The organism is Pseudomonas sp. dw_358, from assembly GCF_018449655.1.
In the GTDB taxonomy this organism is placed as follows: Bacteria; Pseudomonadota; Gammaproteobacteria; order Pseudomonadales; family Pseudomonadaceae; genus Aquipseudomonas.
This window is the reverse complement of the sequence record NZ_JAAVUX010000003.1, coordinates 56,861-111,504: the sequence shown is the minus strand read 5'-3', so window position 1 is coordinate 111,504 and position 54,644 is coordinate 56,861. Positions and strand designations below refer to the sequence as shown.

The following is a 54,644-nucleotide window of genomic DNA, read 5'->3' as shown; positions in this document are numbered from 1 at the left end:
TCTTGTATTCGCGCAGCCGAGCCACCCATTTGGCGGCCTCCCAGTATTGCACCCGGCTGTCGTTGTAGCCGGCAATCACCAGCATGGCCGGGTAGCCCTGAGCCTGCACATTTTCATAAGGAGCATAGGCCTTGATGCGCGCATACACCTGCGGATCTTCCGGGTTTCCCCATTCGTCGTATTCAGTGACGGTCAGTGGAAGATCGGGGTCGAGCATGGTATTGAGCACATCGACGAAAGGCACTTCGGCAATGGCAGCCTTGAACAGTTCCGGACGCTGGTTCACCACCGCGCCAATCAGCATGCCCCCGGCGCTGCCGCCGCTGATGACCAGTTGCTCGGCGCGGGTGATGCCTTGTTCGATCAGGTGCTCGGCGCAGGCGATGAAATCGCTGAAGGTATTGGCCTTGTGTTCCTGTTTGCCGGCCCGGTACCAGGCCTCGCCGAGTTCGCCGCCACCGCGCACGTGGGCGATGGCGAAGGCGACACCGCGGTCGAGCAGGCTCAGGCGCGCATGGGAGAACCATGGGTCAAGGCTCGAGCCGTAGGCGCCGTAGCCGTAGAGATAGAGGGGCACCGTCTGGCCGACCACGCTGCGGTGCATCACCAGGCTGATGGGCACCTGCACGCCATCAGGGGCGGTGGCCCATAGACGCTGGCTGACATAATCGTCGGCGCTGAAGCTGCCCAGCACCGGGGTCTGCTTGAGCACCTCCTGGTGGCCGTCGACCAGATTCAACTGCCGCACCTGGCCGGGGCGGTTCAGAGACTCGTAACGCAGGCGGACCTGGGCACTGGTGAACTCCAGGCTGTCATACAGGTAGAGGTTGTAGACCGCATCAGGCAATTCCACGCGGTAAGGCGCGGCATTTCGGGCATGGACCTCGATGATCGGCAGGCCGCCTTCACGCAGGCTCAGGGTGTAGGCCGAGGCATTGAGGGTCACGCCTTCGAGCATCACGTCGTCGCGATGGGCGATCAACGGCTCCCAGCGCTCGCGGCCGGGGACCTGGGCATCATCGAGCACCTGATACAGAGCAAAGTTGATGCCCGCCTGATTGCTGCGAACGAACCAGGTCCAGCGGCCATCGAGCTGGCCGTGGTCAATGTGGTAATCGTGGTCTTCGACCCGAGGGGCGACGCAGCGAAAGCCGTCGTGGGGTCGGGCGGCATCCACCACCCAGTTTTCGCTGGTGGTCTTGCTGCCCACTTGGAGGATCAACTGGCGTTCGGAGCTGGAGGCATAGCAGTGCAGGAAGAAGCGTCCGTCCTGTTCTTCGAAGACTTGCTCGCTGCCTGCAATGCCCAGCGTATGGCGATGCAGCCTGAAAGGCCGATGGGTTTCGTCCAGCGACGCGAAAAACAGCGTCCGACTGTCGCTGGCCCAGGTCATGCTGCCGTCGCAGTCCTCGAACGGCAGTGCCGTGATCGAGCCGCTGCCCAGCTCCTTGACGTACAGGCTATAGATTTCCTCGCCGCTGGTGTCAAGGCTGTAGGCCAGGCGCTTGTGGTCGGGGCTGACATTGAAGGTGCCCAGGGAGAGAAACCCGCTGGCGGCCAGTTCATTGGGATCCAGCAACAGCTCTTCGGCGCTTTCGTCCACCGTGGAGGAGCCGTCGATGGGGCGTGGGCAGCGGTAGTGCCGGGCATACTCGTCGCCGGCGGTGGTGCGGCTGTAATACAGCCATGGCCCAAGGGGGGAGGCGAGGGACAGGTCGGTCTCGCGGATGCGCGCCTTGATTTCCTCGAACAGCCGTTCGCGCAAGCCTTGCTCGTCGGCCAGGCAGGCTTCCTGCCAGGCATTTTCGGCTTCCAGATGCGCCATGACGGCCGGGTCGTCGCGCTCCTGGAGCCAGGCGTAGGGGTCAGCGCCAAGGGATTTTCGAGCCGTGGGTGCGGGCATTGGGGCAGTTCTCCGAGGTCCGGGCTCCGCCATTGGGCGCCATGCGGCGCGCCGGTCGGGCGAAAAGCCGTTATCATAAGCGCCCCCCGGACTCCCAGCCATGAAAAAACCATGACCGAAAACGACTATCTGCACGCATGGGCCATTTACGCTGTTGCCGCCTTGGGCTGCCTGCTGGTGTGGTTCAGGATCACTCGCTGGATGTGGCGCTGGCTGCGCGAACCTTTGCGGGTGATCGGCCTGGTGGCACTGGTGTCGCCGACGATGATCGATCCGGCCCAGGAAAAATACGCCCCGGCGCTGGCCGTGACGGCCCTGGACCTGGTGTTCAAGGTCGGCAACAATGCCTGGCGCACCCTCTCTGAACTGTTGATGTACACGATGATCGCCCTTGGGGTATACCTCGTGTTCGCGTTGCTGCGCTGGCCGTTCCTCAGCAAGGCCAACGCCCGTCGCGCGGCCCAGGCCGATGCCGCCGCTGCGGCCGCTTCGGCGCCGGCGCCGGAGCCTGAGCCGCAAGAGGCGTTCGGCAGTGCCGGACGGCCGTCCTACGCGACAGACCTGCCTTCGCGTACGCCACCACCCGGCGGCTCGCGCACCCGCGTCGAACCGCGTCTCTGATCAGGAAAAACCCGCATGTGCGAACTGTTGGGCATGAGTGCGAACGTGCCGACCGACATTGTCTTCAGTTTTACCGGGCTGATGCAGCGCGGTGGCCGTACCGGTCCGCACCGTGATGGGTGGGGCATTGCCTTCTACGAGGGGCGCGGCCTGCGGCTCTTTCAGGACCCGGCCGCCAGCAGTGAATCGGAGGTCGCGCAGCTGGTCCAGCGCTACCCGATCAAGAGCGAGGTGGTCATTGGCCATATCCGCCAGGCCAACGTGGGCAAGGTCTGCCTGGCCAATACCCATCCGTTCGTGCGCGAGCTGTGGGGCCGCAACTGGTGCTTCGCGCACAATGGCCAGTTGGCCGGTTTCCAGCCGCAGCCCGGCTTCTACCGCGCCGTGGGTGACACCGACAGCGAAGCGGCATTCTGCGACCTGCTCAATCGGGTGCGCAGCGCCTTTCCCGAGCCGGTGGAACCTGAGCAATTGCTGCCGGTGCTGATCGCGGCGTGCCGGGAGTACCGCAGCCTCGGAGTGTTCAACTGTCTGCTCAGTGATGGCGAGTGGCTGTTCTGTTTCTGCAGCACCAAGCTGGTTCACATCACCCGTCGGGCACCTTTTGGTCCCGCGCGGCTCAAAGATGTCGATGTGATCGTGGACTTTAATGCTGAGACCACGCCCAATGATGTGGTCACCGTGATCGCCACCGAGCCCTTGACCGAAAACGAGAGCTGGAACCGCTACGCGGCCGGCGACTGGGGGCTCTGGCGCCGGGGCGAGTGCATCGCTCAAGGCGCCGACCATGGCGCATAAGGAACCGTTCCGATGCTGCGAAGTTACCTGCGATTGATCCTGTTTGCCCTCGGTCTGCTGGTGGGCGTGCAGGTACCGGGTCTGATCAACGACTACAGTCAGCGGGTGCAGGCGCACTTGATCGAAGCGCGCAATAGCCTGCAGGGCTTCAGCGATACCGCACAGAAATTCTTCAACGGCGATTTGCAAGCGCTGGTGGAACACTACCGCAGTAGCGACGATCCGGTGTTTCGCAGCGACGCCGACAGCATCGGCGGCCTGCTGGTGCGCAGTCAGTCGCTGGAGCGCGAGTGGCAGGCACTCCAAGGGCCTTGGTATGCACGGGACTGGCATGTGCTGGTCGGCGCCGACGCGCAGATCCGCAGCGAGACCCTGCAAGCCTATCGTTACCAGGTGTTGCTGGCGCCCGAGGCCATCGGCTGGGGCATCGTCAGTGCTTTCCTGCTGGCGTGGATCATTGAAAGTATCGGCTTGGTGATCGGCTGGGTGATCTACGGCGGCCGTCGTTCACCGGTGCTGGCCCGGGACACGCGCTGACGTGATCAGCTTTTCTTATGAGCGGCCGTCAGTTTAATTCGCTGGACGGCTGGCTCCCGCACCGCCAAAAATGACTCCTGCCGTAACAACTTATTTCGGGAGCGTGCTCGTGGGCCGTCTACTACTCAACTGTGACATCGGCGAGAGCTTCGGCGCCTGGACCATGGGCCTCGACGCCGAGGTCATGCCCTACATCGACTGCGCCAACATCGCCTGTGGCTTTCACGCCGGCGACCCCAGTGTCATGGGCCGCACGGTGGATCTGGCGCTCAAGCATGAGGTGATGATAGGCGCTCATCCGGCCTACCCGGACCTGGTCGGCTTCGGTCGCCGCTCGATGGTCTGCTCTGCTCAGGAGATCCAGGACCTGCTGCATTATCAGATCGGCGCCCTGGACGGTATCTGCCGCGCCCGCGGCGGCCTGGTGCAGTACGTCAAACCCCATGGGGCGATGTACAACGACATGATGGCCAACCCCAAGCAACTGCGTGCGGTAATGCTTGCGCTGGCGGCCTATGACCGGCCGTTGCCATTGATGCTGTTGGCCATGGGCGACAACGGCGCCGCCCAGGCCGCGGCTGACGAGCTGGGTGTGACCCTGTGGTTCGAAGCCTTCGCCGACCGCGCCTACGATGCCGTCGGCCGCCTGGTCTCGCGCAGCCTGCCCGGCGCCGTACACCATGACCCGCAACGGGTGGTCGAGCAAGCGCTGCGCCTGGCCCGAGGCGAGGCGCTGACCGCCAGCGACGGCAGCGCGTTGCAGTTGCGTCCCGACACCTTGTGCGTGCACGGCGACAACCCCGGCTCGGTGGCGGCAGTGCAGCGCATCCGTGAGTCCCTCGACGGGTTGTCGGCCCCGTGAAGGCCAGGATTGAAGTGGTGGCCATCGACTGTCTGATGGTGCGTCTGTTCGAGGTCATCGACGAAGCCAACATGCCCTGGATGCTCGCTGCGGCGAGGCGTCTTCGAGAGGCCTTCGGTACGCATCTGGTGGATCTGGTGCCTTCCTACACCACGCTCATGATCCATTACGACCTGTTGGTACTGAGCCCGGCACAGGCCCGGGAACGCATCGCTCAGGTGCTCGACACTTTGCAACCGGAGACGGGCGCACCCGGTCGATTGCATGAGATTGCCGTGTGGTACGACCTGAGTGTCGGCCCCGAGTTGGCGCGGATCGCCGAGCGCAGTCGGCAGACCGTCGCGTCGGTGATCGCTTGCCATACCGCTCGCGAGTATCAGGTGTTCGCCTTGGGCTTCGTTCCGGGTTTCGCCTTCATGGGGCTGGTAGACGAAAGCATTGCCACCCCGCGCCTGACCACGCCCCGTCAGCGGGTGCCTGCCGGTAGTGTCGCCATTGGCGAGCGGCAGACCGCCGCTTACCCGGTGCAGTCACCCGGAGGCTGGAACCTGATCGGGCGTACGGCCAGCCGGCTGTTCGATCGCGAGCGAGAGGGTTACAGCCTGTTGCAACCGGGCGACCGGGTGCGATTCGTGGCGGTGGACCGTGCCGCCTTCATCAATAAGGGCGGCGATGATGCGCCGCTTGAGGAGCGCCCATGAGCCGCCTGACCGTACAGGCCAGCACGCCGTTGTGCCTGCTGCAGGATGCTGGCCGGTTTGGCGTTCGTCATCTGGGGGTGACTCAAGGCGGGGCGCTGGACTGGGTGGCGATGGCCTGGGCCAATTGGCTCTTGGGCAATGCACCGGGCGCGGCAGTCGTGGAAGTGGCCCTGGGTGGCCTGACGCTGCTGGCCGAGGAGGATTGCCAGCTGGCTCTGGCGGGTGCCGATCTTGACGCGCGTATCGATGGCGAGCCGCTGCAACCGTGGCGAAACTTCATGCTGCGCAGGGGGCAGGCGCTGCAATTGCATCTGCGGTTATCCGGTGCCCGCGCCTACCTTGCGGCCCCAGGCGGGTTTGACGCGCCGACCGTGCTCGGCAGCTGTTCGACGGTGGTGCGCGAGGCGCTCGGCGGCCTGGACGGCCAGGGGCGGGCGCTGCAGGTGGGTGCCACTCTCGGCTATCGAGGGCCGCTGGGTCAGACACGCGGCATGCCCCGTGGCGTGACGCCGGTTTACAGCGACATGCCCCGCCTGGACCTGATCATGGGCGCACAGTTGGGTGAGTTCGCCGGGCAGAGCTTGTTCGATGCCTTCAATCTGCCATGGACTCTGGACAGCCGTGGTGACCGCATGGGCATTCGCCTGTCGGGCCCGGCCTTGCAGTACCAAGGCAAGGCGCTGATCTCCGAAGGCATTCCCCTGGGCGGCGTCCAGGTGCCACCGGACGGTCAGCCGATCGTGCTGCTCAACGACCGGCAGACCATCGGCGGCTATCCTCGGCTGGGAGCCCTGACGCCGCTGGCACTGGCACGGCTGGCACAGTGCCTGCCGGGGGATGAGGTGAGATTGAAGGTGGTGGTGCAGGAAGGCGCGGTGGTCGAGCATCAGCGGTTCATGACGCAGTTTGCTTGAATCCCTCTGCAGGTCCGAGGGTGACTGGAAGGCGAGGTCGGCCGGTTCCCGGCACGCTCGGTCCCGGCAGGGGGAGACGATTACTTGGATAAAAACCGCATCCCTTCCTCCAATCCCCTTAACGTCAACGGATACATCTGCTCCTCCACCAACTCGCGAACCATGTTCGTCGAGGCGGTATAGGCCCATGCCTCTTTCGGGTACGGGTTGATCCAGATCAACTTGCGATACTTGGCCATGAACCGCTGTATCCATACGGCCCCGGCTTCTTCATTCCAATGCTCCACGCTGCCCCCCGCCTGAGTGATCTCGTAAGGGGCCATGGCCGCATCGCCGACGAACACCACTTTGTAATCCGGGCCGTACTTGTGGAGCAAGTCCTGGGTATTGAAACGTTCCGAGGTGCGACGCAGGTTGTTCTTCCAGACCGATTCGTATACGCAGTTGTGGAAGTAGAAATATTCCAGGTGCTTGAACTCGGTTCGGCACGCGGAAAACAGCTCTTCGCAAATTTTGACGTGGGCGTCCATTGAACCGCCGATGTCCAGCAGCAACAGTAACTTCACGCTGTTGCGCCGCTCCGGGCGCATCTGGATGTTCAGCAGCCCGGCGTCCCGTGCGGTGTGGTCGATGGTGCCGTCGATGTCCAGTTCATCGGCTGCGCCCTGGCGCGCGAACTTGCGCAGGCGGCGCAGTGCCACCTTGATGTTGCGGGTGCCCAGTTCCACCGCGTCGTCCAGGTTCTTGTATTCGCGTTGGTCCCAGACCTTGACCGCTTTGCCCTTGCGTTCTCCGGCGTCGCCCACACGGATGCCTTCAGGGTTGAAGCCGCCGGAGCCGAACGGGCTGGTGCCGCCGGTGCCGATCCATTTATTGCCGCCGGCATGCCGTTCCTTTTGTTCTTCGAGGCGTTGCTTGAACGCTTCGATCAACTTGTCCAGGCCACCCAGGGACTGGATCTGGGCGCGCTCATCAGCCGTCAGGCTGCGCTCGAATTCCCTGCGCAGCCACTCTTCGGGAATCAGCGCCTGCAAGGCGTCATCCAGCTTTTCCAGACCTTGAAAGTAGGCGCTGAAAGCGCGGTCAAACTTGTCGAAGTGGCGCTCGTCCTTGACCAGAATGGCCCGCGCCAGGTAGTAGAATTCGTCCATGTCGGCGAACACCACGCGCTGTTCCAGGGCATTGATCAGGTCGAGCAGCTCGCGCACCGAAACCGGCACCTTGGCCGCACGCATTTCATTGAACAGATTGAGCAACATCGTCAGGGCCTCTCAGCGATTGCCGCGGCGGCTCATGAAGGCCAGACGCTCAAGCAGTTGAACGTCCTGTTCGTTCTTCACCAATGCGCCGGCCAGAGGCGGAATGGCCTTGGTAGGGTCACGCTCGCGCAGCACGGCTTCGCCGATATTGTCGGCCATCAGCAGTTTGAGCCAGTCCACCAGTTCGGAGGTGGAGGGCTTTTTCTTCAGGCCCGGGACTTTGCGCACATCGAAGAACACATCCAGGGCTTCGCTGACCAGCGACTTCTTAATGTCGGGGTAATGCACGTCGACGATTTTCTGCAGCGTCACGCGGTCCGGGAAAGCGATGTAGTGGAAAAAACAACGGCGCAGAAAGGCGTCCGGCAGTTCTTTCTCGTTGTTGGAGGTGATGATGATGATCGGCCGCTGCCTGGCTTTGATGGTTTCATCGATCTCGTAAACGTAGAACTCCATTTTGTCGAGTTCCTGCAACAGGTCGTTGGGAAACTCGATGTCGGCCTTGTCGATTTCATCGATCAGCAGAATGACCCGCTCTTCGGACTCGAACGCCTCCCACAACTTGCCTTTCTTCAGGTAATTGCGCACGTCATGCACTTTGTCCACGCCCAGTTGCGAGTCGCGCAGGCGGCTGACCGCATCGTACTCGTACAGGCCCTGATGCGCCTTGGTGGTGGATTTGATGTGCCAGGTAATCAGGCGCGCGCCGAAAGAGTCGGCCAGTTGCTCGGCCAGCATGGTCTTGCCGGTGCCCGGTTCGCCTTTGACCAGCAGCGGGCGTTGCAAGGTGATGGCCGCGTTGACCGCAAGCTTCAAGTCATCGGTGGCGACGTAAGCGCTGGTGCCTTCGAACTTCATCGAACTGTCCCTCTAAATGGATTTCATCGCCTGCCCGCAGGGTGCTGAGGATAGTACATGCCCATTGCCCAGAACGCAGCGGGGCAAACCGGTCATTCCTTGGGCGGCGTTTGCTCGTAGTGTGCATTGAATGCCTGCACGAAGCCGTTGTGCAAGATTTCCCAGAAGGCCTGCAAGGCGCTGATATCCTGCCGGTGAATGTTGCCATTGAGCTCGACGCGAGTGGCAAACTGGTTTTTGCTCTGGTTCTTCAGCAGCGTCTGCGTACCACCGACCAAGGCTTCCCACACCGAGCGGAAAAAGCCTTTGTCCTTGTTCTCGACGTCTTGCTGCCAATTGAACACATCGACATTGTGCAGCAGCGGTTTGATATAGCCGCTGAGTTGGCCTTTCTTGGCATCGGCCTCGACGACGACATCGCCGGTGCCGGCGTTGAAGTCGAACTTGGCATAGGCAGAAGAGAAATCATTGAGCCGGCGCAGTTCGACGCCCGTGGTGCGCAGGCGAAATTGGAAGTCTTCGACGTCCTTGCTGAAGGGGTCAAAAGTGGCGCTGACGTCCAGCGGGGCCTGGCCGAACAGTCGGGCCTTGCCGTCAAAGCGGGCGTCGCGCTTTCCCTGTTTGTCCTCGACATTGGTCAAGTTGTACAAACTGGCGTCGATCTCGCTGGCGCTGAGGTTGACCGGTGGTTTGGAGCTGAAATTGCGAAAGCTGATCTTGCCGTCGTCCACCCGTACTTCGTTCAGCGTGATGGGCAACAGTTTGCTCATCTGTTCGCGCCAATCGGTGCCAGCACCGGTCTGAGAGGCCTGTTTGTTGGAGCCCCCGTCGACAAAATTGAGTTCCGGGTGGCTGAACTCCACGCGTGCGACCACTGCGTGGTCGTACCATAGCGAGTGCCAACTGACCGACAGGTCGATCAAGGGCACCGCCAGCAGCGGTACCGGCACCTTGCCTTCGGTCTTGACGATCTTCAGACCGTTGATCTTGTAGGCCCCGCGCCACAGCGCCAGGTCGACATCGTCGATATGGCCGCTGTACGCGCCCATGTCTGCCAGTTTCTTGTTCAATTCATTACGCACCACGATGGGCAGCGCGATGTGCACAGCAATCAGCAAAACGACGAGGGTTACCAATATCCCGAATGGCCAGCTATAGCGACGTTTCATGGGAGCAGTCCGTGTCTGTGTTACTCGATGGACTCCGCGCGCGTGCGCGGGTTCGCTCGGGGGTGGACGCGTCCGGCCGTGGGGCATACCCTCTGGTTTTCTCGCAGGCCCACAAGGACCACCTGACCATGAGCCGCATCTTCGCCGACAACGCCCATTCCATCGGCAACACGCCGCTGGTCCAGATCAACCGTATCGCGCCACGTGGCGTGACCATCCTGGCCAAGATCGAAGGTCGCAACCCGGGATACTCGGTCAAATGCCGGGTGGGGGCGAACATGATCTGGGATGCCGAAAGCAGCGGCAAACTCAAGCCGGGCATGACCATCATCGAACCAACCTCCGGCAACACCGGCATCGGCCTGGCCTTCGTCGCGGCGGCGCGGGGCTACACATTAGCCCTGACCATGCCGGCCTCCATGAGCATCGAGCGGCGCAAGGTGCTCAAGGCCCTGGGTGCCGAGATCATCCTGACAGAGCCTGCCAAAGGCATGAAAGGCGCGATCGAGAAGGCTGACGAAATCGCCGCCAGCGACCCAGGCAAGTACTTCCTGCCCCAGCAGTTCGACAACCCGGCCAACCCGGCCATTCACGAAAAGACCACCGGCCCGGAAATCTGGAACGACACCGACGGCGCTGTGGATGTGCTGGTGGCCGGGGTCGGCACGGGGGGGACCATCACTGGCGTATCCCGCTATATCAAGCATACCCAAGGCAAGTCGATCCTTTCGGTGGCCGTGGAGCCCATCGGCTCGCCGGTGATCACCCAGGCCCTCGCCGGCGAAGAAATCAAGCCCAGCCCGCACAAGATCCAAGGCATCGGCGCCGGATTCGTGCCTAAGAACCTGGATCTGTCGATTGTTGATCGGGTCGAACTGGTGGGCGATGAAGAAGCCAAGGCGATGGCCCTGCGCTTGATGCAAGAGGAGGGTATTCTCTGCGGAATTTCCTGTGGCGCGGCCATGGCGGCGGCGGTGCGGCTGGCAGAGAAGCCGGAGATGCAGGGCAAGACCATTGTGGTGATCCTGCCTGATTCGGGGGAGCGTTATCTGTCGAGCATGTTGTTCAGTGACTTGTTCACCGAGGCTGAGCTGCAGGCCTGACGTCGGGCCGAGGTGCCTGCATCGCGACCAAGGTCGGCTCCTGCGTCATGGATGTGCTTTCACACAGGAGGAGCCGACTTTGGTCGCGATGGCCGTTATACCGACTCAACCAAACAACCAATACACTACCAACGCCGCTACCACGACCGCCAGCACCGGGCGCAGGATCCGGTAGGCCTTGGGGTTGGCCTTCTTGAATTTCTTCACCTGGCCGCTGAAGCCGTTACTGAAGCGCTTGCTCCAGGCATAGGCCTGGTTGATGCCACCCACCCGTTCGTCATCGGTATTCTGCGGCGCGGTGGCGCGGCCGAGGAAAGCGCTGACGCTGCGGTTGATGCGGGTCATCAGCCGACTGCTCAGCGGCCGTTCGATGTCGCAAAACAGAATTACCCGAGTGACTTCCGTTTCGTTCTTGACCCAGTGCACGTAGGTTTCGTCGAACATCACGTCCTGACCATCGCGCCAGGCATAGACGTTGCCATCCACATAGATGCGGCAGTCATCGGAGTTCGGTGTGGACAGCCCCAGGTGATAGCGCAGCGAGCCGGCGAAGGGGTCGCGGTGCGGGTTCAGATGGCTGCCGCCTGGCAGCAGGGCGAACATCGCACCTTTGACGTTAGGGATGCGGTTGACCAACTCCACGGTCTTGGGGCAAAGCAGATTGGCGGACGGCAGGGATTTGTCGTACCACTTGAGGTAGAAGCGCTTCCAGCCCTTCTTGAAAAACGAACCGAACCCGGCGTCGTTGTCCTTGGCGGCGGCGCGAATATAGCCCTCGTCGAACAGGTGCATGGCCTCGTCGCGAATGGTCTGCCAGTTGTCCCTGAGCAGGTCCAGCTCGGGGAATCTGGTGCGGTCCAGGTACGGTTTGGACGGGACCCCGGAGAACATGTACATCAGCGCGTTATAGGGCGCGAACAGTGCCGAGTGGTTGACGAACTGGCGCAACACCGGCAGGCGCGCCTTGCCGCGCAGGTGCACGTAAAGCGTGCTGCCGATGAACAGCAGCAGCACGGCGGCCTTGGCGGCGAACGAGAGGGTCATGCAACAACTCCTGAAAAGGGCAGTCCGCCATGATAAACCCTGTTCGCCTCGGGACAAACCCGCGCAGGATTAAATCCACCGAAGCCTTGCTACAGCGCAGCGATTCCAGCTTTGGCGATGCGCGCATCGTCCGATGACTTGACCCCCGACACGCCGACCGCACCGATCACCTGGCCGTCATGGACCACCGGAACGGCACCCTCCAGGCAGGTGAAGCCTTCGGCCGAAAGAAATGCTACCCGTTCCGTGGCCAGTTCTTCGTACAAACGGCTTTCACGGCGCCCCAGAGCGGCCGTTCTGGCTTTGGCCGGGGCGAGGCGGGCGGTGGCGGGGGTGGCGCCGTCCAGACGTTCAAGGGCCAGCAGATGACCGCCATCATCGACGATGGCGATGCTCACGGCCCATTGATTCTCGACCGCTTCGGCCCGGGCGGCCTGCATGATTCGCAGGACATCGCTGTGGGCCAGAACGCTTTTGGTGTGCATGGTATGCCTCGTCAGGGTGATTGAAATCAATGCGATGGCGGCGAGCATAGACGTCGTGACTCCAGTACGACAACGGTCATCGGAAAATCGACAAGCGGACCGCATGGTCTGGAATATGTGCAAGGAGTTGTGCCAAACTTGCCTCCTTCGCTCATGTTGGATCCATCGAGCACGCCAAACATGAACCATGCCCCGCCGTTCAGGACCGTACTGCCGGGCATCCTTGGGATATGAGTGATGAAGTTATCCGTTGTCAGGCCCGCCCTGGGCCATGACGTCGCTTCGGTCCGGGCGATATTGCAGTTGCCAGGCAACCCCTTGAGCGTTGCCCCCGCCCTGTTGAGCGGCAGCGATCAGGGGCTCTTGCAGCTGATTGAAACCACTTTGCGCGATTTCCCGTTCCTGATGGCCTTCGATGGCGGGCGTTGTCTGGGTTTTGCCTATGCCCGGCCCCATCGCGGCGGCGCCTATCGCTGGTCCGCCGACGTGGCGCTTCACGTGGACCCCAAAGCCCCCGCCGGGACGGCAGAGCGATTGTATCGCCAGGCCCTGCACGATCTGGCTTCCCAGGGGTACCTGGCGGCGTATGCGTTGGTCTCTCCTGCCGCCGAGCACGGTCTGGCGCTTCATGAAGCGCTGGGCTTCGTGCGCTTGGGGCCGCACGCATGGCTGGACCTGCAGCAGGATGTCGATCGCTGGTGCCTGTCGCTCAATGATCGCCACCCGGTGCGTGAGCCCATATCCTTTCAAACCTTGATCAACGCCCGACGCAGCACGGTCACTGGGTAGCCTGCAGGCATTTGAGCTGGCTGAAGTCCTGACGCAGTTCGACCAGTTTCTGCTGCACCTGCTGGCGTTGGTCTGGCGTGCTCTCGGCGATCAGACCGATCAGCAGTTGGCGCGTGGCCTGCTCGGTCTGCATGAACGACGCTTTGTACTGCGGCGTCCACAGGCTTTCGCGTTGCTGCAGGAGCTGGGCGATCCGCGCGGGGAAATCGCCGTCATGACGATGGTGCAGGGCATCGAGGAACAAGCCTTGCCAGTGCTCGCGGTTGTCGATCCATTGCTTGTACTGATCGCCCAGTTCTGCTGACCAAGTGTCGATACGCTGCTTTTGACCGTCAGTGAGTGTGCCGAACCAAGGCAGCAAGCGTTTTTGCATACGCTTGGCGCGATCGCTGATCTGCTGGCGCAACGGCGGTGCGACGAACTCCTCGCGGCGCTTGCGCAGTTCGTCCGCGAATGACTCCTGCATGGCGCGAATCTGGTTGTCGTCCAGCCCTCGCAGCAATTGCACGGCCGATGGAGTGATCTCTCTGGCCACCTCGGCTATCGCCAATTTGGCTTCGGCCGTACGCTGTTGCAGCTGCTCGTCAGTGACCTGATCTTTGGCGACCATCTGCTGGACCTTGTCCAGCCAGGCCAGGTTGGCCGGCAGCTGCGTGGCGCAGTGCCAGCGCAGATGCTCCTTGAGCCGGTCATTGAACCAGCTTTTCTGGTCGCGGTTCATGTCCAGGTAATCGCCCAGGGTCCAGGGTACGATCACATCAAGGTTGCGATAGGCGAGGTCCGCCCGAGTGCACGCGGCGAGGAGGACAAGCAAGAAAGCGGACACAAGAGTCAAGCGCAGCGGTGGCGTCCACATGGCGTATCCCTGCAATGGTGACCATTGGGGATGTAGAGCACCGCAGGGGAGCGGCAGTTCAGCCGGCCAGAACCAGAGGCCTCAGAAAAACGAGCGTTGCGCGCGAACCGTGAACGCTCCGCCGCACTCCGGATTCTGCCCCGAATAGGCCGCGCACTCGGTCCGTGCCAGGCTGGAGTCGGTGTAGACGAAGGCCAGGTCCACCCCCATCAGCGAGCGCGACAGTTGCACCGACCAGTCATTGAAACCGCGCACCTCGCCGCCATCGTCCACCGCGTAAGGCGTGGTAAGGGCATGACTGGTAACCTTCATGCTCATGTCCATGTGCAACAGCGGCAGACCGCCCAAATCGGCAAACAGGGTGCTGTCGCGCTGGGCAGTGGAGTTGCTGAAGGCGGCGCCAAAGCGGCTGCCGAGGACTTTGAGGCCGGCGTACACCTCGTGACTGTCGCTGCCATCCAGGTCGGGAAAGCTGTAGTGGATCACCCCGACTTCATAACCCATGACGTTGTCGAACGGGTGCTTGTAGCCGACGTAGGAGTCTATTTCCATGGTGTGCATGGCATCGAGCCCCATGCTGGGTGACCACTCACCGGCATAGAAGCCGCTGTCGTGGGTCAGGTCGACGCCGCCGTGAACGTTATCGGCACTGGTGCCCGGTTGCACCAGTCCGGCCGCCATGCTGCGCGAGGGCGTGGTGCCGAGCTTGACGTCGTAATCACCCCATTCACGTTGCAGGGTATCGGCAACAGCATGGTTGACGAGAAAGCCAGCGATGACGAAGAGGCTTTGCTTGAGCATGATGATCGGCTCCAGGGGCTTCTAAGCCTGTGCTAGAGGCTTGTCAGCATACCGACACGGCGCCTGCATATCGCGCCGCTCGTCGATTCAATGGAATTTATTCGCGACAAGCCTGTAGCTGGCGTGAATTTACTTCTTGCCGAGGCTGATGTGCTTGGAGGGAGTGAACGTCTGGCCGCTGACACCTTTGGCGATCTGCTTGATTTCGCCACCGGACTTCAGGAAGGCTGCGATCTGCTCGTTGATCGATTCGCTGGTTTCCACTGCCGGTGCTGGCTTGGCTTTGCTGGTGGATGCTTTAACGCGCATGACGGCCACTGACCTGATTAAAGAATGGCCAGGCATTGTACACGAAATATGCTGCACCGGTCGTTCTTATCCATCGGTCCGACCCGCGGGCACCGCACAGGCCTGGCTTTCTCGGGTAGAATGCGGCCTCGTTTCGAGGGGTAAAAAATGGCTTTGGTCGGTCGCTACAACAGTTTGCAGGTGGTTAAACACACGGATTTCGGATTGTACCTGGACGGTGGCGCCGATGGCGAAATCCTCCTGCCCAACCGCTATATCCCCAAGGACACGCCCAGCGAGGATGAAGACTGGCTGAACGTGTTTGTCTACCTGGACAGTGAAGACAAACTGCTGGCGACCACTGAGCGGCCGAAGGTCCAGGTGGGCGAGTTTGCCAGCTTGAAAGTGGTGGAAGTCAACAGCATCGGCGTGTTCCTCGACTGGGGTCTGCCCAAGGATCTGCTGCTGCCGTACTCCGAAGAAAAGCGCCAACTGAGCGCTGGTGACTACTGCGTGGTGCATGTCTATCTGGACAAGCGCACCCGCCGCATCACCGCCACGGCGCGGCTGGATCGCTATCTGGACAAGGTGCCGGCGACCTACAGCGTCGGGCAGCCGGTCGATGTGCTGGTGGCTGAAGAGACCGACATGGGCTTCAAGGCCATCATCGAGAACAAGCATTGGGGCTTGATTCACAAGAACGAAATCTTCAAGTACATGCGGTCGGGCAAGCAGGAGAAAGGCTTTGTCAAGGAAGTACGCAGCGATGGCAAGATTGCCTTGAGTCTGCAGCCTGTGGGTGCCCAGGCAGCGGGCAGCTTGAACGCGACCATTCTTGCGAAGCTGGCGGCTAACAGTGGTGTGCTGGCGGTGAGTGACAAGAGCGATCCGCAGGTGATCAGTGACTTGTTCGGTGTGAGCAAGGGTAATTTCAAGAAGGCGATTGGCGCGTTGTACAAGGAAGGGCGGATTGTGATCCATCAGGATCGGATCGAGTTGGTGCCGCAGCCATAGTTAATCAATCGGCTCCCTACGTCTGCCGAGCTCGCGCCGTAGGCCATGGATGGCCTTACGGCGCGAGCCCACGGAGCGCTGTGGAGTGAGGGGGCCCTACGCTGCGCTCCGGCTAGCTTATCCGGCATCTCCAGAGTGGCCGAAGGCCCCTTTCGCTTTTACAGCGACTCCCTTTTGGAAAGCCCGGAGTGCCGGCCCAGCCAAAAGGAAGCAAAAGGCCTCCGCACCCGCATTGGCCCTACGCTACGCTCCGGGTTCCCTCCTTGCGCATCGCTCCGTGGGGGTCGCGCTGTACGGCCATCCATGGCCTACAGCGCTAGCTCGGCTTCCTGCCTCGCTCCCCCCACTCCCGCGCTCCTCCAGTCGGCCTGCTGAGGGCGCGGACCATCAAGATCAAAAGCAAGATCAAAAGCGTGTCAGGATTGGATGAAGCTCGCGAACGAAACGTTCTTCCCCGCCGGCCGCACATCCACCAAAAACGAATCCTTGTCCGCGCTCAGCTCCAGCGTCACTTCCTCCCGCCGCTTGCCGGCATTACGCACCACCAACCCATCCAGATGCTCACGGAAAAACACCGTCGGCACTTTCAGATGCAGCAACCGATCGCTCTCCACCGTGTGCAGCAACAGATGAATCCATTCGTACTGCCCGATCTGCAAACGCCCCACGGGAATGTCGAACCACCAGATGTTGCGTTTCTTGTCCAGCAGAGTGAAGTGGCAGTTATTCACGCCGAGCACGTTGCCGCCCAGTTCTTTGTTGCGACGAGCAATGGCCTGGGGTTTATCGAGTTTCATACGGTTCCTAAAGCTGGGGTCCTGCGGATATGACGCTTCGGCCCAGTGGCCGAATCCGACCGGCATTTTGCTGGCAAACCCCGCGAACATAAAGCCCGGCGCCGGATAATCCGCCACGCATTTCATCGGTTTTTCGTTTTTTTCCTCAGCCCTGAACAAAAAAATTGAAACTCTGCGCACTGGCTATCAGTCAATCTTTATGTCGATGGTTGACGCTAATTTTTCTATTGGGAGAAATACCATGAGCGGCACTACAGATAAAATCAAAGGCAAAACCAACGAAATCGTCGGTGAAGCCAAGCAAAAAATGTCCAGCGATCCAAAGACTCAAGCCAAGGGCGCAGCCCAGGAAGCCAAGGGCAAGGCCCAGCAAGTCAAAGGCGCGGTAAAAGACAACCTCAAGAAGTAACACGCTTCGATAACGGCACGTCTACACAGCGGTCATCCTCGGATGGCCGCTGTGCTGTCCGGGCCACTTGGCTCGAGTGATCGCAAGTGTTTCACTCGTCAGCTCTCAAGGTCCGCCCTCGGGGAATTTCCTCGACGGGACACAGAGACCCGGTCATGCGACGAAAGGAGACGCTATGATATTTGCAGATTTACGCGCACTGTCCTTCAAGCAAGTGATGGTCCGCACCGTCAAAGAATTCCTCGACGACGAAATGTCGACTTATGCCTCGGCGCTCGCCTACCAGATGCTGTTTTCGCTGTTTCCCTTCCTGCTGTTCCTGATCGCACTGATCGGCTTCCTGCACCTGCCCGATTTTTTTACCTGGCTTCGGGAGCAGGCCACTTACGTGTTGCCGTCTCAGGCGCTGGATCAGGTCAACCCGATCATCGATCAATTGCAGCAATCCAAAGGCGGCCTGCTGTCGGTGGGTATCGTCATTGCCTTGTGGACCGCTTCGGCGGGCGTGCGGCTGATGATGAGCGCCATGAATGCTGCCTACGATGTCCCGGAAGAACGCCCGGCCTGGAAGCGTATCCCGCTGTCGGTGGCTTACACCGTGGGCTTTGCCGGGGTGTTGCTGACGGTGGCGGCGCTGATGGTGCTGGGGCCGCAGGTGATGACCTGGCTGGCCGAACAGATCGGCATGGAGTACTTCATCGTGACCTTGTGGACCATCGCCCGCTGGCCGCTGATTGTGGTACTGCTGATGATCGCGGTGGCGCTGATCTATTACGTCATGCCAGACGTGAAGCAGCGTTTTCGTTTCATTACCCCAGGTTCGGTGTTGGCGGTGGTGGTGTGGATCGTGGCTTCAGTCGGTTTCGGGGTCTACGTGAAAAACTTCGCCGATTACAACGCCATGTATGGCAGCATCGGGGCGATCATCGTGTTGCTGTTGTACTTTTATATCTCCTCGGCCGTATTGCTGCTGGGCGCAGAGATGAACGCAGTGATCGAACACATGTCCGCCGAAGGCAAAGACAAAGGCGAGAAAGACCCGAACGAAAGCCCGGCCGCAAAGATGCAGCGTGGTCCTGCCGACGGCGTAGGCAGTCAAAAAGATACCGACCCCGACTTTCACCGGGTCTGATCAGGAATACCCCAGATGATTCGCGAAATTTTGAAAATGGGTGACGAGCGCCTGCTACGTGTTGCCCCGCCGGTGCCAACGTCGCTGTTTGGCTCGGCAGAGTTGCAAGCGTTGATCAGCGACATGTTCGAGACCATGGAGCACGTCGGCGGTGTCGGCCTGGCTGCCCCGCAGATCGGTGTCGATCTGCAAGTGGTGATCTTTGGCTTCGAGCGCAGCGATCGTTACCCGGACGCCGAGCCGGTGCCGCAGACAGTGTTGCTCAACCCGTTGATCACGCCGCTCAATCCGCTGCTGGAGGAGGGCTGGGAAGGCTGCCTGTCGGTGCCGGGTTTGCGCGGTGTGGTCCAGCGTTATCAGAGCATTCGCTACGAGGGCTTCGACCCCGAGGGGCAGCCGATCCAGCGAATTGCCAATGGCTTTCATGCGCGAGTGGTACAGCACGAGTGCGATCACTTGATCGGTCGGCTGTACCCCTCGCGGATCACTGATTTCGGCCGGTTTGGTTTTACCGAGGTGTTGTTCCCCGGTATCGACGCCGCCGCCGACGATTGAGCGCGACATTTCACGGCTTGATGAAACGCAGGGTCATGCGGTCCGACTCGCCAATGGCCAGGTATTTCGCCTTGTCCTGCTCACCCAGACGCAAGGTCGGCGGCAATGTCCAGACGCCCTGAAGGTAGTCCTTGGTATCCTTGGGGTTGGCGTTGATCTCGCTTTCGCCGGCCAGCTTGAAACCGGCGTCGGTGGCCAGTTTGACCACATAGGCGGTGGGTAGATAACCGCTTTGCTTGATGCGCTCCAGCGACTCGTCGGCAGGTCCCCGGTGATCCACCACGCCCAGCGTGCCGCCATGTTTGAGAACCTTGAAGAAGGCCTTGAACATGGCCGGTGCAGTGTCGGCCATCACCCAGTTATGCACGTTGCGAAAGGTCAGCACGGTGTCCGCCGAACCGGCTGCGCCGAACCGTGGCTGCTGGGGCAGGAAGGTGACGACACTGCTCTTGGCGTAATGCGCCGGGTCGGCCGTGAACTTGTCCTGCAGGGCATGGCTGGTGCTTTGCGCTTCGACGGCGGCGACGTAATGGCCTTTGTCCTGCAGCAGCGGGCCCAGCAGTTCGCTGTACCAGCCGTTGCCCGGGGTAATCTCGATCACCGTCTGTTGCGGGCGAAGGCCGAAAAATTGCAGCGTCTGCTGTGGGTGGCGATATTGATCGCGACCGCTGTTCTGCGGATCGCGCCAGGTGCCTTGGAGGACCTGCGCAAAGGCGGCGTCGGAAACAGTCGAGGCGGGGGCGGCGAGGGTGTGTAGCGAGACGAGGGCCAGGGCAGCGCCGGCCAGCAGCTTGAAAGTCATGTCAGTCCTTGAGGGCAAGAGTCGGTCGAGGCTAGCACAGGATGGTTGGGCTCGCGCCTTTCGCAAAACCATCAGACCACGATGGCCGCTAAGCGGTTTGACGGTCCAATCCCATCGCCAGCAGAAACTTGCTTTGCCGGTAGCGAATCAAGCGTTCTGCCAGCGAGATCGGCAACACCGGATCGATATGGAATCCCAGATTTTCATAGAAAACCTGCAAGTCCGGATGGCAGAACAGCCACACGTGCCCCTCTACGCTGGCGACTGCGGCCTGAACCAGGCGCCGCGCCACATGTTGCCCGCGACATTCATCGGCCACCAGCAACCCCGTCAGCCACACACCATGGCTCACCGGTGTCAGGCTCAAGCCAGCAATGATCGAGACGTCGCGAGCCACCCACAGCGTCGCGCCGTTGGCCGCGCGCATGGCCGAACGCTGGTCGCGGTAGAACTTGTTGAGCAGTTGCCTCGACTCGCCGGGCAACGGCGTGAAAGTGATATCGCAAGCGGCGGACATGAAGGCACTCGTCACCAATGTAAACAGGCCGGGATAATACCTGACCCGGCGTGGGGCGGTTCGCCCCGTGGACGAATCCTTGTAACATCCAGGTCTTCGATAATACCGACACGGATGTTTGCCCGATCATGCAGTTCACCAGCGGCTTCCTGCTCAGTCTTTCCCTGTGCCTGGACATCGGCATCGCCAACATCGCCATGATTACCCTCGCCATGCAACGTGGCTACCTGCAAGGCTTCTGGCTGGGCCTGGGCACCTGCTTCGGTGATCTGGCCTACGCCATTCTGGCCCTGGCCGGCATGACCGTGGTGCTGCAATACAGCAGCGTGCGCTGGGGGCTTTGGCTGGGTGGTTCTGCGTTGCTGGTCTATTTTGCAGTGAAGATGCTGATCAGCGCATGGCGCGGGCCTGGCCCTCTGCACGAGGCCGATCAAGGAGCATTACGCAGCGGTTGGCGGGATTTTGCCCGTGGGGTGTTCCTGGCCATGTCCTCGCCCACCGCCATCCTCTGGTTCGCCGCCGTGGGCGGTGTGCTGATCTCCCGTTCGGGGGCCAGCGGGCCGGTTGGGGCGGGGTTGTTTCTCTCGGGCTTCTTCAGCGCCGGGGTGCTCTGGTGCGCCGTGTTGTGCCTGGTTGCCAGCCAGGGCGGGCGGTTGCTGGGCGCCCAGCTGCTACGCTGGTCGTATCTGGCTTCAGCGGCGATCTTCTGTTATTTCGCGGTGTATGTGATCGGCTCGGGCTATGCCGAATTCATTCTCAAGGCCGCCATCACGTCTTGATGGATTGCTGCTATACCTGTGGTGTATCCAGACAGGTGGGTACACCTTAGCGAGGCTGCAATCATGAAAGGCATGGATTCGAAAAAAGCGGCAAAGAAAAAGCCCAGCAAATCGGCCGATGAAAAACGCGCCGAGAAGAAAGCAAAGAAAGCCGGTGTCGGGCTGTTTGGTCATTGACGGCAAAATTGACTATGGTGAGGCAACCTGTATCCAGAGCGCCCCACCATGTCAGAGAGCAGTACAGAAACCTCCCTCCTTGTCCCCGTCCGTTTTGAAGACGGTCGCGCCTTGATCGTGGCCGGTTTCGGCCAGCGTTTCACCCTCGACACCAATAGCGGCATACCCGCCTTGTGGCAAGAATTCGCCCCCTTCCTGGGCAAGGTGCCCGGCCAGCAGGGCACTGTCAGCTATGGCGTGTGCTGTCATCCGGATGGTCAAGGTGGGTTTGAATACATTGCCGGCGTCGAGGTTGACACCCTGCAAGGGCTGCCCGACGAGTTTCGCTCGGTGCAGTTGGCGCCACAGCGCTACGCGGTGTTCGAGCACACCGGGCACATTTCCAGCATGGGTCAGACGTTCAAGGCGATCTGGCAGGAGTGGCTGCCGAGCAGTGAGTTCGACGCCGCCGATGCGCCCGAATTCGAGCGCTACGACGAGGCCTTCGACCCGCTGACGGGCACCGGCGGGCTGGAGATCTGGCTGCCTCTGCGCAACTGAGCAGAGGCAGGACGGATCACTTGGCGGCGGCACTCTCGCAGCTGTGGAAGATGTCCAGGTCCGGCTGATAGACGCTGGTCTGAATGCCCATCAGGCCCAGCACCGAGTGGAACATGTAGTCGTGGCTCAGGTCCTTCTCGTCACGCTTGCCTTCCAGGCAACTGCGGTCGACGCCCGCATCCTTGAGAGTCTGGTTACCGAACCAGAACACCATCGGTACGTGGATCTGCGTTTCCGGGGCAATGGCGTAAGGTGCGGCGTGCAGGTACATGCCGTTTTCGCCCAGCGATTCGCCGTGGTCCGAAACGTACAGCATCGAGGTGTCGTACTTGTCCTGGTTGTTTTTCAGCAGCGCCACGACCTGTGCCAGGAAGTGGTCCGTGTACAGGATCGTGTTGTCGTACACATTCACCAGTTCATCATGGCTACAACTGCCCAACTGGTTGGTGCGGCACACCGGGGTGAACACTTCCTTGTCCTTCGGATAACGGTCGTAATACTCGGGACCGTGGCTGCCGTCGGCGTGCAGGACGATGATGGCGTTGTCGGTCAGGCTGTTGATGTAGTCCTGCAGGCCGACCAGCAGCGATTCATCCAGGCAGCGATTACCGTCGCAGAAGGGGCTGGCCTGGCTCTTCGGAATGTCCTTGTGGGGCACGCGCAGGCAGGTGCCCTTGCAGTCGCTGTTGTTGTCCAGCCACAGCACTTGCACGCCGGCACGCTGGGCGATGTCCAGCAGGCCTTCGTAGGTCTTGCCCTTCTTGTCGCTGTATTCCTTGCGCGGGAACATCGAAAACATGCACGGCACCGACACAGCGGTGGACGTGCCGCAGGAATGCACTTGGGTGAAGTTGAGGATGTCCAGCTTCTTCAGTTCAGGGTTGGTTTCCCGTGGGTAGCCATTGAGTGAGAAATGGTCGGCGCGGGCGGTTTCACCGACCACGAAGATCATCAGGCTCTTCTTCGGACGCTGTTGCTCGGTGGGGCTCATGCGCGCATCGGCACCCACGGTCTGGACCTTGATGTCCTGCTTGATGCCCAGCTGACCCTTGCCCAGCTTGGCGACTGCATAGATGTAGTTGGTCGGGTTGATGAAGTGGGTCAGCTTGTCCGGTTGGCGAAACACCGGCCCGTAGGTGGAGTAGTAGGCGCCCACGGACACCAGAATCAGCACCGCACAGCCCAGCATTACCAACAGTTTGTTCAGCAGGCCGGGCAGCGGACGGCGGTAGGCCACCGGCCAGCGCCAGATCAGGATGATCGGCAGCACGCCCAGCACGCCCAGGTAGACGAACATTTTCGGGCTCAACAGCGCTTTGGCTTCTCCGGCGTTGGTTTCCAGAATGTTCTGGATCATCACCGTGTCGATGGCGATGCCGTAGTCATTCATGAAGTACGCGGCGGACGCCGAGCACAAGACGATGATCGACAAGATCGGCTTGAGCAACGGACGAAACGAGAACGGCATCAACAGCAGGCTGAAGGCGGCCCAAAGGAAGACGGCGAAGGACACGTCGAAGCCGATGGCCTTGAGGCCTTCGAGCTGTACCAGCGAAGTGACCGCCTTCCAGGTTTCGAAGTTGTACAACGCCACCAGCGCCAGTGAAAACAGCAAGACCAGCCGGGTGGAGCTGACACGCTTGAGCATGAATAAAGTCCCTGTGTTGAAGTATTACGAAATCGATACGCCGCAGAGCGGCAGAAAGTTAGCGGTCACGTCGTCAAAAAAATGTGAACAATGTTACGTCATATTTTCAGCGACAGCCGCCGTTCATAGCCCGTTCGCCCTCGGTAGGCGGTCCCGCAATCCACCCAGCCCTCGCTGTGGTAGAGGTGCATGGCCGCCTGGTTTTCACTGTCCACCGACAGCATCAGTTGCCTGACCTTGGGCCACTGCTGGCGGCTGACTGCCGCCAGCCCGCGCAGGCAGGCGCGCCCGTAGCCGCGACCTTGCAACCGGCAATCGACCTGCAAGGCATGCAACGTCGCGGCTTTCTCGTCGGCCCAGGGCGGCAGGAAAGGGGGTCTTTTGAGCAGCAGAAAGGCCACCGGACGGCTGTCGTCGAGCAGAGCAAAACCCTTGATCCCAGGGCAGGGCGCGCTCTGCAAGGTATGCAGCGCACCATGGATATCACCCGAGTAAAGCTTTTGCTCGGGCAGTATCTGCAGCTCGGTCAATTGCTGCTGTTGCTCGGCAGTGAGCCGGTCATAATCCAAAAGGCGGGTGGACACGGACAGTTCCTTTGCGCGTGCGGCAGGCCAGTCCTGGCACATACGCGCAGACCGGCCGAGTTTAACGGGGTGGGGGGGTGGATGTAAAAAGGTGTTTCCTAGCGACTCCCCGCAAGTGGCAAGTTCTGCTGGGCGTCGCGTCGTTCGGCCTGCAACCCCGGCTGGGCCTTGAGCAAGCGGGAAAATGCCAGCTTGTCGATGGGCCGACTGAGGAAGTAACCCTGCACCTCGTGGCAATCGTCCAGGCCCAGGGTGTCGAGTTGCTCTTGGGTCTCGACGCCTTCCGCGGTGACGGTCAGCCCCATGGCCTTGCCCAGGTTGATGATTGCCTGCACCACCGCGTGGTCGTTGACGCCGTTGCCCATGGAAGCGATGAAGCGCTTGTCGATCTTCAGGCCGTCGAACGGATAGGTGCGCAGGTAACCCAATGACGAATAGCCCGTGCCGAAATCGTCCATGTTCAAGCGCACGCCCAATTCCTTGAGCGCGATCATGATGCCGAGGGCGCCATCCACGTCGTTGAGCATCACGTTCTCGGTAATTTCCAGCTCCAGCCGTGAGGCCGGAAAACCGGTGGACACCAGCACATCGCGCACATCTTTGACCACGTCGCTGCGAGTGAACTGCGCGGGTGACAGGTTGACCGAGACCATCATCGGCACTGGCCAGTCCAGGGCGGTTTGGCAAGCTTCGCGCAATACCCAGCGACCGAGCGGCACGATCAGTTCGGTCTGCTCGGCGAGCGGGATGAAGTTATCCGGTCCGATCAGCCCCTCGGTCGGATGCTGCCAGCGCACCAGGGCTTCCACGGAGACGATTTCCTGACCGTCAAGGCGGTAGCGCGGCTGGAAATGCAGAACGAATTGATTGTGCTGAATCGCCTGGCGCAGCTCGGTTTCCAGCTGGCGACGGTGTTGTATGCGCTCATTCATCTGTGCGGCAAAGTAACGCCACGTGTTCTTGCCATCCGTCTTGGCTTGATAGAGTGCAATGTCGGCACAGCGGATCAGCTCGCTGGCGTTGTAACTCTCCACGCCGCTTTGCGCCACGCCGATGCTGACGCCGACGTGGAGCGTCTGGCCGTCATGGAAGATGGGGCGTTGCAGGTTGTCGATCAGCCGGGTGCAGAACCGATCGATTTCCAGGCGGTGGTGCATGTTGGCCAACACGATGACGAATTCATCGCCGCCAATGCGAGCCACCAGGTCGTGATCCCGGGTGCTATCGCGCAGGCGAATGGCCACTTCCAGCAAAACCGCGTCCCCGGCGGGATAGCCAAGGGAGTCGTTGATCGGTTTGAAGCTGTCCAAGTCCAGCAGCAGCACGCTGAGAGGCGACTGTTCCTTGAGGGCCAGGGCGTCCTCCAGGTAACGGGTCAAGTTGTTGCGGTTGCTCAGGCCGGTCAAGGCATCGTGCTGCGACAGGTGCTGGATTTGTGCGTGGGCGGCCACCTCATCGGTGATGTCGCTGGCCGTCCCGCGAAATCCGCAGACCTGCCCGGCGACCAACACGGGCCGCGCCGAGATGCGCGAATAGCGCAATTGGCTCAGTTGGTCGCGGTAGTGGCAGCGCAGCTGAGTGACGTTGGCGCTGTCGTTGAGGGTTTGCATCCACAGGGTCAGCGGCGTGGTTTCGCACTGCAGCAGATCGTCGATGGGCTGGCCCAGCCAGTGCTCGGCGGTGAACCCCGTGACTTCGGCGAAACGTCCCGACAGGTAAGTGACGCGGCACTCGGAGTCGGTCTCCCAGATCCAGTCCGACGCGGCTTCCGCTACTGCGCGAAAGCGGTCCTCGCTGGCCTCCAGGGCCAGGTTGCTGTGGGCCAGGTCAGTGAAGTTGGACGCAATAGTGCGCGATGCGCGAATGGCGAAGCGGAAAAAATACGCCAGCAGGCTGCCAAGTACCAGCAATGCCACGCCCAGGGCCGGCAGCACCGCATGCAGCAGGCGCAGCCCGGGGCGGGGTGGATGCCAGGTCAGACTGAAGCCTGTCTGGTCCAGGGCCAGATGGGGCTGTTCGGGGTTCAGCTGCGTGTCGCCGACCAGCGCCAACTCGCGCAAATCATAGTCTTGCCCCAGTTTGCGCAGCTTGGTCGGGGTCAGCAGGTCGGCGAAAACCAGCATGGAGGTGCTGCGCGAGTCCACCGCCGGATGGCCATCGTTGGGCAGGATGGCGGCGGCACTGATGATCGCCGGCCAGCCTTCAAACAGGGCGTAGTGGCTGATGGCGGCACTCTGGACGCTTTGATTCTGAACTTCATCGAGCAGTTGGCCACTGGGGATGGACAACAGGCTGTCCATGTTGTCCTGACTAAGCTGGCCCCGGACCATGGCGTATTTGCTGCCCTGGCGATCGGCCACGAAGACGCCGTCATAACCGCTGACAGTGAACAGGCTGCGTCCCAGGTTGCTGGCGGTGTAGGCCCAGTCGCTGTCGACCTGACCGTCCAGGTGGTTATAGCCCGAGGTCCAGAGGGAGTAACCGATCAGGTCATTACCGGCCGCTGCGGTACGGTCACGCAACGCGCGGTCGGCATAGAAGAGGCTTTGCTGGCGCGCCTCCTGATCCAGGGTCCGCGAGATATTCCACAGCCCGCCGGCCACCACCAGCACACCGAGGCAGAACAGCACGGCGATGGTCAGCATGAGCTTGCGCGTGTGCAATCGGTGGTTCATGGCAACCGCAGCAGAGCCGGCGGGCGTGTCCATTGAGCCTGTCCCTTTAGATGAACAAATTCCTTGTTATCCGCAGGAGTATGGATCCACCACCGGCAAAGGCGAGGTCTCGGGCAATGTGTCGGACGAAATGCACGTTTGTACATTTCGAAATATCGGTTACATAACGGTGTGCGGTTGTTGCAAGCCACTGATGCTGACCCGGTTGCGCCCGTTGTTCTTGGCCACGTACAAGGCCTTGTCTGCCTCGTGCAACCAGTTGGCCGGCTCGCTGAAATCAGAGCGAAAGGCCGCCAGGCCGATGCTCAGGGTCACCCGCAGGTGCGGCTCCAGTGAGTGCCGGTAACGGTGCAGGGCCAGGCGCACGCGCTCCATGGCGTCGTTGGCCTGGGCCACCGAGACGCGGGGCAGAATCACACAGAATTCGTCGCCGCCGTAACGGCCTGCCAGGTCGCAGTCGCGCAGCGTGCGCCGCAGTTCGGTGGTGAGTTGGCGCAGTACGCTGTCGCCGACGATGTGACCGTAATTGTCATTAATGTGCTTGAAGTGGTCCACGTCGATGATGGCGATGACTGCATCACAGCGCTCCTGACGGCATTTGTGAAACTTGAGTTGCAGCAGGTCCTTCCAGGCGCCGTGGTTGAGCAGTCCGGTGAGGCTGTCGGTGCGGCTCAGGGCGCTGAGTTCGCGTTTATGTTCCGAGAGCTGCAACGCCAGCGTGTAGGAAACCCAGCCGAGGGCAAAGGGGTAGAGGGTCAACATCGGCAAGCATGCCCACACTTGGGTCTGGGTGACCACAGGCTGCCATCCGAAGCCGAGCAGAGCCGTACCGATAGCTGCCCCCAATAGCTGCACCAGCGCCCCGCGCAGGAACAGTGGGCGGCCGCCGGCGGCGACGTTGTCCATGGTCATCATGGCCAGCACGGTGATACTGGGCAGCGGATTGAAGTGCATCGCGGCCGCCCAGAAGCCCCCGGACAGCGAGTCCCAGAGCAGATTGCGCTGTTCGGCGCGGTAGGGCGAGCGCGAGCGTCGTGCCAGCTGGTAGGCCAGATGCGGCCAGCCGAGGCCATTGATCACCGCCGCCGCCCACATCCAGGTGGGTGGCGCTAGCGGGTACAGTGCACCGAGTACGGCAATCAGGCCAAAACACGAGCCGATGGTCCTGGGTAAATAAATACGTTTGGCAAAGGACAGGCCCTTGCCGTTATTGTTTTGCGTCCCCATACCTCTATTCGAATCCCTGGTGTCTATTGGGTTGCTCAGGCATTAGCAAGAGTCGTGCTCAAATCCTTTTGCCACCCAGATGACTTGCCCGTCGATCATTGGAGTACTTGTGCTTATGGCCCCGCAACCTGTCGACGCCCAGTCCGTTTCAGCCACGCCGATGCCTTCGGTGTGCGTCAACGGCCAGTATCGCAATCTGGTCACCTTGCCCCGGGACGGCTTTCTGAAAAAGCTGCGCATCGGAGTCAAGTACCTGTTGCTGCGCAAGCCGGCCAATACCCGTCCCGCTGCCCCGCTGCCGGTCTTGCCGCTGAACAGGCAGGCCTTGCTTGATGCGCCGGACAACAGCCTATGGCGGCTGGGGCACTCGACCATCCTGCTCAAGGCCCGGGGCCAGTTCTTCATCACCGACCCGGTGTTCGGCGAACGCGCTTCACCGGTGCAGTGGGCCGGCCCCAAGCGCTTTCACGCACCTCCCATCAATCTGGATGACCTGCCGCCGATCAAGGCGGTGATCCTTTCCCACGACCACTACGATCACCTCGACCAGGAGGCGGTGTTACGTCTGGCGCCGCGTACCGAACACTTTCTCACCACCTTGGGCGTCGGCGATCGGCTGATTGCCTGGGGGATTGCGGCCAGCAAGGTACGGCAACTGGACTGGTGGGAGGAGGTTGAAATCGATGGGACCCGTTTCGCCGCCACGCCGACGCAGCATTTCTCCGGGCGCAGCCTGACGGACAGCAACAGCACGCTGTGGGCCTCCTGGGTGATGATCGAGCCGCAGTGGCGCGTGTTCTTCAGCGGCGACTCCGGTTATTTTCCGGGTTTCAAGCAGATCGGCGACCGCTACGGCCCCTTCGACCTGACCTTGATGGAGACCGGCGCCTACAACGTCAACTGGCCCAGCGTGCATATGCAGCCGGAAGAAAGCCTTCAGGCCCACCTCGATGTGCAGGGCCGCCGCATGCTGCCGATCCATAACGGCACTTTCGACTTGTCCATGCACAGCTGGCAGGAGCCTTTCGAGCGCATCGTGGCCTTGGCTGCGGCGGCCAGGGTGCCGATCAGCACGCCGATGATGGGCCAGCGCGAGGATATTCTGGCGCCCAATGCCGGTGAATGGTGGTGGCAGGGGATCGGCAGTGAGGCGGGGGAGCCGACTTTTACGGCCGATTGACCCGTTTCTTCTCCGGCTGTTTGCCCCCTGCAGCTTCGCTGCGCACCTGAGCGTGGCTGAGCAGGGCAAAGATAAAACTGCCGCCGATGATATTGCCGGCCAGGGTCGGCCCGGCAAAGTGCATCAGAAACTCGCTCCAGCTCGCCTCGCCGGCCCACACCAGGTAGGACACCTCGGCCGAGCCGACGACGATGTGGGTGAAATCACCCAGCGCCATCAGGTAAGTGATCAGAATGATCACCCAGATCTTCGCGCTTTCCTGGGACGGGATCATCCAGACGAGGGTGGCGATCATCCAGCCCGAGATGATCCCCTTGGCGAACATCTGCGGCACGTTGTTTTCCATGACTTTGCGGCCGATCTCCAGGAAGGCGCGGTCAGTCTGGGTGTCGAAGATCGGCAGGTGCAGCATCACGTAGCTGACCAGCAGGGTCCCGGCCAGATTGCCCGCCAGCACCACGCCCCACAGACGCAGCAACCGCCCGAAATTATTCAGGGTCGGCTTGGTCATCACTGGCAGCACGGCGGTGAGGGTGTTCTCGGTGAACAGTTGCTGGCGCGCGAGAATCACCGCAAGAAAACCGGCTGAATAGCCCAGGCTGGCAATCACCTTGCTCGCTTCGGTGTCGGGCAGACGGGCATTGAACAAGCCCATGGCCATCAGCGACAGGCCCATGGTCAACCCGGCTGCCAACGCCGACCACCACAGTGCCGCGACGCTGCGCTCCAGCTCCTGATCGCCTTCGGCGCGGATGATCTCGTGCAGCAGGGCCGCGCGGGGTGCCTGTTTTTGCGCGGCTTCGTGTTCTTCATCGGGCGACAGGCCGGGGGTTTTTTCGTGTTCGGTCACATGTTTGTCCATGGGGCTGGCCTGGTGATAGCAGAAGGGCTACAAGACAGACCTTCGCCCCTGTGGATAGTTGCCCGCCCGGGTTTCAGCGAACCCCGACGGCCGGCCCCAGATTGAATACTTCCCGCAGCGCCTGGGTATAGGCCCGGTTGCCCAATTGCATGCTGTTGTTATGGTTGGCGCCCGGCACCAGCAGCAGGCGCTTAGGCTCGATGGCGGCGGCATAGAGTTCGCGGCTGAAGCGCGAAGGCACGTAGGGATCGTCGGCGCCATGGACGATCAGCACCGGCATGTCGATGTCAGCGATCTTGTCGATGGAGTCGAACTTCTCCGAAAGAATCCAGCGCACCGGCAACGAGGTATGGATCACCGCCGCTGCCACCGAACCCAGGTCAGTGAAGGTGGACTCGATCACCAGGCCGGCGGCGCGGTTCTGCACCGGATCCTTGGCGATGCGCTCGGCCAGGTCCACCGCAATCGCCCCGCCCAGTGAATGACCGTAGATATAGCGTTTGCGGGCGTCGGGCTGGAATTTGAGTAATTGCGTCCAGCCAGCCTGGGCGTCCTCATAGACCGTACGCTCGGAAGGCAGATCGCCGGGGCTTTGGCCAAAGCCGCGATAATCGATGGCCAGCACCGCGAAACCCATGTCATGCAGCTCGCCGATGCGCCGTAACTGCGCGGTCAGGTTCCATCGGGTGCCGTGCAGGTACAGCACGGCCGGGGCATCGGCGCGGCTGGCAGGCCACCACCAGGCGTGGAGTGATTGCTTGAAGTTCGAGAGGCTTTGTACGGGGATGTTCAGCTCCTGCACGCCGACAGGCAAACCGTCAAACCAGCTGGCTGTGCCCGGCTCGATGTTGAACAGCAGCTCGCGCTCCTTGAGGTGCAAGCGCGAGCAGCCATAGGGCAGGCCGACGGCAATCAGCGTGGCCATGACCAGCATCAGCCAGCTGCGGCGGCGTAGGGCGAGTGTGGGCATGCGCGGGCCTCGGGCTTTCGGAAGAGGGGAGAAGCGTCATGCAACTGCAACACGCTGTCTCAGGGTAGAGTTAATGTTGTTCAAATCATTTCATGAAACTTTCTGCATCAACGGCTGAAACCAAAAGGAGCCCCGGATGAGCCCTGCGATTCGCACTGCTGTTCTTGCTGTATCGGCCTGGTTGAGCACAACTTGCCTGGCTCAGGAGCAACCCAGTGTGTATCAGGGGACCCTGGGTCCGGCCAAGGTGGTGATGGAGCTGGACATGACCGATCCGGCCCAGGTCAGTGGCCGCTACTTCTACGAAAAATACCACCGCGACCTGGCGTTGGTCGGCGCCTTGGAGGGCGAACAGCTTGAGCTGAACGAGGGCCTGGAAAATTTCGATGAGGCCCCGCGCCCGGTGCTCAGTCTGCATGCCGACGGCGCCCAGGGCTGGACGGGCCAGTGGCGCGATCCCAAGGGCAAGACCTTGGCCATCAGCCTCAAGCCGGCTCAGTTGACGCCGGAGGCCGCCGATACCGAGCCGTTCTGGCATGATCTGCGCAGTTCATCGCCCTACGAGTACCTGCGGCTGAGTGCACTGGACCTGGTCGATGGAAAGGCCGAGGAGCGCCAGGGTTACCGCCTGCAATGGCAAGAAGAGCCTGGTTCAAAAATTACCCTGTTCCAGTTGCTCGACGGTTACCCCAGGGCGCAGTTGACGACCCTCAACCGCGAACTGCATGGGCGTCTGTGGAGTGAAGTCAGTGCCTTTCATGCCTGTATGCTGGGGGCCAGCCGGATGGGCGAGGGCGAGTTCGAGCAGACGGTAACGCCGCAACTGTTCACCCCGGATATTCTCAGTGTGAATATCTTCACCAGCTACAACTGTGGCGGCGCGCACCCGGATTTTGGCGACGCCCCGCTCAACATCGATGTGCGCAGCGGCCAGCCGCTGTCCCTCGAAGACGTGCTGTGGGTGGGCGAGGGCAAGGCCATGCACTACGACGATCGCGACGGCGCCACCCCTTCGGACCGCTCCGATGTGGATTTCGACACCTTCACCCAGTACCGCGAAAAGACCCTGGCGCCTTGGCTGGTGGAGCAATTCAAGCACCTGTATCCGCAGCAAATGACGAAAACCACGGACGACGACTGCGATTACAGCGACCCGCAGGTCTGGCGCTTCCCGGCCTGGTATTTTACCCCCAAGGGCCTGTACCTGGGGCCGGGTTTTGCCCGGGTCATGCGCGCCTGCGAAGGCACAGACTGGACGGTGCTGCCCTACAGCCTGCTGCGCCAGCACCCCGGTGGCGTGGCCTTGCCACTGCCGCAAGGCTGATAGCACTGGAGATCGGGCCCGGCATGGCTTTTAATGAGTGGCTTGGCCATTGCACTCCGGTGATGGCCGCCAGCCGCCGGACCCTTTTTCATGTCGATTCCGCTCAGCAGCGAACCCCTCAGCGAAGATCAGCTCAACGTGCTTGAGGACGTGCTCGAGAAATACCGCACCGAAGCCTCGGTGCTCAATGTGTCCGAACTGGACGGCTTCTTCACGGCGGTGGTCTCCGGCCCCGCAGCGGTCGGTTTCGACGATTGGTATACCATGCTGTGGGGGGCGCCGGAATACCTGCCGGTGTGGAATGACGAACAGGAATTCGAGCAGTTTTTCACCTTGCTGATTCAGCACATGAACAACATTGCCACGATGCTGACCGAATACCCCGAGGACTTCGAGCCGTTGTTCAACGAAGTTGAAGTCGACGGCGAAATGCTGTTGGTCGTCGAAGACTGGTGCTTCGGCTACATGCGTGGCATGAGCGTGGGCAATGGTTGGCCGGTGTTGCCGGAGGATCAGCAGCAGTACCTTTCTGCCATCATCCTGCACACCGAAGAGGACGATCTGCTGGAAGGCGACAACCCGCTGCAAATCGACGCCATGGAAGTGGTCGGCTTCATTCCCGCCGCCGCCGTGCAATTGCAACAGTACTGGCTGGGCCATCGGGTCGAGTTCCTGCCGCGCCGCGTCGAGCCCAAGACCGGCCGCAACGACCCATGTCCCTGCGGCAGCGGCAAGAAATTCAAGCAATGCTGTCTGCATTGAAATCCAAAGGTTGACAGTGGGTGACAAACCCGTAGAATGCCGCGCCACAGCAGGCACGTAGCTCAGTTGGTTAGAGCACCACCTTGACATGGTGGGGGTCGTTGGTTCGAGTCCAATCGCGCCTACCAAATAAAATCCGTTCTGCTGGGCGGTGAAAAAAGGGCGACCCACAAGGTCGCCTTTTTTGTTGTCTACGGGTCTTAGGTCCTCGACCCCCCGAGCTGGCTGAATTGCTGCATGGGTCACAGAAAGCACATACCTCAGGGAATTTAAACAGGGGGGAAGGCTCTAACTCAGTTCAACCGGGCTAGAGTCAGAAAACCCTGCCCTTCATCTGTGAACCATGGACTGCCTGTGACGAATGATTGAACCAGCCATCACGCCCCTTGCCGGTGCACGCATCCTGGTAGTGGAGGACGAAGAAGTGTTGCGCGTGTTGACCGACGATATTCTTTCGGAAGAAGGTTTTATTGTCAGTCAGGTTCCCAATGCCGAGGAAGGCCTGAAATATCTCGCCGAGCACAGCCACGAATGCGATGTGGTACTGGTGGATGTGCGCATGCCCGGTGCACTGGACGGGATCGATTTCGCCCATGTGGTCGAGGCGGTCTGGCCGCATATTTCCATTGTCATCGTTTCTGGCTACACCAATTCCCAGACACCTGCCCCGCGCTCGGCGGTGATGCTGCGCAAACCCTGGCGCCTGGACACCCTGGTGGCCGCAGTGACCACGGCCAGCAAAAAGCGCCTCCTCTGAGGTCAGCGCCCTTCCATTACCCGTTTGATCATGGCCGCATGCCCGGCCTTGTCGTCAGCGCGGGAGATGATCTGCACCACTGACAGGGTTTTCCCGGAGCCGGCGATGAAGCTGGTGACCAACGTCGGCCCGCCGCCCATGGTGGCCGTACTGTCCACTCGGCTTGTTGGCAGCTTTTTCAACGTGAGTTTCTGGCTGGCAGTCTGCTTGAAGTCCGGAGCGGCCTTGGTCTGATCGGCGACATAGTCGGCAGTGGCCTTGTCGAGGAAGTCTTTGTCGCCGACGCTGACGCCCGCAGGGACCGGGACCTGGGTGGCGATCACCACGCGTTTGCTTTTCTCGCTGGAGTACATCGTCCCGCTGGAACCTGCAGTACCGCTCTGCACGTCGCCTGGCGCCATGGCTTCGGCGGTGTAGCTCTTGGGCAAGGTGAAGCTGAACTTGCCGTTCAGGGTCGAAACCTTTGGGCCGGTTTCAACGGGGGCGGCGGATTTTGCGTGATGCCTGGGGTGAGGGTGGGTCTGGGCAAGAGCGAGCGGGGCCGTCAGGGCCAGGCCCAACCCGAGTAAAGCAGCAACAGGTAAACGCGACATGGCAATCTCCGGAAACAATTGCCCGAGTTTACCCCATCGTTCAGCCACGCAAAGCGCTCCTACGGCCGATGGCCTGAAAACCCCAATGCCACTTCATGGGCAATCTCTACCACTTCGTCGATCAGCGTCATCCCCGACCCCGTGCGCCAGCTGGCGACGATGTCCATCGGCGGCGGTTGCGGTACATCTTCCAGCACGCTCAACACCCCGGCCGCCAGTTCGCTGCGCACCAGCAGCGGCGGCAGGGCGCCGATGCCGAAGCCATCGCGCACCAGCCGGGTGATGGCCGAAGCCGAGTTGACGCAGTTGATGCGCGTGGTCAGTACTTCGGCGCTGTGCAACATGTTCAGCAGGTCCTGATGGGGACGGGAGTTGCGCGAAAACGTGACGATCCTTTCGTCACCGAGCTCTCCCAGCCCGGCATAAGCCCGGTCGAACTCCGAGCCTGTCGCGACCACCCATTGCACCGGGTAGCGGTCCAGCAACAGGTTGCGCACGCTGTCCAGCCGAGTCATGTCGGTTTGCAGAATGATGTCCTGATAGCCCTTTTCCAGCTGCTCCGACAAATTGCGCGCGGTGTCGGCGGTGATTTCGATCTCCAGTTCCGGGTAGCACTGGGTCAGGCGTGTTACCAGCGGACTCAGCCAGGTGTGTATCACCGTGTCCATGGCACCGATGCGCAACCGACCACGGGCTTGATGCGGATCTTTGATCGCTGCCTTGAGATGGTGCAGCGTGTCCATCATGTGCTCGGCGTATTCCAGTACGCGCTGGCCTTCCGGGGTCAACATCACGCCCTTGGAGTCTCGCATGAAAAGCTTGGTATCCAGCTCCTGTTCCAGCGCCGCAATACGGCTGGACACCGACGCCTGCGTGGTGAAGAGCTTTTCGGCGGTCAGGCGAAAGCTCTTCAGGCGCGCGATCCAGACGAAGGTTTCGAGGAATTTGATGTTCATGCGCAAGCAATCCTGCCCTGTTGAAACTGCAAAGGAGTGGCGTCTGGGGTGCAGGTTGTATGCCAGTCAAATTCAAGAAAAATTGATCACGCCCCGCAGATTTTTCTCGTTGGACGCACACCGCCCCCGCTCCGAACAATGCCCACCGAGCAGCACGGCCGCCGCCTCGGGGCAGGCCGAAAAGGCATCAAGACCTTTGTAGACGCCATAAAAAATCAATCGCGCACTGCCACCAGCCGCTGCGGCCGCTGGGCGCTTCACCGGAGATGTTCATGACTTTTCGCAAGCGTATGGGGTGGGTGTGGGTGGCCGGGGCGGCCGTGAGCAGCGGGGTGGCCCACGCCGACTTTATCGAAGACAGCACGGCCAATCTGGATTTGCGCAACGTCTATTTCAATCGTGATTTCAGGCAGAGCGGTTCACGGAACAAGGCGGACGAGTGGGCTCAGGGCTTCATGTTGCGCCTGCAGTCGGGCTACACCGCCGGTACCGTGGGCTTTGGTCTGGATGCCCTGGCCCTGGTGGGTTACAAACTCGATGGCGGCGATGGCACCGCAGGGACCGGGCTACTGCCGGCTGATCTGTCGTCCGGTGGCTCCCAGCGAGAATACGGTCAGTTGGGGCTCACCGCAAAGATCAAGATTTCCAAAACCGAACTCAAGCTGGGCGAGTTGATGTTCCGCGACCCAGTGATCTCGTACACCGACACGCGGCTGTTGCCGCAAACCTTCAGCGGTGGCCTGCTGACCTCCAACGAGCTGAGCAACCTGCACTTGATCGGCGGCCACATCGACCAGATCAAGGCCGTCAACTCGACGGACTTCATCGACCTGAGCGCCAACCGTATCGGCGGTGTCAGCAACTCGTTCAACTTTGGCGGCGGCGATTATCAGGTGACGCCACACCTCAACCTGAGCGCGCGCTATGCCGTTCTCGAAGACATCTATCAACAGTATTACGCTGGCCTGATTCATGTGCTGCCGATGGGCCAAGGGCAAAGCCTGAAGACCGATTTGCGCTTTGCCAACAGCCGGGAAGACGGCGACTTTCGCAACATCGACAACCGTGCGCTGGGGGCCATGTTCACCTACAAGCTGGGCGGGCATTCCTTTGCCGGTGCCCTGCAACGCATGAGCGGTTCCGATCCCTTTCCCTACCTCGCCAACAGTGACCCCTACCTGGTCAACTTTGTGCAGATCAACGACTTCGGCAACATCCACGAACATTCCTGGCAAGGACGTTACGACTATGACTTTGCAGCACTCGGGGTGCCGGGCCTGACCTTCATGGCGCGCTACGTCAGTGGCGACAACGTCGAGCGAACCGGTGGCGGCGAGGGCAAGGAGTGGGAACGCGACACGGACCTGGGTTATGTGATTCAAAGCGGTCCGTTGAAGAACGTCGGGGTCAAATGGCGCAACGCAACGGTGCGTTCCAACTTCGGCAATTCGCTGGATGAGAACCGTTTGATCCTCAGCTACACCCTGGCGCTGTGGTAGACAGCCCGCTGGCTCGATCTCTGCTTCGCACACCCATCGTCCATCGACTCTTTCAACGAGAGCACGCTCATGCAAACCCTGGTAAACCTGTGGCCGCTCCTGGGGGTGGCCACCATCGTGGTGGGCTTCGTCCTGCGCTTCAACCCACTGTTAGTAGTCGTCCTGGCGGCGATCATCACCGGGCTCGCTGCGAGCATGCCCGTCGAAACCATCCTCGCCACCCTGGGCAGCGGTTTCATCAAGACCCGTACCCTGGCGCTGATCATCCTGTTGCCGCTGGCGGTGATCGGTCTGCTGGAGCGTCACGGCTTGCGCCTGCATGCCCAGCAGTGGATTTCGCGGTTTCGCAACGCCACGGTCGGCAGGCTGCTGCTGGCCTATCTGTTCGTGCGTGAAACTACTGCCGCCCTGGGGCTGACCAGCCTCGGCGGGCACCCGCAGATGGTGCGCCCGTTGCTGGCGCCCATGGCCGAAGGCGCAGCGGTCAGCCGCTTCGGTGCGCTACCCGACGCCGTGCGCCAACGGCTGTTGGCCATGTGCGCGGCCACCGATAATGTCGGGCTGTTTTTCGGTGAGGACATCTTCGTCGCCTTCGGCGCCATCGCCTTGATGCACACTTTTCTGCTGGGGGCGGGCATCGATGTCGAGCCGCTGCACATTGCCTTCTGGGGCATACCCACGGCCGTTGCCGCTTTGATCGTGCATGGCACGCGGGTGTACCGCTTCGACCGCTACTTGCAACGTCACGCCAGCCAGGGCGGCCGACCATGATTCTGTCGATGGAGTACTTGTACTGGCTGGTCGGCATTGTCCTGGCGATCACCACGGGGATGATCCTCACAGACCGCGAGCACCCCAAGCGCTGGTCGAGCGGCGTGTTTTGGGGGCTGTTCAGCCTGGCGTTTCTGATCGGCGACCGGGTGCCGCCGGTGTGGGTCGGCGTCGGTGTGCTGGTCATGGCGGCAATTGCCGGAACCGGCGGGGTGGGCTTGAGCCGTCATCGCGAACTGGCCGCCGAGGACCGCGAGGCCAGCGTCGGGCGCCTGGGCAATCGGCTGTTTGTGCCGGCGCTGGCGATTCCGCTGATCACGGTGTTCTGTGCGCTGGCGCTGAAGAACCTGAAGATCGGTGATGTCTACCTGCTGGATCCGGCCAACAGCACCTTCGTTGCGCTGGGCATTGCCAGTGTGCTGGCGTTGATCCTGGCCTGCTGGCTGACCCGTGATACGCCGCTGCAAGCCGTGCGCGAGTCCCGTCGACTGACCGAGAGCCTGGGCTGGGCGCTGGTTCTGCCGCAGATGCTGGCGATGCTGGGGCTGATGTTCAATGATGCCGGCGTCGGCAAGGCCGTGGCCCACTTGGCTACGGCTTACATCGACCTGGACTACCGCTTCGTGGCGGTGCTGGTGTATGTGCTGGGGATGGCGCTGTTCACTATGGTCATGGGTAATGGCTTCGCTGCGTTTCCGGTGATGACCGGCGGGGTCGGCGTGCCGATCTTGGTGGGGGTCTATCACGCTAATCCGGCAGTAATGGCGGCGGTGGGGATGTTTTCCGGTTACTGCGGGACTCTGATGACGCCGATGGCGGCGAACTACAACATCGTGCCGGCGGCGCTGCTGGAGTTGCCGGACAAATACGCGGTGATCAAGGCGCAGGTGCCGACGGCGTTGGTGATGTTGGTGGTGAATGTGGTGTTATTGTATGGGCTGATGTAGCGAAGTCCCTGGCGGGCTGGCGGGCTGGCGGGCTGGCCGCACGTCGCGCCCACCCGCTTTTGATCTGGCTTTTGATCCTGATCATCCGCGCCCTCAGCAGGCCGAACTACGCGTAAAAATGGATTGGCTCACTGAAGTTTGGGTCGAGCAACAGCGCGACCTGTCAGTGCCGGCTATCGCCGGCAGACATCGCCAGCAATTGCTTCTCCTGATTCCAGTCGAATGGTTCGTCATTCTGCTCAGCCTCATAACGCCGCTCTTCCAGCGCCTGATACAGGTCGATCTCGTCATCGGGCATGAAGTGCAGGCAGTCGCCGGCAAAGAACCACAGAAGATCGCGAGGGACCAGGTGAGCAATCTGCGGGTATCGCTGGATGACCTGGGTCAAAATATCCTGCCCCAGGTATTGGCTTTCCACTGGGTCGGTGGGCAACAGCGCCAACAGCTCATCGTAGCGCTCGAGAAACAGCTCATGGCTTTCCTCGGGCACCTGTTCCGCTTCGCCCAGGGCGACCAGAATCCCGCGCAGGTGCTGGAGCAGGGCGATCTGGTGGTCGAGATAGGAATTGGCCATGCTGGGTCCTCAAACAAGAAAAACAGGCGCGCGAGTATAAGTCTCGGCGCGCCTGCTGTCGTCAGCGAATCCGACCTTCGGCCGGTTGCAGCTGTTCCTTGCTGAAGTCATCGACGTCGATCACCGTGCGCCGAGCCGCCTCGGCGTTGCGCAAGGTCTGTGCCTCGCCCGCCTGGAGCACGCCGGCCTGCAAGGCGGCATCGATGGTTGGCTCGCCAGCTGACGGGGCGAACTGCCCCGAGCGCAGCGCCGTGTGCAGTTTGTTGTGCAACGGTTTTGCGGCGGCGAGCAAGTCACAGGCGTGCTGCAAGGCGCCGACTGGGTCATCCACATCGGTAGGGCGGTAACAGCCGGCCAACAGCTCTTCCAATGTGGCATCGCCCTTGGGACGACCGAGTACGGCGGCGACTTCGGCGTCGAGGCGGTCAGATGGGCCCTTGTGCCGACGTCCGAACGGAAACACCAGCACCCGCAGCACCGCGCCCATCATACGGTTGGGGAAGTTGCGCAGGATCCCGTCCAGCGCGCTTTCCGCCTTGCCCAGGCTTTCTTCCATGGCCCAGCGAAACAGCGGTTGCAGATGCTCTGGAGAATCAAGGTCGTGATAGCGCTTGAGGGCAGAGGACGCCAGGTAGAGATAACTGAGCACATCCCCCAACCGCGCCGACAGCCGTTCGCGGCGCTTCAGTTCGCCGCCCAGCAGCATCATGCTCAGGTCTGCCAGCAAGGCGAACGCCGCGCTCTGGCGGTTCAGGGCGCGGAAATAGCCTTGGCTGAGACGATCGCCGGGGGCGTGTTCGAAGTGGCCGATGCCCAGGTTGAGGATGAAGGTGCTGGCCGCGTTGCCCACGGCAAAGCCGATGTGCTGCACAAGCAAACCATCGAACTCCACCAACGCCTGGGCCTTGTCTTCGCGACTGGCCAGGGCCATCTCCTTGAGCACGAAGGGATGGCAGCGAATGGCGCCTTGGCCGAAGATCATCAGGTTGCGCGACAGGATATTCGCGCCTTCGACGGTGATGAAGATCGGCGCGCCCTGCCAGTTGCGGCCCAGGTAGTTGTTGGGGCCCATGATGATACCTTTGCCGCCGTGCACGTCCATGGCGTGGGTGATGCACTCGCGGCCGCGTTCGGTGAGGTGGTACTTGAGAATGGCCGAGAGCACCGAGGGTTTCTCGCCCAGGTCCACGGCGTTGGCCGTCAGCATTCGCGCGCTGTCCATGAGCCAGGCGTTGCCACCGATGCGGGCAAGCGACTCCTGAATACCTTCGAAGGCACTCAGGGGCACGTTGAACTGCTCGCGTACCTGGGCGTACTGGCCCGTCACCAGGCTGGTGTACTTGGCCGCGCCGGTGCCCACGGCGGGCAGCGAAATGGAGCGGCCCACCGACAGGCAGTTCATCAGCATCATCCAGCCTTTGCCCAGCATGGCCTGGCCACCGATAAGGTACTCCAGCGGAATGAACACATCCTTGCCGGCGTTGGGCCCGTTCATGAACGCCGCGCCCAGGGGCAGATGGCGCTGGCCGATCTTCACACCGGGTGTCTCGGTGGGTATCAGCGCCAGGCTGATGCCCAGTTCGTCCTGGTCGCCCAGCAGGTGCTCCGGGTCGTAGGCCTTGAACGCCAGGCCCAGCAAGGTGGCGATGGGGCCCAGGGTGATATAGCGTTTTTCCCAGTTCAGGCGCAGGCCGATGACTTCCTCGCCTTGCCACTGGCCTTTGCAGACGCTGCCGGTATCGGGCATGGCGCCGGCATCCGAGCCGGCAAGGGGGCCGGTGAGTGCGAAGCAGGGGATTTCCTCGCCCCGGGCCAGGCGTGGCAAGTAATGATTGCGCTGCTCTTCGGTGCCGTAGTGCAGCAGCAGTTCAGCGGGGCCCAGGGAGTTGGGGACCATGACCGTGGACGCCAGGTCGCCGCTGCGGGTGGCCAGTTTCATGGCCACCTGGGAGTGAGCATAGGCCGAAAAGCCTTTGCCGCCGAAGGTCTTGGGGATGATCAGGGCAAAGAAGCCGTGCTCTTTGATGTGCGCCCAGGCGGCGGGGGGCAGGTCCATGTCCTGGCCGATCTGCCAGTCGCTGACCATCGCGCATAAAGCTTCGGTGGGGCCGTCGATGAAGGCCTGCTCTTCTTCGCTGAGTTGGACCTTGGGGTAGGCCAGCAACTTGTGCCAGTCGGGGCGGCCGCTGAACAGCTCACCGTCCCACCAGACGGTGCCGGCATCGATGGCCTCCCGTTCAGTGGTCGACATCGGCGGCAGCGTGCGCTGGAACCAGGCGAACAATCGCGCACTGAAGAGCCGCCGACGCCAATCGGTGGCCAGGACGAACAGCGCGGTGACAATCAATAGCAGCCAGAGCACGGTCAGCAAGACGCCATGGGCGTGGCTGAGCAGCCCCATGGCCAGCAGGTAGACGGCAACGATACCCAGTGCCGGCAGGGCTGCAATACGGCGATGGGCGAGCCACGCGCTGCCGAGTACCAGAACCACAATCCACAACAGCAACATAGTGCTTTCTCCCTGACCGCTGGCGCAAACAGCGCCGCTGGACATAGTGACCCTGGCCCGGCAGGGGAGTTCGAACGGGTCGCATCACGCAAAAAAATCACCCCGTCGCGGCCCTTCACTGCGGGGTCGGGAGTAGACTAGCCCGACAATTCGTATAAGGAGCCACGCATGTTGAAGGTCTGGGGACGTATCAACTCCACCAATGTCCGCAAAGTCTTGTGGTGCGTTGAAGAACTCAAGCTGCCCTATGAATCGATCGCGGCGGGCGGGCCCTTCGGTGTTGTCGACAGCCCTGAGTACCGTGCCCTGAATCCCAACGGCCGGGTGCCGGTGATCGAGGACGACGGGTTCGCGCTCTGGGAGTCCAATACCATCGTGCGCTACCTGGCGGCTCGATATGCGCCAGGGTCGGCCTGGTACCCGACCGATGCGCGGGCCCGGGCGCAAGCCGATCGCTGGATGGACTGGACCACGTCGACCCTGGCCGAACCCTTCAAGCCACTGTTCTGGGGTGTGCTGCGCACGCCCGCCGCGCAGCAGGACTGGGTGGCGATCAATGCGGCCCAGAAAATCTGCGCGCAACACCTGCTGCTGGCCGATCAGGCTCTGGCCGAACAGCCTTACCTCTCGGGGGACGCGCTGGGCATGGGCGATATCCCGCTGGGCAGCTTTATCTATGCCTGGTTCGAAATGCCCATCGAGCATGCGCCGATGCCCCACCTCGAGGCCTGGTACGAGCGCCTCAAAGCTCGGCCGGCCTATCGGAAAGCGGTGATGACCGCCCTGACGTGATAGTCACTATCAATCGCGTTTGCTGGTCAATGCAGTCATTGCCCGGCACCATCGGTCTGAATTGATCGACAGGCTGCTGATGCTTCGCGCCCATTCATGAACATTTAATTCTCTGGTGTAGATTCTCTATGAGTTCCGCTCTGTCCATACGGCAGCTGACCAAGACCTACGGCAACGGTTTCCAGGCCCTCAGCGGCATCGATCTGGAAGTGGCCGAAGGCGATTTCTTCGCGTTGCTGGGCCCCAACGGTGCCGGCAAATCCACCACCATCGGCATCCTCTCGACCCTGGTCAACAAGACCGGCGGCAGCGTCGAGATTTTCGGCCACGACCTGGACCGTAATCCTGCAGCTCTCAAACGCAGCATTGGCGTGGTGCCCCAGGAGTTCAACTTCAACCAGTTCGAAAAAGCCTTCGATATCGTCGTGACCCAGGCGGGCTATTACGGCATCCCGGCGAAAATCGCCAAGGAACGTGCCGAGCGTTACCTCACCCAACTGGGACTGTGGGACAAGCGTGACGTGCCCTCGCGCTCGCTGTCCGGCGGCATGAAGCGCCGCTTGATGATTGCCCGCGCCTTGATCCACGAACCGCGCCTGTTGATCCTCGACGAACCCACCGCCGGGGTGGACATCGAACTGCGCCGGTCGATGTGGAGTTTTCTGACCGAGCTCAACGAAAGCGGCACGACGATTATTCTGACAACGCACTACCTCGAAGAGGCCGAGCAGCTGTGCCGCAACATCGGCATCATCGACCACGGCACCATTGTCGAGAACACCAGCATGCGCAACCTGCTGGGCAAGCTGCACGTCGAGACCTTCGTACTGGACGTCAAGACCGACCTGGCCATGGCGCCTGTGCTTGAAGGTTATCCGTGCCGGCTGGTGGATGCCCACACCCTGGAAGTCCAGGTGGACAAGGATGCCGGTATCACGGCGCTGTTCGGGCAGTTGGCGTTGCTGAACATCGAGGTGACCAGCTTGCGCAACAAGACCAACCGTCTGGAGGAGTTGTTCGTGTCGCTGGTGGAGAAAAACTTGAGCAAGGTGGCCGTATGAGTTCCGAATTTCAGTACAACCTTGTCGCCCTGAACACCATCGTCTACCGGGAAGTGCGGCGCTTCATGCGCATCTGGCCGCAGACGTTGCTGCCCCCGGCCATCACCATGGTCCTGTACTTCGTCATCTTCGGGAACCTGATCGGCCGGCAGATCGGCGGCATGGGTGGTTTCAGTTACATGGAGTACATCGTGCCCGGGCTGATCATGATGTCAGTGATCACCAACTCCTACGGCAACGTGGTTTCCAGCTTTTTCGGCAGCAAGTTCCAGCGCTCCATCGAGGAATTGATGGTCTCGCCCGTGTCGCCACACACCATCCTGATCGGCTATGCCATCGGCGGCATGCTGCGCGGCCTGATGGTCGGCATCATCGTGACCCTGCTGTCGCTGTTCTTCACCCATCTGCAGGTCCATCACCTGGGGATTACCCTGCTGGTTGTGCTGCTGACGGCGACGATCTTTTCGCTGCTGGGTTTCGTCAATGCGGTGTATGCGCGTAATTTCGACGACATCTCGATCATCCCGACCTTCGTGCTGACGCCGCTGACCTACTTGGGCGGGGTGTTCTACTCGATCACCCTGCTGCCGCCGATCTGGCAGACCATTTCCCTGGCCAACCCGGTGCTGCACATGGTCAACGCCTTCCGCTATGGCATTCTCGGGGTGTCCGACATCAAGATCAGCACCGCGATCACCTTCATGCTGGTGGCCACGGTGGTGCTGTATTTCTTCTGTGCCAGGCTGCTGGTCAGCGGTCGCGGGATGCGCACCTGAGACGCTGGCGCCGCTGCCACTGGCGGCGCACTCGCCACTCCCAATACCCGCGCGTGGTCCCATAGGCCACGCCACCCAATACAACCCCCGTCACCAGTGACCCCAGCACAAAGGGCTGCCACATCGTTCCCAGTTGGCTGGACAGCCATTCCCAGGTCATGCCGTCCGGCAGGTTTCGCGCCGGGGTGTGCAGCAGCCACGCGCCCAATTGGTAGGTGCCATAGAACACCACCGGCATGGTCAGCGGATTGGTCAGCCAGACCAGGCTGACCGAGATCGCCAGGTTGGCGCGCAAGCTCACGGCCAGCATCGCCGCCGCCAGCATCTGCAAGGGGATGGGCAGCAGCGCGGTGAAACAGCCTATGCCCATGGCCCTGGCGACCGAGCGGCGATTGAGATGCCAGAGGTTGGGACGATCGAGCAGATGACCCAAGACACGTAAGGATTTGTGCCCGCGCAGGCGTGCCGGGTCTGGCATGTAGCGTTTGAAAAGGCGACGTGGCATGGCGGAAAGTCAGGGTTGTGGGCGAGACATAGCCAAGTATGCAGGGGTTTGCGCAAAGCTCTGGTCAGACTTTGTGACAATAGATGAAGGGATACTGCCGCAAATTCAGCTATTCCTCTGTGTGGGTTGACGCGAGGGGAGCTTTCCATGCGCACAGGGATGATGGCGCTGGCATTGGGCTTGTGCACGTTAAGGATGCTGATGGTGTTGCCGCCCCTCTGGCTGTCGGGGTTCGGTTTGCTGGCCGGCCTGGCTTTGCTGATGTGGCGGCAACGGCTGGCAGGGTGCTATCTGCTCGGCTTGAGTTGGGCCTGCCTATCGGCGCAGTGGGCGCTTGACGATCGTCTGGCCCCGGCGCTGGAGGGCCGAACCGTCTGGTTGCAGGGCACCGTGGCGGGCCTGCCCGACAGCCGCGACGGCGTACAGCGTTTCGAGTTGGTGAATGCTGCTTCGCGTCATAACTCATTACCGGCCCGTATGCGACTGAGCTGGCGCAATGGGCCGACGCTGCAAGCCGGTGAAGAGTGGCGCCTGGCGGTGACCTTGCGTCGCCCTCGAAGCCTGATCAATCCGGGTGGCCCCGACCTCGAGGCGTGGATGCTGGCACGGCGGATCGGTGCCAGCGGCAGCGTCAAGGACGGCCAGCGTCTTTCAACCCCGCCCATGGCCTGGCGCGAGGCGGTCCGCCAGCGGCTGGTGCAGGTGGATGCCCAAGGCCGGGAAGGGGCCTTGGCCGCCCTGGTGCTGGGGGATAAATCCGGCGTCAGCCGTCAGGACTGGACCACCTTGCAGGCCACTGGCACCGTGCATCTGCTGGTCATCTCGGGCCAGCACATCGGGTTGCTGGCGGGCTTGCTGTACGGTCTGGTGGCCGGCCTTTCGCGCTGGGGCTACTGGCCGCCGCGCTGGCCCTGGCTGCCCTGTGCCTGCAGCCTGGCCTTCACCGGGGCGCTGGCCTACGGCTGGCTGGCGGGCTTCGAGGTGCCGGTGCGGCGTGCCTGTTTGATGCTGGGGCTGGTGCTGCTCTGGCGCTTGCGTTACCGCCAGATGAGCCTGGGCTGGCCGCTGCTGGTGGCCTTTGTCACGGTGCTGCTGATCGAACCGCTGGCGTCCTTGCAGGCAGGCTTCTGGTTGTCGTTTGGCGCGGTGGCCACGTTGTTATGGGTGTTCGGCGCACGCCTCGGCGGCTGGCATTGGTGGCAGGCCTGGACCCGTGCCCAATGGATGATCGCCCTGGGATTGTTGCCAGGTCTGCTGGCATTGGGGCTGCCGGTGAGCCTGAGCGGGCCGCTGGCCAATCTGTTGGCGGTGCCCTGGATCAGTCTGCTGGTGCTGCCGCTGGCCTTGTCGGGCAGCGCCTTGCTGTGGATCTGGCCCGTGGCGGGCGAGGGCGTGCTGTGGTTCACGGGCGGATTGCTCAATCTGTTGTTCGAGGGGCTCGATGGCTTGGCGCAGGTCCTGCCGCCCTGGCAATCCGGGCAGCGCTCGGGATGGCTGCTGGGGCTGATTGCGATGGGTGCGCTGCTGCTGTTGTTGCCAGCCGGTGTACCGCTGCGCCCCTTGGGCTGGCCGTTGTTGCTGCTGGCCGTACTGCCACCGCGCAATGAGGTGCCCTTCGGCGAAGTCGAGGTCTGGCAGCTGGACGTTGGCCAGGGTCTGGCCACGGTGTTGCGCACCCGCAATCATAGTTTGCTCTATGACGCCGGCCCCCGCTCGCTCGCCAGCGACGCTGGCGAACGGGTGGTGCTGCCTGCTTTGCGGACCTTTGGGGGCAAGGGGCTGGACCTGATGATCATCAGTCACGCCCATGCCGACCACGCCGGCGGCGCGCTGTCGGTGATGAAGCAGTGGCCGGTTGCCCAGGTCATCGCCGGCGAGCCGGAGGCCGCAGACCCGCTTCTGCGGGCTCAGGCCTGTGACAGTGGCCGCCACTGGGAGTGGGATGGTGTGGCGTTTTCACTGTGGCGCTGGGACGCTGCGGCCGACAGTAATTCGTCATCCTGCGTGCTGCACGTGCGTGCCGGTGGCGAAGGGCTGCTGCTGGCCGGAGACATCGAGGCGGCGGCCGAGCGTGCCTTGGTCGGTAGCGGGCATGACATTCGCGCTCATTGGTTGCAAGCACCCCATCATGGCAGCCGCACCTCGTCGACGGGCATCCTGCTGGCGGCGGTCAAGCCGCAAGGCGTGCTGATCTCCCGCGGTTGGGGCAACAGCTTCGGCCATCCTCATTCCCTTGTGTTGGCGCGTTACCGGGCGCTGTCGATCCGAGCCCATGACACCGCCCTGCACGGCGCCGTCCGCCTGCGCCTGGGACGCTTTGAACCGCCGTTTCATCAGCGCCAGGTGCGGCGCTTCTGGCGTGATGACTATGTGCCACCCCTGTAGTCAGCGGCATCCGGCCTTCGACCGGGCAAACCCCTATGGTAGAGTGACAAACTTTTTTGAGGGGGTCGGCACTGTGTGGGAACTGGTCAAATCCGGCGGCTGGATGATGCTGCCGATCATCTTGAGCTCTATCGCTGCACTGGCAATCACCGCTGAGCGGCTCTGGACCCTGCGTACCAGTCGGGTGACCCCGCCCCAATTGCTGAGTCAGGTCTGGCGCTGGCTCAAGGACAAGCAACTCAACAAGGAACGGCTCAAGGAGCTGCGCGCCGATTCGCCACTGGGTGAAATCCTTGCAGCGGGCCTGGCCAACTCCAGGCATGGCCGCGAAGTAATGAAGGAAAGCATCGAAGAAGCCGCCTCCCGGGTGGTCCACGAGATGGAACGCTACCTCAGCACCCTGGGCACCATCGCCGCCATGGCGCCATTGCTTGGCCTGCTCGGCACCGTGATCGGCATGATCGACATCTTTGGCTCCTTCATCGGCGCCGACATGAGCACCAATCCCGCCGTGCTGGCCGGGGGTATTTCCAAGGCGCTGGTGACCACCGCCTCGGGCCTGATCGTGGCCATTCCAGCATTGTTCTTCCACCGCCTGTTGCAGCGCCGCATCGACGATCTGGTGGTGGGCATGGAGCAGGAAGCCATCAAGCTGGTCGAGGTGGTGCAGGGCGAACGTGACCTGGATCAAGTCGAGGACAAAGCGTGAAATTTCGCCGCAGATCCCGCGAGAACATCGAGCTCAATCTGGTTTCCCTGATTGATGTGGTGTTCGTGCTGCTGCTGTTTTTCGTGGTCACAACGACCTTCACCCGACAGACACAACTTCGAGTGGAGTTGCCCCAGGCGGTCAGTGGCACTCCGGAGCAGAACGATGCGAAGAAAATCGACATCGCCATCAGCGCCGAAGGTGTGTACTCGCTGAACGACAAGCTGTTACCTAAAAGTGACCTGGCCACGCTGCTCGATGCCCTCAAGACCGAGTCGGGGGGCGATACCTCCCGGCCGCTGTCCATCAGCGCCGACGGCAAGACGCCGCACCAGGCGGTGATCACGGCCATGGATGCGGCGGGCAAGCTGGGCTTCAGCAAGTTGAGCATGACCACCATTGAGGCGCAGGGTACGCCCTGATGGCCATTTCCGATCGATTGCTGGCTGGCTGGTATGCGGGCCATCCCGCCTTGGCGTTGCTACGGCCACTGGAGTGCCTGTACCGGCGCGTGGTGGTGGCCAAGCGCGAGCGCTTTCTGGCCGGGCAGGCTGACAGCTACCGAGCGCCGGTGCCTGTGGTGGTGGTGGGCAACATCACCGTCGGCGGCACCGGCAAGACCCCGATGATCCTCTGGCTGATCGAGCACTGCCAAAAGCGTGGCCTGCGTGTGGGTGTGGTCAGTCGCGGTTACGGTGCAAGGCCACCGGCGCTGCCATGGCGAGTGCGCGCCGAGCAGGCGGCCAGCGAAGCGGGCGATGAACCATTGCTGATTGTCCAGCGCACCGGCGTACCGCTGGTCATCGACCCGGACCGTGGCCGCGCCGTGCGTGCGCTGCTGGCCAGCACCCCCCTGGACATCGTCCTGTCCGATGACGGTATGCAGCACTATCGTCTGGCCCGGGACCTGGAACTGGTGCTGATCGACGCCGCCCGCGGTCTGGGCAATGGCCACTGCCTGCCCGCCGGGCCTTTGCGCGAGCCCGCCGAGCGCTTGCTCAGTGTCGATGCCGTGCTGTTCAACGGTGCCGCCACGGATCGCGATGAAGGTTTCGGCTTCACCTTGCAACCCACGGCGCTGGTCAACCTGGCCAGCGGAGAGCGTAAAGGCCTCGAGCATTTTCCGGCTGGCCAGCGGCTGCATGCCGTAGCAGGCATTGGCAATCCCCAGCGTTTCTTCGACACCCTGCAGGCGTTACACTGGCAGCCTGTGCCGCACCCGTTTGCCGACCATGCCGACTACACAGCGCAGGCTCTGGCTTTCAGCCCGGCCTTGCCCGTGGTGATGACCGAGAAAGATGCCGTCAAGTGCGCCCCGTTCGCCGCAGCCGACTGGTGGTACCTGGCGGTGGACGCCGCGCCTTCCCGTGCATTCGTCATCTGGCTGGACACCCAACTCGATCGCCTGACGCGCTGACACCGGTTGGCGCCGCTTCCTCTCTCAAGGATTATTCATGGACACCAAACTGCTCGATATTCTGGCTTGCCCGATCACCAAAGGCCCGCTGAAACTGAACGCCGACAAGACCGAGCTGATCAGCAAGGGCGCCGGCCTGGCGTACCCGATCCGCGATGGCATTCCGGTGATGCTGGAATCCGAAGCTCGCACCCTCACCGATGACGAGCGTCTGGACAAATGACCCTCACGTTCACCGTGGTGATCCCGGCACGCTTCGCCTCCAGCCGATTGCCGGGCAAGCCGCTGCAGGACATTGCCGGCAAGCCGATGGTCCAGTGGGTCTGGGAGCAGGCGCGCAAGAGCAGTGCGGCGCGGGTAGTGATCGCCACCGATGACTCACGTATCTTTGCCGCCTGTGAAGGTTTCGGCGCCGAAGTGCTGATGACGCGGCCCGATCACAGCTCTGGCACCGACCGCCTGGCCGAAGTGGCCAGCGCCTTGGGCCTGACCGCCGAGGCGATCGTGGTCAACGTACAAGGTGACGAGCCGTTGATTCCGCCGGCAGTGATCGATCAGGTCGCCCATAACCTGGCCGCCCACACCGAAGCGGGCATTGCGACCTTGGCTGAACCGATCGAAGACGTCACAGCGCTGTTCAACCCCAATTTCGTCAAGGTCAGCACCGATTGCAATGGCCTGGCGCTGACCTTCAGCCGTGCCCCCCTGCCGTGGGCTCGGGATGATCTGGCTCGCGCGCCCGATCAGTTGCCCGCAGGCATTCCGTTCCGCCGCCACATCGGCATCTATGCCTACCGTGCCGGCTTTCTGGAGGACTTTGTCGGCTGGGGCCCGTGCTGGCTGGAAACCTGTGAAAGCCTGGAGCAGTTGCGCGCGCTGTGGCACGGCGTGCGTATCCATGTTGCCGATGCGCTGGAGGCGCCGCCCGCCGGGGTTGATACCCCGGATGACCTGGAGCGCGTCAGGCGCTTGCTGGCTTCATGATGCGAGTCCTTTTCGTCTGTCTGGGCAATATCTGTCGGTCGCCGACCGCGGAGGGCGTGCTGCGTCATCAATTGCGCGAGGCCGGGCTGGCCGGGCGTGTCGAAGTGGCGTCGGCCGGCACGGGTGACTGGCACGTGGGCCGGCCCCCGGATGCCCGCACGCTCAAGGCGGCGGCACGGCGTGGCTACGATTTTTCGGCCCAGCGTGCGCAGCAGGTTTCGGCGGCGGATTTTACCGCCCATGACCTGATCCTGGCCATGGACCTGAACAACCTGCGCGACCTCAAGCGCTTGCAGCCGGCGACCGGACGGGCCGAGCTGGACCTGTTCCTGCGGCGCTACCAGGCGGACAAGGACGAAGTGCCTGACCCCTACTACGAGGGCGAGCAGGGCTTCGAGCATGTGCTGGATCTGATCGAGGCCGCATGCGCGGGCCTGGTGCGGGAAATCAAAGGTAGGTTATGAGTCTGCAGATACAACCGGCGGTATCCCTCAAGGGCTTGAACACGTTCGGCATCGACGTGCGCGCCGATCGGCTGGTCGAGGCCCAAAGCCAGGCGCAGATTCTTGAAGCCCTGGCGCTGGCCGAGTCATCTGGCTGGCCGGTGCTGGTGGTGGGCGGTGGTAGCAATCTGTTGCTGACGGGGGATGTTCACGGGTTGGTGCTGCGCATTGCCACCCGTGGCATTCGCCAGCTGGCCGAGGACGGCGGCCCCGTCATCATCGAGGCCGAGGCGGGTGAACCCTGGCATGGCTTCGTGCAGCACACCCTGGCGCAGGGCTTGTCGGGGCTGGAGAACCTCAGCCTGATCCCCGGCACCGTGGGTGCCGCACCCATGCAGAATATCGGTGCCTATGGCGTCGAGATCAAGGACGTGTTTCACGGCCTGACCGCTCTGGATCGCCACAGTGGTGAACTGCGCGACTTTACGTTGGCCGACTGCGCGTTTGGCTACCGCGACAGCCTGTTCAAGCACGAACCGGGTCGCTGGTTGATTCTACAGGTGCGCTTTGCCCTGAGCCGGCAGTCGCAGCTGCACCTGGACTACGGACCCGTGCGTCAGCGCCTGACCGAGCAGGGCATCAGCGCCCCGACCGCCAGTGACGTCAGCGCCGCCATCTGCAGTATCCGCCGGGAAAAACTCCCGGATCCAGCCGAACTGGGCAACGCCGGCAGCTTTTTCAAGAACCCCCTGGTCAGTGCCAATCAGGCCGATGCGCTACGCCTGGACTATCCCGGTCTGGTGGCGTATCCCCAGGCAGGTGGCGAGGTCAAGCTGGCCGCCGGCTGGCTGATCGAGCAGGCGGGCTGGAAAGGTTTCCGGGAAGGCGACGCCGGCGTGCATCGTCTGCAATCGCTGGTGCTGGTCAATTACGGCAACGCCACGGGCGCGCAGATTCATCAGTTGGCCCTGCGGATCCAGGCCGATATCCACAGCCGCTTCGGCGTATTGCTGGAAATGGAACCGAACCTCTACTAAGAATCGAACCGACCTGTTCTATGGTCGGTCAACTCTCTACTCAATTTCAGGAGCGCTGACGATGGACAGTGTCGATCTCAACGTTCTCAAAAGCGTTCAGCAATGGCAGCGCGCCGGTCATGCCGTGGCGCTGTACACCGTGGTGCAGACCTGGGGCACCGCGCCACGGCCACCCGGCGCCATGCTGGCGCTGCGCGACGACGGCGTGGTGATCGGCTCGGTGTCCGGCGGCTGCATCGAGGATGATCTGATCCAGCGCCTGCAAGACGGCCGCTTGCAGCGCGGTACGGCCGTCGAGCTGATCACCTACGGCGTCAGCCGCGAAGAAGCCGCCCGGTTCGGCCTGCCCTGCGGTGGCACTTTGCGGCTCGCCCAAGAGTGGGTGGACGACGGCACTTGGGTGAATGAACTGTTGCAACGCTGCGCCGATCATCTGCTGGTGGCTCGCGTGGTCGACCTGCAGTCCGGCAAGGTCACCCTCCAAACCGCCGAGCGTGGCGATGTTTTGAGCTTTGACGAACAGCACCTGCGCGCCATCTACGGCCCGCGTTGGCGGTTGTTGCTGATCGGCGCGGGGCAACTCTCGCGCTACGTCACTGCAATGGCACGGATGCTCGATTTCGAGGTGCTGATCTGCGATCCGCGCGAGGAGTTCAGTCATGGCTGGGAGCACGAAGACGCACGCTTCATTCCCGGCATGCCGGACGAAGCGGTGCTGACCATTCAAGCCGACGAGCGCACTGCCATCGTCGCCTTGACCCACGACCCGCGGCTGGATGACATGGCCCTGCTGACGGCGCTCGATTCCCAGGCGTTTTATGTCGGCGCGCTCGGTTCACGGGTCAACAGCGAGAAGCGTCGCGACAACCTGCTGCAACTGGGCTTGAGCGTCGAGGCTGTGGGTCGGCTATACGGCCCCATTGGCGTGCGGATCGGCAGCCATACGCCAGCTGAAATCGCCTTGTCGTTGTTGGCGCAGATCGTCGCCTTGAAAAATGGGGTGGCCTTGGCATGACGGTGACCGCAGTGGTGTTGGCTGCCGGGCTGGGCAGTCGGTTTCGCGAGGTCGCGGGGGCTGAGTGTGACAAGTTGCTGGCATCCTGTGTGGGGCTGGATGGGGTGAGCCGGCCGGTGTTGCAGCAGGTGCTGATGAATGTTTCAGCAGTGGCCGATCGCTGCATTGTGGTGACCCGGCCGAATGCGCCCGGGCGGATTGCACTCGCCAATGAGTTCGGTTGCGCGGTGGTCCTCCTGGATTCTGCCGGTATGGGTGACAGCCTGGCTGCCGCCGTGGCCGCCAGCGCGGGCAGCCGAGGCTGGCTTGTGACCCTGGGCGACATGCCGTGGGTCGCCCCGCAGACCTTCGCTGCCGTCGTCGACGGGCTCCAGCCGCGGTTCATCAGCCTGCCCCTGGGCGAGCAGGGCAGGGGACACCCGGTGTGCTTCGGTGCCAGCTTTGCGGCGGGGTTGATGGCATTGAGCGGGGATCACGGCGGCAAGCGCCTGTTTACCGCTGACAATGTGCGTGAGGTGCGGGTGGACGATGAAGGTATCTACCGCGACGTGGATACCCCCGCCGACCTGTAGAAGATTTGCCGCCCTCACCGCGGGCAAACGCTACGAAGGCGGGCCATGCTCCCACAGGGTCGAGATCGACATTGAAGTTCGCCGGCGGACAAAGCTTGCTTGCGAGGCGGCCAGCACAAGGCATAAAAAAAGCCCCTGACACCCAAAGGCGTCAGGGGCTTTTTTCATCCTTGCGCGCTTACTCGTGCGGTTTAGGCTCGTCGTTAGCGGCCTGGGCGGCGGCCAACTCGGCTTCACGCTTGCGGCGACGCACTTCACGCGGGTCGTTTGGCGCGCGGCCGTTGCTGGTGACCACTGGCGCGGGTTCGACCGGAGCCGGTTCAAGGGCTGCGGGTTCCACCACGACCGTTTCGACAGCGCCGGTTTCGAGAACCACAGGCTCGACCACGACCGGCTCTGCCGCTGCGGGTTCGGCTGGCGTCACGTGCTCGGCTTGCGGCTGTGCCTCGACGAACTGGGCCGTCTCGACAACAGGCACTACCGGTGCGGCGTCGACCACTGGCTGGCTGAACACGGTCTCGGCTTCCTGGGCAACGATGTGCTCGGGGGCTGGCTCGTGGACAGGCAAGCTTTCGCTGACGGCAGCCTCGACCGCTGGGGGCGACGCATATTCGGCAGCAACGTGCGCGGGCTCGGCGGCCACGTAGGGCTGCTCGACCACTGGCGCTTCGACCGCGGGTGCTTCAACCACTGGCTGCTCGAAGGCTTGTTGCTCGATCGACTCTTCAACCACCACGGCTTCCTGATGGAAGACCACTTCGGCCTGTGGAGCTTCGATGACTTCTTCAGCCGGCTGATGTTCGGCCACAGGCTGAACCGCAGGCGTAGCTTCTTCAGCCACCGGGGTGAAATCCAGTGGCGTCTGGGCAGGAGCCGTGACGATTTCCGGGCTGGCCAAGGCTTCTACGGTCACAGCGGCTGGCTCGGCAGTGGCGTTGGCACGTTCGGCCTGGACATTGGCTTGCGCCTCGGCCTCGGCACTGATCACGCCTTCGACGACCACGGCAGCGGCAACAGCCGGTGCTTCGGAGCCGGTTTCGGTTTCGCCTTCGCCGGCTTCTTCCGAGCCTTCGATGACGTTGCCGTTGGCGTCACGTTGACGCTCGCGACGGTTGCTGCGACGACGTTGACCGCGGGACCGACGACGTGGGCGATCGCCCTCGGCGCCGTCCTGGTTCTCGTCCAGCTGCTCTTCCTGATTCAGCGCTTCCTCGCCATCAACGGCTTCGGCGGCTTCTTCGCTGCGCGGCTGACGCTCTTCACGGGGGGGACGTGGCTGGCGTTCTTCGCGAGGTGCGCGCTCTTCACGAGGCTCGCGCGGTACGCGTTCCTCACGTGGCGCGCGTTCTTCGCGGGGAGCTCGTTCTTCACGCGGAGCACGTTCGGCACGCTCTTCGGCG

Annotated in this window: 56 protein-coding genes, 1 tRNA gene and 2 pseudogenes (2 of these 59 running past the window's edge); 35 read left to right on the top strand and 24 right to left on the bottom strand. The window is 62.1% G+C overall.

Annotated elements, in window-relative coordinates:
* Positions 1-1,903, bottom strand: a pseudogene (locus HB675_RS06375) (S9 family peptidase); its annotated part reaches 131 nt to the left of the window's first position; the annotation flags it as partial.
* Positions 1,904-2,014: 111 nt separating this feature from the next.
* Between HB675_RS06375 and HB675_RS06370 the strand changes: the two are divergent.
* From HB675_RS06370 to HB675_RS06345, 6 genes are all read left to right on the top strand, one after another.
* Positions 2,015-2,524, top strand: a complete 510-nt coding sequence (locus HB675_RS06370) for an MFS transporter (RefSeq protein WP_213876793.1) — start codon at positions 2,015-2,017, stop codon at positions 2,522-2,524.
* 15 nt (positions 2,525-2,539) lie between these two features.
* Positions 2,540-3,322, top strand: a complete 783-nt coding sequence (locus HB675_RS06365) for a class II glutamine amidotransferase (RefSeq protein WP_213876791.1) — start codon at positions 2,540-2,542, stop codon at positions 3,320-3,322.
* Positions 3,323-3,334: 12 nt separating this feature from the next.
* Positions 3,335-3,859 (top strand): DUF2937 family protein, encoded by a 525-nt coding sequence (locus HB675_RS06360; protein WP_213876789.1) that lies wholly within the window; start codon positions 3,335-3,337, stop codon positions 3,857-3,859.
* 109 nt (positions 3,860-3,968) lie between these two features.
* A complete protein-coding gene (locus HB675_RS06355; protein WP_213876787.1) occupies positions 3,969-4,721 on the top strand; it encodes a 5-oxoprolinase subunit PxpA in 753 nt (250 codons plus the stop codon).
* Positions 4,718-5,422 (top strand): 5-oxoprolinase subunit PxpB, encoded by a 705-nt coding sequence (pxpB, locus tag HB675_RS06350; RefSeq protein ID WP_213876785.1) that lies wholly within the window; start codon positions 4,718-4,720, stop codon positions 5,420-5,422. Before HB675_RS06355 ends, pxpB begins: the two co-directional genes overlap by 4 nt.
* Positions 5,419-6,336, top strand: coding sequence for a biotin-dependent carboxyltransferase family protein (locus HB675_RS06345; RefSeq protein ID WP_213876782.1), 918 nt, complete (start codon positions 5,419-5,421; stop codon positions 6,334-6,336). The genes pxpB and HB675_RS06345 overlap by 4 nt, the downstream gene beginning before the upstream one ends.
* An 80-nt stretch (positions 6,337-6,416) precedes the next feature.
* Here HB675_RS06345 and HB675_RS06340 read toward each other — a convergent pair whose 3' ends face one another.
* The 3 genes from HB675_RS06340 to HB675_RS06330 all read right to left on the bottom strand — a co-directional run bounded on the left by HB675_RS06340 (position 6,417) and on the right by HB675_RS06330 (position 9,622).
* Positions 6,417-7,595, bottom strand: a complete 1,179-nt coding sequence (locus tag HB675_RS06340) for a VWA domain-containing protein (protein WP_213876780.1) — start codon at positions 7,593-7,595, stop codon at positions 6,417-6,419.
* A 12-nt stretch (positions 7,596-7,607) separates the two neighbouring features.
* Positions 7,608-8,453, bottom strand: coding sequence for a MoxR family ATPase (locus HB675_RS06335; RefSeq protein WP_213876778.1), 846 nt, complete (start codon positions 8,451-8,453; stop codon positions 7,608-7,610).
* Between the two features lie 92 nt (positions 8,454-8,545).
* Complete coding sequence (locus HB675_RS06330) at positions 8,546-9,622, bottom strand: DUF748 domain-containing protein (RefSeq protein WP_213876776.1); 1,077 nt, start codon at positions 9,620-9,622, stop codon at positions 8,546-8,548.
* Positions 9,623-9,750: 128 nt separating this feature from the next.
* On the opposite strand from HB675_RS06330, the gene cysK reads away from it, so the two are divergent.
* Positions 9,751-10,725: a cysteine synthase A gene (gene cysK, locus HB675_RS06325; RefSeq protein WP_213876774.1), complete on the top strand. Its 975-nt coding sequence runs from the start codon at positions 9,751-9,753 to the stop codon at positions 10,723-10,725.
* Positions 10,726-10,830: 105 nt separating this feature from the next.
* On the opposite strand, the gene HB675_RS06320 is transcribed toward cysK, so the two are convergent.
* Together HB675_RS06320 and HB675_RS06315 are read right to left on the bottom strand one after the other, a co-directional pair.
* On the bottom strand, positions 10,831-11,769 hold the full coding sequence (locus HB675_RS06320; protein WP_213876772.1) for an aspartyl/asparaginyl beta-hydroxylase domain-containing protein: 939 nt from the start codon (positions 11,767-11,769) through the stop codon (positions 10,831-10,833).
* 89 nt (positions 11,770-11,858) lie between these two features.
* Entirely contained in the window at positions 11,859-12,254 is a 396-nt protein-coding gene (locus HB675_RS06315) for a heme-binding protein (protein WP_213876770.1), read from the bottom strand.
* A 237-nt stretch (positions 12,255-12,491) separates the two neighbouring features.
* Between HB675_RS06315 and HB675_RS06310 the strand changes: the two genes are divergently transcribed.
* Positions 12,492-13,043, top strand: a complete 552-nt coding sequence (locus HB675_RS06310) for a hypothetical protein (protein WP_213876768.1) — start codon at positions 12,492-12,494, stop codon at positions 13,041-13,043.
* Here the strand turns inward: HB675_RS06310 and HB675_RS06305 are convergent.
* The 3 genes from HB675_RS06305 to HB675_RS06295 form a co-directional block, all read right to left on the bottom strand.
* The gene (locus HB675_RS06305; protein ID WP_213876766.1) at positions 13,033-13,899 is read right to left on the bottom strand and encodes a DUF6279 family lipoprotein; all 867 of its coding nucleotides are present in this window, start codon (positions 13,897-13,899) and stop codon (positions 13,033-13,035) included. The two genes, HB675_RS06310 and HB675_RS06305, sit on opposite strands and share 11 nt — an antisense overlap.
* Before the next feature lie 81 nt (positions 13,900-13,980).
* A complete protein-coding gene (locus tag HB675_RS06300) occupies positions 13,981-14,700 on the bottom strand; it encodes a TorF family putative porin (protein ID WP_213876764.1) in 720 nt (239 codons plus the stop codon).
* A gap of 129 nt (positions 14,701-14,829) precedes the next feature.
* Positions 14,830-15,009: a hypothetical protein gene (locus HB675_RS06295; RefSeq protein ID WP_213876763.1), complete on the bottom strand. Its 180-nt coding sequence runs from the start codon at positions 15,007-15,009 to the stop codon at positions 14,830-14,832.
* Between the two features lie 147 nt (positions 15,010-15,156).
* On the opposite strand from HB675_RS06295, the gene HB675_RS06290 reads away from it, so the two are divergent.
* The gene (locus tag HB675_RS06290; protein WP_213876762.1) at positions 15,157-16,002 is read left to right on the top strand and encodes a S1-like domain-containing RNA-binding protein; all 846 of its coding nucleotides are present in this window, start codon (positions 15,157-15,159) and stop codon (positions 16,000-16,002) included.
* Between the two features lie 416 nt (positions 16,003-16,418).
* Here the strand turns inward: HB675_RS06290 and HB675_RS06285 are convergent, their stop codons facing one another.
* Positions 16,419-16,799: a hypothetical protein gene (locus tag HB675_RS06285; protein ID WP_213877286.1), complete on the bottom strand. Its 381-nt coding sequence runs from the start codon at positions 16,797-16,799 to the stop codon at positions 16,419-16,421.
* 241 nt (positions 16,800-17,040) lie between these two features.
* Here HB675_RS06285 and HB675_RS06280 point away from each other — a divergent pair, with 241 nt between their 5' ends.
* From HB675_RS06280 to def, 3 genes and pseudogenes are all read left to right on the top strand, one after another.
* Positions 17,041-17,208, top strand: a complete 168-nt coding sequence (locus HB675_RS06280) for a CsbD family protein (protein WP_213876761.1) — start codon at positions 17,041-17,043, stop codon at positions 17,206-17,208.
* Between the two features lie 175 nt (positions 17,209-17,383).
* A pseudogene (locus tag HB675_RS06275) lies at positions 17,384-18,247 on the top strand (YihY/virulence factor BrkB family protein); the annotation flags it as partial.
* A gap of 108 nt (positions 18,248-18,355) precedes the next feature.
* Positions 18,356-18,895: a peptide deformylase gene (gene def, locus HB675_RS06270; RefSeq protein ID WP_213876759.1), complete on the top strand. Its 540-nt coding sequence runs from the start codon at positions 18,356-18,358 to the stop codon at positions 18,893-18,895.
* A gap of 10 nt (positions 18,896-18,905) precedes the next feature.
* Here the strand turns inward: def and HB675_RS06265 are convergent, their stop codons facing one another.
* Together HB675_RS06265 and HB675_RS06260 are read right to left on the bottom strand one after the other, a co-directional pair.
* Complete coding sequence (locus HB675_RS06265; RefSeq protein WP_213876758.1) at positions 18,906-19,697, bottom strand: methyltransferase; 792 nt, start codon at positions 19,695-19,697, stop codon at positions 18,906-18,908.
* An 88-nt stretch (positions 19,698-19,785) separates the two neighbouring features.
* Entirely contained in the window at positions 19,786-20,214 is a 429-nt protein-coding gene (locus tag HB675_RS06260; protein ID WP_213876757.1) for a GNAT family N-acetyltransferase, read from the bottom strand.
* Positions 20,215-20,342: 128 nt separating this feature from the next.
* Between HB675_RS06260 and HB675_RS06255 the strand changes: the two genes are divergently transcribed.
* Both HB675_RS06255 and HB675_RS06250 read left to right on the top strand, forming a co-directional pair.
* Positions 20,343-20,993, top strand: coding sequence for a LysE family transporter (locus HB675_RS06255; RefSeq protein ID WP_213876756.1), 651 nt, complete (start codon positions 20,343-20,345; stop codon positions 20,991-20,993).
* A 225-nt stretch (positions 20,994-21,218) separates the two neighbouring features.
* On the top strand, positions 21,219-21,710 hold the full coding sequence (locus HB675_RS06250; protein WP_213876754.1) for a GyrI-like domain-containing protein: 492 nt from the start codon (positions 21,219-21,221) through the stop codon (positions 21,708-21,710).
* A gap of 16 nt (positions 21,711-21,726) precedes the next feature.
* Here the strand turns inward: HB675_RS06250 and HB675_RS06245 are convergent, their stop codons facing one another.
* From HB675_RS06245 to HB675_RS06230, 4 genes are all read right to left on the bottom strand, one after another.
* Positions 21,727-23,358, bottom strand: a complete 1,632-nt coding sequence (locus HB675_RS06245) for a phosphoethanolamine--lipid A transferase (protein WP_213876752.1) — start codon at positions 23,356-23,358, stop codon at positions 21,727-21,729.
* Positions 23,359-23,456: 98 nt separating this feature from the next.
* The gene (locus HB675_RS06240) at positions 23,457-23,942 is read right to left on the bottom strand and encodes a GNAT family N-acetyltransferase (RefSeq protein ID WP_213876750.1); all 486 of its coding nucleotides are present in this window, start codon (positions 23,940-23,942) and stop codon (positions 23,457-23,459) included.
* Positions 23,943-24,040: 98 nt separating this feature from the next.
* Entirely contained in the window at positions 24,041-26,650 is a 2,610-nt protein-coding gene (locus tag HB675_RS06235) for an EAL domain-containing protein (RefSeq protein ID WP_213876748.1), read from the bottom strand.
* A 126-nt stretch (positions 26,651-26,776) separates the two neighbouring features.
* On the bottom strand, positions 26,777-27,844 hold the full coding sequence (locus tag HB675_RS06230) for a diguanylate cyclase (protein WP_213876746.1): 1,068 nt from the start codon (positions 27,842-27,844) through the stop codon (positions 26,777-26,779).
* 160 nt (positions 27,845-28,004) lie between these two features.
* On the opposite strand from HB675_RS06230, the gene HB675_RS06225 reads away from it, so the two are divergent.
* Positions 28,005-29,024 carry an MBL fold metallo-hydrolase gene (locus tag HB675_RS06225; RefSeq protein WP_256737488.1) on the top strand — a complete coding sequence of 340 codons (1,020 nt, stop codon included), beginning with the start codon at positions 28,005-28,007 and terminating at the stop codon, positions 29,022-29,024.
* On the opposite strand, the gene HB675_RS06220 is transcribed toward HB675_RS06225, so the two are convergent.
* Both HB675_RS06220 and HB675_RS06215 read right to left on the bottom strand, forming a co-directional pair.
* Positions 29,011-29,886: a formate/nitrite transporter family protein gene (locus HB675_RS06220; RefSeq protein WP_213876742.1), complete on the bottom strand. Its 876-nt coding sequence runs from the start codon at positions 29,884-29,886 to the stop codon at positions 29,011-29,013. The two genes, HB675_RS06225 and HB675_RS06220, sit on opposite strands and share 14 nt — an antisense overlap.
* 73 nt (positions 29,887-29,959) lie before the next feature.
* Positions 29,960-30,856 (bottom strand): alpha/beta hydrolase, encoded by an 897-nt coding sequence (locus HB675_RS06215; protein ID WP_213876740.1) that lies wholly within the window; start codon positions 30,854-30,856, stop codon positions 29,960-29,962.
* 136 nt (positions 30,857-30,992) lie between these two features.
* Between HB675_RS06215 and HB675_RS06210 the strand changes: the two genes are divergently transcribed.
* From HB675_RS06210 to HB675_RS06195, 4 genes are all read left to right on the top strand, one after another.
* Positions 30,993-32,180, top strand: coding sequence for a hypothetical protein (locus tag HB675_RS06210; protein ID WP_213876738.1), 1,188 nt, complete (start codon positions 30,993-30,995; stop codon positions 32,178-32,180).
* A 90-nt stretch (positions 32,181-32,270) separates the two neighbouring features.
* Complete coding sequence (locus HB675_RS06205; protein WP_213876736.1) at positions 32,271-32,942, top strand: UPF0149 family protein; 672 nt, start codon at positions 32,271-32,273, stop codon at positions 32,940-32,942.
* A gap of 51 nt (positions 32,943-32,993) precedes the next feature.
* Positions 32,994-33,070 (top strand) — tRNA-Val (locus HB675_RS06200).
* 233 nt (positions 33,071-33,303) lie between these two features.
* Positions 33,304-33,699, top strand: coding sequence for a response regulator (locus HB675_RS06195; RefSeq protein WP_213876734.1), 396 nt, complete (start codon positions 33,304-33,306; stop codon positions 33,697-33,699).
* A gap of 2 nt (positions 33,700-33,701) precedes the next feature.
* On the opposite strand, the gene HB675_RS06190 is transcribed toward HB675_RS06195, so the two are convergent.
* Together HB675_RS06190 and HB675_RS06185 are read right to left on the bottom strand one after the other, a co-directional pair.
* Positions 33,702-34,292, bottom strand: coding sequence for a hypothetical protein (locus HB675_RS06190; protein WP_213876732.1), 591 nt, complete (start codon positions 34,290-34,292; stop codon positions 33,702-33,704).
* Positions 34,293-34,351: 59 nt separating this feature from the next.
* Complete coding sequence (locus HB675_RS06185) at positions 34,352-35,248, bottom strand: LysR family transcriptional regulator (protein ID WP_213876730.1); 897 nt, start codon at positions 35,246-35,248, stop codon at positions 34,352-34,354.
* A gap of 290 nt (positions 35,249-35,538) precedes the next feature.
* Between HB675_RS06185 and HB675_RS06180 the strand changes: the two genes are divergently transcribed.
* The 3 genes from HB675_RS06180 (at position 35,539) to HB675_RS06170 (ending at position 38,465) form a co-directional block, all read left to right on the top strand.
* Complete coding sequence (locus HB675_RS06180; RefSeq protein WP_213877284.1) at positions 35,539-36,747, top strand: OprD family porin; 1,209 nt, start codon at positions 35,539-35,541, stop codon at positions 36,745-36,747.
* 69 nt (positions 36,748-36,816) lie between these two features.
* Entirely contained in the window at positions 36,817-37,518 is a 702-nt protein-coding gene (locus tag HB675_RS06175; protein WP_213876728.1) for a DUF969 domain-containing protein, read from the top strand.
* A complete protein-coding gene (locus HB675_RS06170) occupies positions 37,515-38,465 on the top strand; it encodes a DUF979 domain-containing protein (RefSeq protein WP_213876726.1) in 951 nt (316 codons plus the stop codon). Before HB675_RS06175 ends, HB675_RS06170 begins: the two co-directional genes overlap by 4 nt.
* A 163-nt stretch (positions 38,466-38,628) precedes the next feature.
* Here the strand turns inward: HB675_RS06170 and HB675_RS06165 are convergent, their stop codons facing one another.
* On the bottom strand, positions 38,629-39,039 hold the full coding sequence (locus tag HB675_RS06165) for a PA2817 family protein (protein WP_213876724.1): 411 nt from the start codon (positions 39,037-39,039) through the stop codon (positions 38,629-38,631).
* A gap of 61 nt (positions 39,040-39,100) precedes the next feature.
* On the bottom strand, positions 39,101-41,548 hold the full coding sequence (locus HB675_RS06160; RefSeq protein WP_213876722.1) for an acyl-CoA dehydrogenase: 2,448 nt from the start codon (positions 41,546-41,548) through the stop codon (positions 39,101-39,103).
* Between the two features lie 168 nt (positions 41,549-41,716).
* On the opposite strand from HB675_RS06160, the gene HB675_RS06155 reads away from it, so the two are divergent.
* The 3 genes from HB675_RS06155 to HB675_RS06145 all read left to right on the top strand — a co-directional run bounded on the left by HB675_RS06155 (position 41,717) and on the right by HB675_RS06145 (position 44,177).
* Positions 41,717-42,340, top strand: coding sequence for a glutathione S-transferase (locus tag HB675_RS06155; protein WP_213876720.1), 624 nt, complete (start codon positions 41,717-41,719; stop codon positions 42,338-42,340).
* 128 nt (positions 42,341-42,468) lie between these two features.
* Entirely contained in the window at positions 42,469-43,401 is a 933-nt protein-coding gene (locus HB675_RS06150) for an ABC transporter ATP-binding protein (RefSeq protein ID WP_213876718.1), read from the top strand.
* Positions 43,398-44,177, top strand: coding sequence for an ABC transporter permease (locus tag HB675_RS06145; RefSeq protein ID WP_213876716.1), 780 nt, complete (start codon positions 43,398-43,400; stop codon positions 44,175-44,177). Before HB675_RS06150 ends, HB675_RS06145 begins: the two co-directional genes overlap by 4 nt.
* Here HB675_RS06145 and HB675_RS06140 read toward each other — a convergent pair.
* Positions 44,152-44,682 (bottom strand): DUF2062 domain-containing protein, encoded by a 531-nt coding sequence (locus tag HB675_RS06140; RefSeq protein ID WP_213876714.1) that lies wholly within the window; start codon positions 44,680-44,682, stop codon positions 44,152-44,154. The genes HB675_RS06145 and HB675_RS06140 overlap by 26 nt on opposite strands.
* Before the next feature lie 147 nt (positions 44,683-44,829).
* On the opposite strand from HB675_RS06140, the gene HB675_RS06135 reads away from it, so the two are divergent.
* The 10 genes from HB675_RS06135 to HB675_RS06090 all read left to right on the top strand — a co-directional run bounded on the left by HB675_RS06135 (position 44,830) and on the right by HB675_RS06090 (position 53,244).
* Complete coding sequence (locus HB675_RS06135; RefSeq protein WP_213876712.1) at positions 44,830-47,067, top strand: DNA internalization-related competence protein ComEC/Rec2; 2,238 nt, start codon at positions 44,830-44,832, stop codon at positions 47,065-47,067.
* Positions 47,068-47,110: 43 nt separating this feature from the next.
* Positions 47,111-47,776 carry a MotA/TolQ/ExbB proton channel family protein gene (locus HB675_RS06130; RefSeq protein WP_345945751.1) on the top strand — a complete coding sequence of 222 codons (666 nt, stop codon included), beginning with the start codon at positions 47,111-47,113 and terminating at the stop codon, positions 47,774-47,776.
* The gene (locus tag HB675_RS06125) at positions 47,773-48,198 is read left to right on the top strand and encodes a biopolymer transporter ExbD (protein WP_213876709.1); all 426 of its coding nucleotides are present in this window, start codon (positions 47,773-47,775) and stop codon (positions 48,196-48,198) included. Before HB675_RS06130 ends, HB675_RS06125 begins: the two co-directional genes overlap by 4 nt.
* The gene (gene lpxK / locus HB675_RS06120) at positions 48,198-49,193 is read left to right on the top strand and encodes a tetraacyldisaccharide 4'-kinase (protein WP_213876707.1); all 996 of its coding nucleotides are present in this window, start codon (positions 48,198-48,200) and stop codon (positions 49,191-49,193) included. The genes HB675_RS06125 and lpxK overlap by 1 nt, the downstream gene beginning before the upstream one ends.
* Before the next feature lie 37 nt (positions 49,194-49,230).
* Positions 49,231-49,416: a Trm112 family protein gene (locus tag HB675_RS06115; RefSeq protein ID WP_213876705.1), complete on the top strand. Its 186-nt coding sequence runs from the start codon at positions 49,231-49,233 to the stop codon at positions 49,414-49,416.
* On the top strand, positions 49,413-50,177 hold the full coding sequence (gene kdsB / locus HB675_RS06110; RefSeq protein WP_213876703.1) for a 3-deoxy-manno-octulosonate cytidylyltransferase: 765 nt from the start codon (positions 49,413-49,415) through the stop codon (positions 50,175-50,177). Before HB675_RS06115 ends, kdsB begins: the two co-directional genes overlap by 4 nt.
* The gene (locus tag HB675_RS06105) at positions 50,177-50,641 is read left to right on the top strand and encodes a low molecular weight protein-tyrosine-phosphatase (protein WP_213877282.1); all 465 of its coding nucleotides are present in this window, start codon (positions 50,177-50,179) and stop codon (positions 50,639-50,641) included. The genes kdsB and HB675_RS06105 overlap by 1 nt, the downstream gene beginning before the upstream one ends.
* Positions 50,638-51,657, top strand: coding sequence for a UDP-N-acetylmuramate dehydrogenase (gene murB, locus HB675_RS06100; RefSeq protein ID WP_213876701.1), 1,020 nt, complete (start codon positions 50,638-50,640; stop codon positions 51,655-51,657). The genes HB675_RS06105 and murB overlap by 4 nt, the downstream gene beginning before the upstream one ends.
* 61 nt (positions 51,658-51,718) lie before the next feature.
* Positions 51,719-52,672: an XdhC family protein gene (locus HB675_RS06095; RefSeq protein ID WP_213876699.1), complete on the top strand. Its 954-nt coding sequence runs from the start codon at positions 51,719-51,721 to the stop codon at positions 52,670-52,672.
* On the top strand, positions 52,669-53,244 hold the full coding sequence (locus HB675_RS06090) for a nucleotidyltransferase family protein (protein WP_213876697.1): 576 nt from the start codon (positions 52,669-52,671) through the stop codon (positions 53,242-53,244). The genes HB675_RS06095 and HB675_RS06090 overlap by 4 nt, the downstream gene beginning before the upstream one ends.
* A gap of 178 nt (positions 53,245-53,422) precedes the next feature.
* Here HB675_RS06090 and rne read toward each other — a convergent pair whose 3' ends face one another.
* Positions 53,423-54,644: the end of a ribonuclease E gene (gene rne / locus HB675_RS06085; RefSeq protein WP_213877280.1), read on the bottom strand. It continues 2,105 nt past the right edge of the window; the window shows 1,222 of its 3,327 coding nt (coding positions 2,106-3,327); its start codon lies off the right edge, out of view; the stop codon is at positions 53,423-53,425.

Coding starts and splice junctions, on each gene's coding strand:
- HB675_RS06370 (WP_213876793.1), top strand. CDS start 2,015: ATGACCGAAAACGACTATCTGCACGCATGGGCCATTTACGCTGTTGCC.
- HB675_RS06365 (WP_213876791.1), top strand. CDS start 2,540: ATGTGCGAACTGTTGGGCATGAGTGCGAACGTGCCGACCGACATTGTC.
- HB675_RS06360 (WP_213876789.1), top strand. CDS start 3,335: ATGCTGCGAAGTTACCTGCGATTGATCCTGTTTGCCCTCGGTCTGCTG.
- HB675_RS06345 (WP_213876782.1), top strand. CDS start 5,419: ATGAGCCGCCTGACCGTACAGGCCAGCACGCCGTTGTGCCTGCTGCAG.
- HB675_RS06340 (WP_213876780.1), bottom strand. CDS start 7,595: ATGTTGCTCAATCTGTTCAATGAAATGCGTGCGGCCAAGGTGCCGGTT.
- HB675_RS06335 (WP_213876778.1), bottom strand. CDS start 8,453: ATGAAGTTCGAAGGCACCAGCGCTTACGTCGCCACCGATGACTTGAAG.
- HB675_RS06330 (WP_213876776.1), bottom strand. CDS start 9,622: ATGAAACGTCGCTATAGCTGGCCATTCGGGATATTGGTAACCCTCGTC.
- cysK (WP_213876774.1), top strand. CDS start 9,751: ATGAGCCGCATCTTCGCCGACAACGCCCATTCCATCGGCAACACGCCG.
- HB675_RS06320 (WP_213876772.1), bottom strand. CDS start 11,769: ATGACCCTCTCGTTCGCCGCCAAGGCCGCCGTGCTGCTGCTGTTCATC.
- HB675_RS06315 (WP_213876770.1), bottom strand. CDS start 12,254: ATGCACACCAAAAGCGTTCTGGCCCACAGCGATGTCCTGCGAATCATG.
- HB675_RS06310 (WP_213876768.1), top strand. CDS start 12,492: ATGAAGTTATCCGTTGTCAGGCCCGCCCTGGGCCATGACGTCGCTTCG.
- HB675_RS06305 (WP_213876766.1), bottom strand. CDS start 13,899: ATGTGGACGCCACCGCTGCGCTTGACTCTTGTGTCCGCTTTCTTGCTT.
- HB675_RS06300 (WP_213876764.1), bottom strand. CDS start 14,700: ATGCTCAAGCAAAGCCTCTTCGTCATCGCTGGCTTTCTCGTCAACCAT.
- HB675_RS06295 (WP_213876763.1), bottom strand. CDS start 15,009: ATGCGCGTTAAAGCATCCACCAGCAAAGCCAAGCCAGCACCGGCAGTG.
- HB675_RS06290 (WP_213876762.1), top strand. CDS start 15,157: ATGGCTTTGGTCGGTCGCTACAACAGTTTGCAGGTGGTTAAACACACG.
- HB675_RS06285 (WP_213877286.1), bottom strand. CDS start 16,799: ATGAAACTCGATAAACCCCAGGCCATTGCTCGTCGCAACAAAGAACTG.
- HB675_RS06280 (WP_213876761.1), top strand. CDS start 17,041: ATGAGCGGCACTACAGATAAAATCAAAGGCAAAACCAACGAAATCGTC.
- def (WP_213876759.1), top strand. CDS start 18,356: ATGATTCGCGAAATTTTGAAAATGGGTGACGAGCGCCTGCTACGTGTT.
- HB675_RS06265 (WP_213876758.1), bottom strand. CDS start 19,697: ATGACTTTCAAGCTGCTGGCCGGCGCTGCCCTGGCCCTCGTCTCGCTA.
- HB675_RS06260 (WP_213876757.1), bottom strand. CDS start 20,214: ATGTCCGCCGCTTGCGATATCACTTTCACGCCGTTGCCCGGCGAGTCG.
- HB675_RS06255 (WP_213876756.1), top strand. CDS start 20,343: ATGCAGTTCACCAGCGGCTTCCTGCTCAGTCTTTCCCTGTGCCTGGAC.
- HB675_RS06250 (WP_213876754.1), top strand. CDS start 21,219: ATGTCAGAGAGCAGTACAGAAACCTCCCTCCTTGTCCCCGTCCGTTTT.
- HB675_RS06245 (WP_213876752.1), bottom strand. CDS start 23,358: ATGCTCAAGCGTGTCAGCTCCACCCGGCTGGTCTTGCTGTTTTCACTG.
- HB675_RS06235 (WP_213876748.1), bottom strand. CDS start 26,650: ATGGACACGCCCGCCGGCTCTGCTGCGGTTGCCATGAACCACCGATTG.
- HB675_RS06230 (WP_213876746.1), bottom strand. CDS start 27,844: ATGGGGACGCAAAACAATAACGGCAAGGGCCTGTCCTTTGCCAAACGT.
- HB675_RS06225 (WP_256737488.1), top strand. CDS start 28,005: ATGCCTTCGGTGTGCGTCAACGGCCAGTATCGCAATCTGGTCACCTTG.
- HB675_RS06220 (WP_213876742.1), bottom strand. CDS start 29,886: ATGGACAAACATGTGACCGAACACGAAAAAACCCCCGGCCTGTCGCCC.
- HB675_RS06215 (WP_213876740.1), bottom strand. CDS start 30,856: ATGCCCACACTCGCCCTACGCCGCCGCAGCTGGCTGATGCTGGTCATG.
- HB675_RS06210 (WP_213876738.1), top strand. CDS start 30,993: ATGAGCCCTGCGATTCGCACTGCTGTTCTTGCTGTATCGGCCTGGTTG.
- HB675_RS06205 (WP_213876736.1), top strand. CDS start 32,271: ATGTCGATTCCGCTCAGCAGCGAACCCCTCAGCGAAGATCAGCTCAAC.
- HB675_RS06195 (WP_213876734.1), top strand. CDS start 33,304: ATGATTGAACCAGCCATCACGCCCCTTGCCGGTGCACGCATCCTGGTA.
- HB675_RS06190 (WP_213876732.1), bottom strand. CDS start 34,292: ATGTCGCGTTTACCTGTTGCTGCTTTACTCGGGTTGGGCCTGGCCCTG.
- HB675_RS06185 (WP_213876730.1), bottom strand. CDS start 35,248: ATGAACATCAAATTCCTCGAAACCTTCGTCTGGATCGCGCGCCTGAAG.
- HB675_RS06180 (WP_213877284.1), top strand. CDS start 35,539: ATGGGGTGGGTGTGGGTGGCCGGGGCGGCCGTGAGCAGCGGGGTGGCC.
- HB675_RS06175 (WP_213876728.1), top strand. CDS start 36,817: ATGCAAACCCTGGTAAACCTGTGGCCGCTCCTGGGGGTGGCCACCATC.
- HB675_RS06170 (WP_213876726.1), top strand. CDS start 37,515: ATGATTCTGTCGATGGAGTACTTGTACTGGCTGGTCGGCATTGTCCTG.
- HB675_RS06165 (WP_213876724.1), bottom strand. CDS start 39,039: ATGGCCAATTCCTATCTCGACCACCAGATCGCCCTGCTCCAGCACCTG.
- HB675_RS06160 (WP_213876722.1), bottom strand. CDS start 41,548: ATGTTGCTGTTGTGGATTGTGGTTCTGGTACTCGGCAGCGCGTGGCTC.
- HB675_RS06155 (WP_213876720.1), top strand. CDS start 41,717: ATGTTGAAGGTCTGGGGACGTATCAACTCCACCAATGTCCGCAAAGTC.
- HB675_RS06150 (WP_213876718.1), top strand. CDS start 42,469: ATGAGTTCCGCTCTGTCCATACGGCAGCTGACCAAGACCTACGGCAAC.
- HB675_RS06145 (WP_213876716.1), top strand. CDS start 43,398: ATGAGTTCCGAATTTCAGTACAACCTTGTCGCCCTGAACACCATCGTC.
- HB675_RS06140 (WP_213876714.1), bottom strand. CDS start 44,682: ATGCCACGTCGCCTTTTCAAACGCTACATGCCAGACCCGGCACGCCTG.
- HB675_RS06135 (WP_213876712.1), top strand. CDS start 44,830: ATGCGCACAGGGATGATGGCGCTGGCATTGGGCTTGTGCACGTTAAGG.
- lpxK (WP_213876707.1), top strand. CDS start 48,198: ATGGCCATTTCCGATCGATTGCTGGCTGGCTGGTATGCGGGCCATCCC.
- HB675_RS06115 (WP_213876705.1), top strand. CDS start 49,231: ATGGACACCAAACTGCTCGATATTCTGGCTTGCCCGATCACCAAAGGC.
- kdsB (WP_213876703.1), top strand. CDS start 49,413: ATGACCCTCACGTTCACCGTGGTGATCCCGGCACGCTTCGCCTCCAGC.
- HB675_RS06105 (WP_213877282.1), top strand. CDS start 50,177: ATGCGAGTCCTTTTCGTCTGTCTGGGCAATATCTGTCGGTCGCCGACC.
- murB (WP_213876701.1), top strand. CDS start 50,638: ATGAGTCTGCAGATACAACCGGCGGTATCCCTCAAGGGCTTGAACACG.
- HB675_RS06095 (WP_213876699.1), top strand. CDS start 51,719: ATGGACAGTGTCGATCTCAACGTTCTCAAAAGCGTTCAGCAATGGCAG.
- HB675_RS06090 (WP_213876697.1), top strand. CDS start 52,669: ATGACGGTGACCGCAGTGGTGTTGGCTGCCGGGCTGGGCAGTCGGTTT.